This window comes from Synechococcus sp. WH 5701, from assembly GCF_000153045.1.
GTDB lineage: Bacteria > Cyanobacteriota > Cyanobacteriia > PCC-6307 > Cyanobiaceae > Regnicoccus_A > Regnicoccus_A antarcticus.
In genome coordinates this window covers 775,780-829,538 of the sequence record NZ_CH724159.1, presented here as the reverse complement: position 1 = coordinate 829,538, position 53,759 = coordinate 775,780, and the positions used below count along the sequence as shown (strand labels likewise).

Annotated in this window: 64 protein-coding genes and 2 pseudogenes; 32 read left to right on the top strand and 34 right to left on the bottom strand. The window is 65.8% G+C overall.

All coding sequences use genetic code 11. From position 1 onward, the window contains the following. The first annotated feature begins 64 nt into the window (after positions 1-64). Positions 65-1,573, top strand: a complete 1,509-nt coding sequence (locus WH5701_RS05145) for a DUF1254 domain-containing protein (protein ID WP_037979639.1) — start codon at positions 65-67, stop codon at positions 1,571-1,573. Positions 1,574-1,875: 302 nt separating this feature from the next. On the opposite strand, the gene WH5701_RS16710 is transcribed toward WH5701_RS05145, so the two are convergent. Next, the gene (locus WH5701_RS16710; protein ID WP_369791633.1) at positions 1,876-2,220 is read right to left on the bottom strand and encodes an integrase core domain-containing protein; all 345 of its coding nucleotides are present in this window, start codon (positions 2,218-2,220) and stop codon (positions 1,876-1,878) included. A gap of 96 nt (positions 2,221-2,316) precedes the next feature. Between WH5701_RS16710 and WH5701_RS18350 the strand changes: the two are divergent. Continuing rightward, positions 2,317-2,451: pseudogene (locus WH5701_RS18350) on the top strand (IS5/IS1182 family transposase); the annotation flags it as partial. 104 nt (positions 2,452-2,555) lie between these two features. On the opposite strand, the gene WH5701_RS05135 reads toward WH5701_RS18350, so the two are convergent. Both WH5701_RS05135 and WH5701_RS05130 read right to left on the bottom strand, forming a co-directional pair. Further along, the gene (locus tag WH5701_RS05135; protein ID WP_006170959.1) at positions 2,556-2,864 is read right to left on the bottom strand and encodes a DUF202 domain-containing protein; all 309 of its coding nucleotides are present in this window, start codon (positions 2,862-2,864) and stop codon (positions 2,556-2,558) included. Between the two features lie 207 nt (positions 2,865-3,071). Further along, positions 3,072-3,509 (bottom strand): hypothetical protein, encoded by a 438-nt coding sequence (locus WH5701_RS05130; RefSeq protein ID WP_156776553.1) that lies wholly within the window; start codon positions 3,507-3,509, stop codon positions 3,072-3,074. Between the two features lie 166 nt (positions 3,510-3,675). On the opposite strand from WH5701_RS05130, the gene WH5701_RS17535 reads away from it, so the two are divergent. The 3 genes from WH5701_RS17535 to WH5701_RS05120 all read left to right on the top strand — a co-directional run bounded on the left by WH5701_RS17535 (position 3,676) and on the right by WH5701_RS05120 (position 5,618). After that, positions 3,676-3,837: a hypothetical protein gene (locus WH5701_RS17535; RefSeq protein WP_006170957.1), complete on the top strand. Its 162-nt coding sequence runs from the start codon at positions 3,676-3,678 to the stop codon at positions 3,835-3,837. A gap of 148 nt (positions 3,838-3,985) precedes the next feature. Further along, positions 3,986-4,363 (top strand): type II toxin-antitoxin system Phd/YefM family antitoxin, encoded by a 378-nt coding sequence (locus WH5701_RS18345; protein WP_006170956.1) that lies wholly within the window; start codon positions 3,986-3,988, stop codon positions 4,361-4,363. 133 nt (positions 4,364-4,496) lie between these two features. After that, complete coding sequence (locus WH5701_RS05120; protein ID WP_006170955.1) at positions 4,497-5,618, top strand: FAD-dependent oxidoreductase; 1,122 nt, start codon at positions 4,497-4,499, stop codon at positions 5,616-5,618. 157 nt (positions 5,619-5,775) lie between these two features. Here the strand turns inward: WH5701_RS05120 and WH5701_RS05115 are convergent, their stop codons facing one another. The 3 genes from WH5701_RS05115 to WH5701_RS17530 form a co-directional block, all read right to left on the bottom strand. Then, positions 5,776-8,025 (bottom strand): glycosyltransferase, encoded by a 2,250-nt coding sequence (locus tag WH5701_RS05115; RefSeq protein WP_006170954.1) that lies wholly within the window; start codon positions 8,023-8,025, stop codon positions 5,776-5,778. Between the two features lie 452 nt (positions 8,026-8,477). Then, positions 8,478-8,732, bottom strand: coding sequence for a hypothetical protein (locus tag WH5701_RS05110; protein WP_006170953.1), 255 nt, complete (start codon positions 8,730-8,732; stop codon positions 8,478-8,480). A 67-nt stretch (positions 8,733-8,799) separates the two neighbouring features. Further along, complete coding sequence (locus WH5701_RS17530) at positions 8,800-8,907, bottom strand: DUF1651 domain-containing protein (RefSeq protein ID WP_156776552.1); 108 nt, start codon at positions 8,905-8,907, stop codon at positions 8,800-8,802. A 145-nt stretch (positions 8,908-9,052) separates the two neighbouring features. On the opposite strand from WH5701_RS17530, the gene WH5701_RS18340 reads away from it, so the two are divergent. The 7 genes and pseudogenes from WH5701_RS18340 to WH5701_RS05080 all read left to right on the top strand — a co-directional run bounded on the left by WH5701_RS18340 (position 9,053) and on the right by WH5701_RS05080 (position 13,377). Further along, a complete protein-coding gene (locus tag WH5701_RS18340; protein ID WP_156776551.1) occupies positions 9,053-9,364 on the top strand; it encodes a hypothetical protein in 312 nt (103 codons plus the stop codon). 103 nt (positions 9,365-9,467) lie between these two features. After that, positions 9,468-9,848: pseudogene (locus tag WH5701_RS18335) on the top strand (DUF1326 domain-containing protein). Next, on the top strand, positions 9,845-10,063 hold the full coding sequence (locus WH5701_RS17975) for a hypothetical protein (RefSeq protein WP_006170949.1): 219 nt from the start codon (positions 9,845-9,847) through the stop codon (positions 10,061-10,063). The pseudogene WH5701_RS18335 and the gene WH5701_RS17975 overlap by 4 nt, the downstream one beginning before the upstream one ends. Positions 10,064-10,103: 40 nt before the next feature. Beyond that, positions 10,104-10,682 carry a DUF2182 domain-containing protein gene (locus WH5701_RS05095; protein ID WP_006170948.1) on the top strand — a complete coding sequence of 193 codons (579 nt, stop codon included), beginning with the start codon at positions 10,104-10,106 and terminating at the stop codon, positions 10,680-10,682. Positions 10,683-11,157: 475 nt separating this feature from the next. Then, positions 11,158-12,723, top strand: coding sequence for a class I adenylate-forming enzyme family protein (locus tag WH5701_RS05090; RefSeq protein WP_006170947.1), 1,566 nt, complete (start codon positions 11,158-11,160; stop codon positions 12,721-12,723). 98 nt (positions 12,724-12,821) lie between these two features. Then, positions 12,822-13,058, top strand: coding sequence for an integrase core domain-containing protein (locus tag WH5701_RS05085; protein ID WP_006170946.1), 237 nt, complete (start codon positions 12,822-12,824; stop codon positions 13,056-13,058). A gap of 139 nt (positions 13,059-13,197) precedes the next feature. After that, positions 13,198-13,377, top strand: coding sequence for a hypothetical protein (locus WH5701_RS05080; protein WP_037979633.1), 180 nt, complete (start codon positions 13,198-13,200; stop codon positions 13,375-13,377). A 148-nt stretch (positions 13,378-13,525) separates the two neighbouring features. On the opposite strand, the gene WH5701_RS05075 is transcribed toward WH5701_RS05080, so the two are convergent. After that, positions 13,526-13,720: a hypothetical protein gene (locus WH5701_RS05075; protein WP_006170944.1), complete on the bottom strand. Its 195-nt coding sequence runs from the start codon at positions 13,718-13,720 to the stop codon at positions 13,526-13,528. A gap of 144 nt (positions 13,721-13,864) precedes the next feature. Here WH5701_RS05075 and WH5701_RS05070 point away from each other — a divergent pair, with 144 nt between their 5' ends. Next, entirely contained in the window at positions 13,865-14,269 is a 405-nt protein-coding gene (locus WH5701_RS05070; RefSeq protein WP_006170943.1) for a PPC domain-containing DNA-binding protein, read from the top strand. A gap of 9 nt (positions 14,270-14,278) precedes the next feature. On the opposite strand, the gene WH5701_RS05065 is transcribed toward WH5701_RS05070, so the two are convergent. Next, complete coding sequence (locus tag WH5701_RS05065) at positions 14,279-14,467, bottom strand: hypothetical protein (RefSeq protein WP_006170942.1); 189 nt, start codon at positions 14,465-14,467, stop codon at positions 14,279-14,281. Between the two features lie 88 nt (positions 14,468-14,555). Between WH5701_RS05065 and WH5701_RS05060 the strand changes: the two genes are divergently transcribed. Both WH5701_RS05060 and WH5701_RS05055 read left to right on the top strand, forming a co-directional pair. Next, positions 14,556-14,801 carry a hypothetical protein gene (locus tag WH5701_RS05060; RefSeq protein ID WP_006170941.1) on the top strand — a complete coding sequence of 82 codons (246 nt, stop codon included), beginning with the start codon at positions 14,556-14,558 and terminating at the stop codon, positions 14,799-14,801. Next, entirely contained in the window at positions 14,798-15,361 is a 564-nt protein-coding gene (locus WH5701_RS05055; protein ID WP_037979625.1) for a pyridoxamine 5'-phosphate oxidase family protein, read from the top strand. Before WH5701_RS05060 ends, WH5701_RS05055 begins: the two co-directional genes overlap by 4 nt. Before the next feature lie 148 nt (positions 15,362-15,509). On the opposite strand, the gene WH5701_RS05050 is transcribed toward WH5701_RS05055, so the two are convergent. Continuing rightward, the gene (locus WH5701_RS05050) at positions 15,510-16,058 is read right to left on the bottom strand and encodes a DoxX family protein (RefSeq protein WP_006170939.1); all 549 of its coding nucleotides are present in this window, start codon (positions 16,056-16,058) and stop codon (positions 15,510-15,512) included. Positions 16,059-16,396: 338 nt separating this feature from the next. Here WH5701_RS05050 and WH5701_RS05045 point away from each other — a divergent pair, with 338 nt between their 5' ends. The 4 genes from WH5701_RS05045 (at position 16,397) to WH5701_RS05030 (ending at position 20,978) form a co-directional block, all read left to right on the top strand. Continuing rightward, positions 16,397-17,743 (top strand): DUF6880 family protein, encoded by a 1,347-nt coding sequence (locus tag WH5701_RS05045; protein ID WP_006170937.1) that lies wholly within the window; start codon positions 16,397-16,399, stop codon positions 17,741-17,743. A gap of 89 nt (positions 17,744-17,832) precedes the next feature. Then, the gene (locus WH5701_RS05040; RefSeq protein WP_037980365.1) at positions 17,833-19,476 is read left to right on the top strand and encodes a serine hydrolase; all 1,644 of its coding nucleotides are present in this window, start codon (positions 17,833-17,835) and stop codon (positions 19,474-19,476) included. Continuing rightward, positions 19,473-20,498 (top strand): SDR family NAD(P)-dependent oxidoreductase, encoded by a 1,026-nt coding sequence (locus WH5701_RS05035; protein WP_006170935.1) that lies wholly within the window; start codon positions 19,473-19,475, stop codon positions 20,496-20,498. The genes WH5701_RS05040 and WH5701_RS05035 overlap by 4 nt, the downstream gene beginning before the upstream one ends. A gap of 219 nt (positions 20,499-20,717) precedes the next feature. After that, a complete protein-coding gene (locus WH5701_RS05030; RefSeq protein WP_006170934.1) occupies positions 20,718-20,978 on the top strand; it encodes a hypothetical protein in 261 nt (86 codons plus the stop codon). 26 nt (positions 20,979-21,004) lie between these two features. Here WH5701_RS05030 and def read toward each other — a convergent pair whose 3' ends face one another. The 3 genes from def to psbA form a co-directional block, all read right to left on the bottom strand. Next, on the bottom strand, positions 21,005-21,676 hold the full coding sequence (gene def, locus WH5701_RS05025; protein ID WP_037979622.1) for a peptide deformylase: 672 nt from the start codon (positions 21,674-21,676) through the stop codon (positions 21,005-21,007). Positions 21,677-21,763: 87 nt separating this feature from the next. Beyond that, on the bottom strand, positions 21,764-21,943 hold the full coding sequence (locus tag WH5701_RS16705; protein ID WP_071934205.1) for a DUF2256 domain-containing protein: 180 nt from the start codon (positions 21,941-21,943) through the stop codon (positions 21,764-21,766). A gap of 149 nt (positions 21,944-22,092) precedes the next feature. After that, positions 22,093-23,172 carry a photosystem II q(b) protein gene (psbA, locus tag WH5701_RS05020; RefSeq protein ID WP_006170931.1) on the bottom strand — a complete coding sequence of 360 codons (1,080 nt, stop codon included), beginning with the start codon at positions 23,170-23,172 and terminating at the stop codon, positions 22,093-22,095. Between the two features lie 293 nt (positions 23,173-23,465). Here psbA and WH5701_RS05015 point away from each other — a divergent pair, with 293 nt between their 5' ends. Further along, entirely contained in the window at positions 23,466-23,711 is a 246-nt protein-coding gene (locus WH5701_RS05015) for a hypothetical protein (protein WP_006170930.1), read from the top strand. A 65-nt stretch (positions 23,712-23,776) separates the two neighbouring features. On the opposite strand, the gene WH5701_RS05010 is transcribed toward WH5701_RS05015, so the two are convergent. The 3 genes from WH5701_RS05010 to WH5701_RS05000 form a co-directional block, all read right to left on the bottom strand. Next, positions 23,777-25,135, bottom strand: a complete 1,359-nt coding sequence (locus WH5701_RS05010; RefSeq protein ID WP_037979619.1) for a cytochrome P450 — start codon at positions 25,133-25,135, stop codon at positions 23,777-23,779. Between the two features lie 284 nt (positions 25,136-25,419). After that, positions 25,420-26,946: a deoxyribodipyrimidine photo-lyase gene (locus WH5701_RS05005; RefSeq protein ID WP_006170927.1), complete on the bottom strand. Its 1,527-nt coding sequence runs from the start codon at positions 26,944-26,946 to the stop codon at positions 25,420-25,422. A 135-nt stretch (positions 26,947-27,081) separates the two neighbouring features. Continuing rightward, the gene (locus WH5701_RS05000) at positions 27,082-27,582 is read right to left on the bottom strand and encodes a thermonuclease family protein (RefSeq protein WP_006170926.1); all 501 of its coding nucleotides are present in this window, start codon (positions 27,580-27,582) and stop codon (positions 27,082-27,084) included. Positions 27,583-27,655: 73 nt separating this feature from the next. Between WH5701_RS05000 and WH5701_RS04995 the strand changes: the two genes are divergently transcribed. Beyond that, on the top strand, positions 27,656-29,194 hold the full coding sequence (locus tag WH5701_RS04995; protein ID WP_006170925.1) for a SulP family inorganic anion transporter: 1,539 nt from the start codon (positions 27,656-27,658) through the stop codon (positions 29,192-29,194). Positions 29,195-29,295: 101 nt separating this feature from the next. Continuing rightward, positions 29,296-30,366 (top strand): AI-2E family transporter, encoded by a 1,071-nt coding sequence (locus tag WH5701_RS04990; RefSeq protein WP_198005133.1) that lies wholly within the window; start codon positions 29,296-29,298, stop codon positions 30,364-30,366. Here the strand turns inward: WH5701_RS04990 and WH5701_RS16700 are convergent. Next, entirely contained in the window at positions 30,252-30,758 is a 507-nt protein-coding gene (locus tag WH5701_RS16700) for a MerR family DNA-binding protein (protein WP_083781821.1), read from the bottom strand. The genes WH5701_RS04990 and WH5701_RS16700 overlap by 115 nt on opposite strands. Positions 30,759-30,797: 39 nt before the next feature. On the opposite strand from WH5701_RS16700, the gene WH5701_RS04980 reads away from it, so the two are divergent. The 3 genes from WH5701_RS04980 to WH5701_RS04975 are packed head-to-tail and all read left to right on the top strand — an operon-like array spanning position 30,798 to position 31,488. Then, a complete protein-coding gene (locus WH5701_RS04980; RefSeq protein WP_006170922.1) occupies positions 30,798-31,052 on the top strand; it encodes a DUF3721 domain-containing protein in 255 nt (84 codons plus the stop codon). A 26-nt stretch (positions 31,053-31,078) separates the two neighbouring features. Beyond that, positions 31,079-31,204, top strand: a complete 126-nt coding sequence (locus WH5701_RS18575; RefSeq protein WP_255346379.1) for a hypothetical protein — start codon at positions 31,079-31,081, stop codon at positions 31,202-31,204. Further along, entirely contained in the window at positions 31,201-31,488 is a 288-nt protein-coding gene (locus WH5701_RS04975) for a hypothetical protein (RefSeq protein WP_006170920.1), read from the top strand. The genes WH5701_RS18575 and WH5701_RS04975 overlap by 4 nt, the downstream gene beginning before the upstream one ends. A 47-nt stretch (positions 31,489-31,535) precedes the next feature. Here WH5701_RS04975 and WH5701_RS04970 read toward each other — a convergent pair whose 3' ends face one another. Together WH5701_RS04970 and WH5701_RS04965 are read right to left on the bottom strand one after the other, a co-directional pair. Further along, positions 31,536-32,258 carry a DUF305 domain-containing protein gene (locus WH5701_RS04970; RefSeq protein ID WP_006170919.1) on the bottom strand — a complete coding sequence of 241 codons (723 nt, stop codon included), beginning with the start codon at positions 32,256-32,258 and terminating at the stop codon, positions 31,536-31,538. Between the two features lie 440 nt (positions 32,259-32,698). Continuing rightward, the gene (locus tag WH5701_RS04965; protein ID WP_006170918.1) at positions 32,699-33,775 is read right to left on the bottom strand and encodes a mechanosensitive ion channel family protein; all 1,077 of its coding nucleotides are present in this window, start codon (positions 33,773-33,775) and stop codon (positions 32,699-32,701) included. A gap of 115 nt (positions 33,776-33,890) precedes the next feature. Between WH5701_RS04965 and WH5701_RS04960 the strand changes: the two genes are divergently transcribed. Continuing rightward, entirely contained in the window at positions 33,891-34,295 is a 405-nt protein-coding gene (locus WH5701_RS04960; protein WP_006170917.1) for a hypothetical protein, read from the top strand. Here the strand turns inward: WH5701_RS04960 and WH5701_RS04955 are convergent. From WH5701_RS04955 to WH5701_RS04945, 3 genes are read right to left on the bottom strand one after another with little or no spacing between them, the layout of a single operon-like run. Then, entirely contained in the window at positions 34,277-35,521 is a 1,245-nt protein-coding gene (locus tag WH5701_RS04955) for an NAD(P)-binding protein (RefSeq protein WP_232201787.1), read from the bottom strand. The two genes, WH5701_RS04960 and WH5701_RS04955, sit on opposite strands and share 19 nt — an antisense overlap. A gap of 36 nt (positions 35,522-35,557) precedes the next feature. Continuing rightward, positions 35,558-35,779 (bottom strand): hypothetical protein, encoded by a 222-nt coding sequence (locus tag WH5701_RS04950; protein ID WP_006170915.1) that lies wholly within the window; start codon positions 35,777-35,779, stop codon positions 35,558-35,560. A gap of 23 nt (positions 35,780-35,802) precedes the next feature. Then, positions 35,803-36,498: a methyltransferase domain-containing protein gene (locus tag WH5701_RS04945; RefSeq protein ID WP_050751381.1), complete on the bottom strand. Its 696-nt coding sequence runs from the start codon at positions 36,496-36,498 to the stop codon at positions 35,803-35,805. 671 nt (positions 36,499-37,169) lie between these two features. On the opposite strand from WH5701_RS04945, the gene WH5701_RS04940 reads away from it, so the two are divergent. Next, a complete protein-coding gene (locus tag WH5701_RS04940; protein ID WP_006170913.1) occupies positions 37,170-37,631 on the top strand; it encodes a LexA family transcriptional regulator in 462 nt (153 codons plus the stop codon). An 8-nt stretch (positions 37,632-37,639) separates the two neighbouring features. Further along, positions 37,640-38,935: a Y-family DNA polymerase gene (locus WH5701_RS04935; protein WP_006170912.1), complete on the top strand. Its 1,296-nt coding sequence runs from the start codon at positions 37,640-37,642 to the stop codon at positions 38,933-38,935. Between the two features lie 8 nt (positions 38,936-38,943). Here the strand turns inward: WH5701_RS04935 and WH5701_RS04930 are convergent, their stop codons facing one another. The 6 genes from WH5701_RS04930 to WH5701_RS04910 form a co-directional block, all read right to left on the bottom strand. Next, a complete protein-coding gene (locus WH5701_RS04930) occupies positions 38,944-40,317 on the bottom strand; it encodes a Rieske 2Fe-2S domain-containing protein (RefSeq protein WP_006170911.1) in 1,374 nt (457 codons plus the stop codon). Positions 40,318-40,389: 72 nt separating this feature from the next. After that, positions 40,390-42,669, bottom strand: a complete 2,280-nt coding sequence (locus WH5701_RS04925; protein WP_006170910.1) for a mechanosensitive ion channel family protein — start codon at positions 42,667-42,669, stop codon at positions 40,390-40,392. A 2-nt stretch (positions 42,670-42,671) separates the two neighbouring features. Continuing rightward, positions 42,672-43,382 carry a putative 2OG-Fe(II) oxygenase gene (locus tag WH5701_RS04920; RefSeq protein ID WP_037980353.1) on the bottom strand — a complete coding sequence of 237 codons (711 nt, stop codon included), beginning with the start codon at positions 43,380-43,382 and terminating at the stop codon, positions 42,672-42,674. Positions 43,383-43,438: 56 nt separating this feature from the next. Further along, positions 43,439-43,852, bottom strand: a complete 414-nt coding sequence (locus WH5701_RS04915; RefSeq protein WP_006170908.1) for a hypothetical protein — start codon at positions 43,850-43,852, stop codon at positions 43,439-43,441. Between the two features lie 230 nt (positions 43,853-44,082). After that, positions 44,083-44,313 carry a hypothetical protein gene (locus WH5701_RS17520; RefSeq protein WP_156776550.1) on the bottom strand — a complete coding sequence of 77 codons (231 nt, stop codon included), beginning with the start codon at positions 44,311-44,313 and terminating at the stop codon, positions 44,083-44,085. Between the two features lie 410 nt (positions 44,314-44,723). Beyond that, positions 44,724-45,242 carry a phycocyanin subunit beta gene (locus WH5701_RS04910; protein WP_006170907.1) on the bottom strand — a complete coding sequence of 173 codons (519 nt, stop codon included), beginning with the start codon at positions 45,240-45,242 and terminating at the stop codon, positions 44,724-44,726. A gap of 109 nt (positions 45,243-45,351) precedes the next feature. Between WH5701_RS04910 and WH5701_RS04905 the strand changes: the two genes are divergently transcribed. Together WH5701_RS04905 and WH5701_RS04900 are read left to right on the top strand one after the other, a co-directional pair. After that, complete coding sequence (locus WH5701_RS04905; protein WP_006170906.1) at positions 45,352-46,605, top strand: glutathione S-transferase family protein; 1,254 nt, start codon at positions 45,352-45,354, stop codon at positions 46,603-46,605. After that, a complete protein-coding gene (locus WH5701_RS04900; protein WP_006170905.1) occupies positions 46,602-47,174 on the top strand; it encodes a DUF2808 domain-containing protein in 573 nt (190 codons plus the stop codon). The genes WH5701_RS04905 and WH5701_RS04900 overlap by 4 nt, the downstream gene beginning before the upstream one ends. Here the strand turns inward: WH5701_RS04900 and WH5701_RS04895 are convergent. Together WH5701_RS04895 and WH5701_RS04890 are read right to left on the bottom strand one after the other, a co-directional pair. Then, a complete protein-coding gene (locus WH5701_RS04895; RefSeq protein WP_006170904.1) occupies positions 47,153-47,632 on the bottom strand; it encodes a VOC family protein in 480 nt (159 codons plus the stop codon). The two genes, WH5701_RS04900 and WH5701_RS04895, sit on opposite strands and share 22 nt — an antisense overlap. A 223-nt stretch (positions 47,633-47,855) precedes the next feature. Then, positions 47,856-48,290, bottom strand: a complete 435-nt coding sequence (locus tag WH5701_RS04890) for a hypothetical protein (RefSeq protein WP_006170903.1) — start codon at positions 48,288-48,290, stop codon at positions 47,856-47,858. Between the two features lie 209 nt (positions 48,291-48,499). Between WH5701_RS04890 and WH5701_RS04885 the strand changes: the two genes are divergently transcribed. After that, positions 48,500-49,198: a hypothetical protein gene (locus WH5701_RS04885; RefSeq protein WP_006170901.1), complete on the top strand. Its 699-nt coding sequence runs from the start codon at positions 48,500-48,502 to the stop codon at positions 49,196-49,198. Positions 49,199-49,231: 33 nt separating this feature from the next. Here WH5701_RS04885 and rdgB read toward each other — a convergent pair whose 3' ends face one another. From rdgB to WH5701_RS04860, 5 genes are read right to left on the bottom strand one after another with little or no spacing between them, the layout of a single operon-like run. After that, a complete protein-coding gene (rdgB, locus tag WH5701_RS04880; protein WP_006170900.1) occupies positions 49,232-49,834 on the bottom strand; it encodes an RdgB/HAM1 family non-canonical purine NTP pyrophosphatase in 603 nt (200 codons plus the stop codon). Positions 49,835-49,840: 6 nt separating this feature from the next. Beyond that, complete coding sequence (locus tag WH5701_RS04875) at positions 49,841-50,230, bottom strand: hypothetical protein (RefSeq protein ID WP_006170899.1); 390 nt, start codon at positions 50,228-50,230, stop codon at positions 49,841-49,843. 57 nt (positions 50,231-50,287) lie between these two features. Continuing rightward, positions 50,288-50,986 (bottom strand): SDR family NAD(P)-dependent oxidoreductase, encoded by a 699-nt coding sequence (locus tag WH5701_RS04870; RefSeq protein WP_006170898.1) that lies wholly within the window; start codon positions 50,984-50,986, stop codon positions 50,288-50,290. Next, positions 50,987-51,196 (bottom strand): hypothetical protein, encoded by a 210-nt coding sequence (locus WH5701_RS04865; RefSeq protein WP_037980344.1) that lies wholly within the window; start codon positions 51,194-51,196, stop codon positions 50,987-50,989. A gap of 56 nt (positions 51,197-51,252) precedes the next feature. Further along, a complete protein-coding gene (locus WH5701_RS04860) occupies positions 51,253-52,872 on the bottom strand; it encodes a hypothetical protein (RefSeq protein WP_006170896.1) in 1,620 nt (539 codons plus the stop codon). Between the two features lie 124 nt (positions 52,873-52,996). Between WH5701_RS04860 and WH5701_RS04855 the strand changes: the two genes are divergently transcribed. Next, a partial coding sequence (locus WH5701_RS04855; protein ID WP_006170895.1) for a hypothetical protein occupies positions 52,997-53,759 on the top strand: 763 nt, incomplete at its 3' end.

The window sequence follows — 53,759 nt, the reverse complement described above, 5'->3', positions numbered from 1 at the left end:
AAGTGAGCGGGCTTTCAATCAACGAAATCCGACTATCAAGGTTTAACTTCTCATGAAATCACCAATGATCAAAAGTCTTTCGTCACTAGTAGTGGTCGGTGCACTGGCTTTCGCTACAGGGGGACCTGCATTGGCACAGGTATCACCACAAACCCTGAAGTCGATCTCGATACCGAACAAGGTCGCGACGCCGATCGGACCCCTCGATTTCTTCGACGGGGTGCCGTCCAAGGCGACTGCCGAAGCGGTCTACGACAACCTCGATCGAATGCGCGGCACGGCGGTGTTTCTGGACAACATAGGCGCGGTGTCGATGTATGCCGTGCGTACCGGCCTGGCCGATGCCGGGGCCAAGGGGGCCAACAAGATCGCCCTGTTCCCGCAGTTGCTGGATTCGCAGACGCTGGTGGTCACGGCCAACACCTCCACGCTGTACGCCTACACCTTCACCGATCTGGCGCAGGACGGCCCGACGGTGATCGAGATCCCGCCCGGCATGCTCGGTTTTCTCGACGACGCCTGGCAACGCTTTGTCGGCAACATGGGCGTTACCGGGCCTGACAAGGGCCAGGGCGGCAAGTACCTGGTCCTGCCGCCGGGCTACACCGGAGCGGTCCCCGAGGGCTACTTCCTGCTCAAGCCGCCGACGAACCGGAACTTCCTCTTCCTGCGTGGCTCAATCAAGGGCGGACTAAAACCTGCTGTCGAAAACATCACGTCGAAGCTGCGCGTCTATCCGCTGAAGGATGCGGCCAAGCCGGCGCCGACTGAGTTCGTTGATATGTCCGGCAAGGCCTTCAACACCGTCTTCCCCAGCAACTTCAGCTACTTCGAGAACCTGAACGCGATCATCCAGGACGAACCGATCGACGCCATCAGCCCCGAGGTGCGCGGTACGATCGCCGCCATTGGCATCGTCAAGGGCCAGCCGTTCAAGCCCGATGCGCGAATGAAGAAGCTGCTGACGGAGGCCGCCACGCTTGGCAACGCCACGTCGCGGGCCATCACCTACCATCCGCGATTTGCCGGGGTGAAGATCTATCCGGACGACCCCAAAAGCGTCTGGTCCACGGCCTTCGCCAACAAGAACACCAGTTTCGAAGCCGATGGGGCGATGGGCCTGGACGCGCGCGTGCTCTACTACTTCAACGCCGGCGGCGTGACCCCGGCCATGGCCGCCAGCCGCGCCGGCGAAGGGTCAGACTACGCCTTGGCCGTACTCGATGCGAACCAACAGGCCTTCGACGGCGCGAAGACCTACAAACTGCGTCTGCCGCCGAACGTGCCGGTGAACGACTTCTGGGCCGTCACGCTGTACGACACGCAGACACGCTCGCAGCTCCAGAACAGCCAGAAGTTCCCGACGGTCGGCAGCCAGACCGAAGGCATGAAGAAGAACGCCGACGGTTCGTACGACGTCTACTTCGCGCCGAAGGCACCGAAGGGCAAGGAAGGCAACTGGCTACAGACGGTGCCAGGTAAGAGCTGGTTCACCATCCTGCGTATGTACGGGCCACTGGAGCCGTGGATCAACAAGACATGGCGGCCAAGCGAGATTGAACTTGTGCAATGAGCCAAACCTGCTAACGAACAAGGATAGATCGTACGCAGCCACGATCTATCCTTGTTCGATGTACGATCTATCCTTGTTCGATGGATCGATGGGAAATATGAGATGGCACTCTGGGACCGACGAGCTGATGTGATGGTTGAACCGGACCCTCGCGTCTCCCGCCTGAATGAACTGCGCCTGCGTCTTCCTGGCTTGGTGCGAGGGATTCAGGAGCCAGGGATTACTCGCCAGCGGAAGTCTGAGCTGGCGGCCGAATATGAGCAGGTGCTCGGCGCAGTCCTGGCCCTTGAGGTGGATGCCTTTTATTGGACAGCTCTGGCCCCTGACATCGTTAACCCTGGACGGGAGGAACAGGGTTCGGCCTCAGTGTAGACCTCATTGGGAGTTCTGCCTCCCAGAGAGCTGTGGGGTCTTACATGACAGTATCTCCACAGGAAGCGGGCAAGGCTGATCTCAGCTTCCCAGCCATCCTTGTAGGCACGTAGATAGACTTCCTCGTACTTGACGGTTCTCCACAACCGTTCAACGAAAATGTTGTCGTAACAGCGCTTTCTTCCAGACCAGCTGATCTTGATCTCCTCTGCCCGCAGCCTCGCAACGAAGGCAGATGACGTGAACTGCCCGGATTCAAGGGGTTGACGCAACACCCCTTTTGTCTGGGGCTGACCAGCGATGACGAGCAAACACCAAAGACAGATGGAGCTGCGGGCTCAACGCGGCTTGATGCGTTCGCCGGGATTGACGACCACTTCTCCGTGGACGGCACGTTGCTACAGGCCTGGGCGTCACACGCCTCCCTGAAGCGGATCGATGGCCTGGAGGACCCTCCGCCTCCGCCAGCAGGTCCTGGTGAAGGATTCGGTGCTCCCAAAGAAGGAGATGGCAGCAGACGTCGCCGGTGCCCACCAGAAGACCGTCGGCGCCGACAAGAATTACGACATGAACGTCAGCAGTACCCCTCGATTGCATTGTTTGACCCCCTTCATATCTTCCCTGGATTCTTGTCCATGACTTGACAAATCGTCCGAATTCTTCGGTTAATGCGCCTGTATCTGCTCAATCCAAATACACCCGTGAACAGACCAATGGGTACAAGTGCCATGCCGATGTAGCGAAGAATGCCAAATTCAATGAATTGGACGAAGGTCACGCCGGCGATGACCATGGCCACCGCCCCACGAAGATACGATAAGAGCGTACGTTCGTTCGCCAGAATCGTCCTGTCTATGGCCAGTTGATCGCGGAGAATCAGCTCATTCTCGCTGAAGCGAGCATACGGGTTGTTGCGCATTTTAAGCTTTCAGTCTGCCGTCGAATTTATTCTTCGGTGGTTTCCGTGAACCACTCCGAGGGGTAAATCTCTTTCCGAGAACCAACCGCAGATCGTGGGCTGAACGGGGGTGAGCCGGGTGTGATTGCAGTTGTTTTCAGCTGATCCCCTCAAACCGTAGGACGTGTTCGCGGGTCTGAGAACCACCCGAAACCAAATCCCTTGGCCCTACCGCTCCCTGCTCAGGGCCAGCGGCTCAGCGCTGGCCGTCACCGGCAACAGCCAACAGCCGCTTTTCGAGGTTGCTCCAGCCTCCCCCGGATACCACCCTGGCGGCGCTGCTGCCCCGCCTGCAGCTGGTGCAGGACTGCTGGGACCTGCTTGCCTGCCCCGCGATGAACGGGAGCCACCCACCTCATCCGCCTGCACCAGCATGTCGGTAAGCTCGATGCCGCTGAGGAGCCATAGGAGCGAAGCCGTCTCGCTGCTCTCGTCGGTGGCATAGGTGGTCTGGGCAATCGCCACCCCCAGTGGCTGGGAATACAGGCTCACCTGGGCAATGAAAGACGCTGCGGCGCCAGGCTTCTGATCAATCGAGCCCCGCAGTGTCTTGCCGTCGCAGACAAGAGTGTCGACGCCATCCGCCAGGGCGGGCTGCTGGCTCATCCACTGGAGTAGCAGGGCCTCAAACGCCTCCACATCGAGCTGCAGGAACAGGTAATGAAACGTGGATCAGATGATGGCTTGCCGATCTCCAGGCCGAGAACCTCGTTGAGCAAGCCCAAATGACGCTTGGCGAACCGCTCCATCCAGGGAACCCTGCCCGCTAAGGGTGGAGCAGAACCAGGCGGTGATGGTGGCCGTTGATGCGGCTGGGGCCGTGGTGGGCAGCTACTACCTCAGGCACAACTCCCTCGCCCTCGCCGCCCATGTGGCCAATGCCGGTTCTGAAGCGCGCAGGCTGGAGCCTGGAGTACCCGCAGAGGTGGACTAGAACCCACCTCAAGAGCCAGTCTGGCTCCGTGTCGCCGGCGGCAGTCATGCCCATCCTGATCCATGAGGGTCAAAATGGATGGGATCGCAGCTGCTCAGCGACCTGTTCGACGACCCAGATTGAGTCTTCTTTGTGGTCTGATCCGCTGATGGCGCACCGCGTGCTGACCGAGACAGCCGTAAGCATCTCGGAGCCCAAGAAGAACCCCATGGCCACCGTCGCGGCTGGTGAAGGGATGACCGTCGCGGTGCTCAACCGCAACGAGCCGGCCTTGTACTGCGTTCCTGCCGGGGCCTACGAGGAGCTGATGGATCTGGTGGAAGACCTGGAGCTGGGCCGCATCGCCGATGCCAGGCTGGCGGGCGGCCAGGAGCCAGTGCGGTCAGCCTTGATGCCCTTTGAGTGGGCCTTTCATCCCGAGGCTCTGCGGGAGTGGCGGAAGCTGACCAGCGCTGAGGCTCTCACCCCATGGCTGACTCCGGTCCCACTGAGCTTGATCAGCTGCGCCGCGAGAACGCCCGGCTGATCAGCCTGCTGGAGACCCACGGAATCGACTGGTACTCAGCTGGGGCCTCCCCATCACCAGAGGTCATTCCCAGATCCCAGCACGGCCGTCGAGGGATGGGGCAGCCTGGGGGCGCGGCCATGGTGAGAGGCGGATGATCTCCCGGAGGGAATGGCTGGCGGGCTCCTCAGTTCTGCTCGCGGCGCGCCTCGCCGGGCCGCTGCTTTCCCGCCCGGCGAAGGCCGATGGGGCGGAGGCATCGCTACCGGCACTGGCCACCGCCGTTCCCGACTTTTCGCCGCGCCACATCACCGCCCGCATGGTGAGCCTCCGTCCCTACCGACCCGAGGGCTTCCGGGTGGAGCTGGAGACCATCGCGGACCGATCGATCGTCCACAACATCGGCCACGGCGGCGCCGGCATCACCCTGTCCTGGGGCACCGCCCAGATGGCGGTGGACCGGTTGCTGGCGCTGCGGCAGCCGGGTCCGGTGGCGGTGCTCGGCTGCGGGGCCGTCGGCCTCGCCACAGCCTGGCTGCTGCACGAGGCCGGTCGGGCGGTGACGGTCTACGCCAGCGAAGTGCACCCGCGGGTCACCTCCAGCGTGGCCGGCGCCAGCTTCTTCCCCTCCCTGGTGGTGGCGGCTGCCTCCCGAGCGCCGGAGTTCGAGGAACGGCTCGCCGCCGCGGTGCGCACCTCCCACCGGCGCTTCCTGGGGATGCTCGGCCGGGGCATGGGAGTGGTCCGCCGTCCCCACGTCGTTCTCGCTGCGCAGCGGCCGCTGGCTGGCTGGGTGTCGAGATTGCTGCCGGAGATCTTCCCACCGCCGCTCGAGATCCGCGATCCTTCTCTGCCCTTCGCAGCCCAGTGGGTGGGAGTCGAGGAGCGCCTCTTCATCGAGACCCAGCAGTATCTGCCCGCCCTGATGGGGGCGGTGCGCAAGGCCGGCATGGCGATCCAGAGGCGCACCTTCCGCGATGCGGCGGCACTGGGGCGGCTGCGGGAGCGGCTGATCGTGAATTGCACCGGCATCGGTAGCGTCGGCCTGTTCGGTCATGCCGACCTGATCCCGGTGCAGGGGCAGCTCACCCGCCTGCAGGCCGATTCCCGCCTCAACTACACCCTCTCGGCGCCGGGGCTCTACCTCCATCCCCGCCGCGACGGCCTGCTGCTGGGCGGTACCCAGGACGTCGGAGTGCTCACGCCCCGCTTCGATCAAGCCGCCGAGGAACGAATCCTCGCCGGCATGCGACAGCTGTACCGTCCCGCCGACTGATCGCACCGCCGAGCAGGCGAACAGACTGATCTGGAAGAAGAAGCGGAACGCGAGCGGATGGCAGCGGTCATCCTCCAGCAAGGGGTAGAGGCCGAGGGTGTGCCGACCGGCCAGATGGCCGTGGTTGGCCGCATCGGGGTTCTCGCGGGGGCCATGTTCAGCGTGATTCGGCGAGCTGCGCCAGTGCATCACGGCGCTGCTCCCCAGCCATCGGGCCTGCAGCTGAGAGCAGGCTGCGCCGGAACCAGCCCTGGGCTGGCACAGGCTGGAGCAGCAGGGCCAGCACAGCCAGCAGGGCCAGGGGTTCAAAGGGGGCCTGATGGCTGGGCCACACGCCGGGTCCGCGGTAGAGCAAAGCCTGCAGGGCATCGGTCTGAGAATCGCTGAGAGGACCCCAGCGGCAGCCGATCAGCAGGAAACCTCGCTCGTGACGGTGCTGCTCGGGCCACAGAGGCAGGGCGTCCCCAGGCCGCCCAGGCAAGGCCAAACTCCATTTTCCAGCATCACCGGGGAGTCCATCACCAGGGAGCTTGCCGCCGGGATGGGACCGGGCCAAGGCAAGTTCCACGCCCTGCTCGCTGATGGCCAGGATCCTGGCTGGCCATCCTCCCCGGGGGGTGAGCAACGACAGGATCAGACCGTCGATCCGCAGCCAGGGCACCGGGCTGTCCTGAGGACGGTCCCAGCAGGTGCGCAACGCCAGCAGCAGGCTGGTGCTGCCGAGCAGCGACCAGGTGAGGCCAAGGGCCTGGTTGGCGGGAGCAAGGCTGGAGGCTGCGGCCTCGATCGGGCCGGCCGTGCCGGGGCCGACGATCAGCAGGGTGAGATTGAGCAGCTGCAGCCCGAGCAACCCCAGCAATGGCACCAGCAGGCGCCGCTCGGGACCAGGCCTGGCCCAGCCGCTGATCGCCTTGGGGGTAACCCGGAAGTGCTGGGGCCGGCCGGCCACGGTGCTGAGCACGGCCGCCACGAGCGGCAGCAGAAAGATCCAGCGGTAGAGCTCCGGCAACAGGGCGTTGCGGGCGCCGCGGCTGAACCAGCTCACCAGCAGCAGTTGAGACAGGTAGAACGGCAAGGCCATGGTCACCAGGCCTGGTCCCTGCACCAGGATCGGGGCCACCCCCAGCAGTCCCAGCGAGAGCGGCATCAGCAGCAACAGCAGCTGAGGCACCACGTTGAACCAGTGGAGGATCCCCTCCAGGTAGGCAATCCGCTGCAGAGGAGTGAGCCCGGCGATGGTGAAGGGATTGGCGCCCGTGCGCAGGGTCTGCAGGGTGCCACTGGCCCAGCGGCTGCGCTGGCGTGCCATGGCCCCGATCGTGAACGGCGCCAGCCCCGCGCTCAGCTTGGCGTCGAGGTAGAGGTTGCGGTAGCCCGCCGCCGCCAGCCGGATGCCTGTGGCCAGATCCTCGGAGGGGGTTCCGGTCTCGAAGCCACCCACCCGCTCCAGGGCCGAGCGACGCATCACGAACGAGGTACCGGCACAGACCACGGCTCCGACCGCCTGGCGGGTGGGCTCGATCCAGCGGTAGAAGCTCTCCTCATCGGGCATGAGCCAGCGCTCCAGCCGCAGGTTGCGCATCACTGGATCAGCGTTCATGTACGTCTGGGGGGTCTGAACGAACCCCACCCGTGGATCGGTGAACAGGCCCACGCTGCGAACCAGAAAGGCAGACCGCGGCACCACATCAGCATCGAAGACCGCCAACAGATCGCCCTTCAGATGCGGCAGAGCGTGGTTGAGGTTGCCCGCCTTGGCATCGGTGTTGCCGTCACGGCTCAGGTAGCGGCAGCCAAGGCGGCGGCAGAGCCGGCTCAGCTCCGGGCGCGCGCTGTCATCGAGCAGCCAGACCTGGTGGCGTGGGTAGTCCATCGCCAGGCAGCCGCGCAGGCAGCGCTCGATCAGGTCGACCGGTTCTCCGCAGCTGGGCACCAGCACGTCGACTGCCGGAACGCGCCAGGGTTCCCAGGCGATCCGCTGCTGCAGGGTGGACTCGGCCGCGGCGGCCTCCTGTTGCACCGGCGGCTGCCGGGCCCAGGTGAGCCAGAGCTGCAGCAGGCCATTGGCCAGCAGGGTGAGCTCCGCCACCAGCATCAGCAGGCTCAGGCCGGTGCTGATGGGCGTGGCCAGGTTGAGGGTCGCCCCGATCCGCCAGACCAGGTAACGGCCCCCCAGAATGGTGATCACCAGCACAGCCGAGCGCCGGGCGGCCAGGGGCAGGGTCTGCTCCGGCCGGCTCGCCAGCCAGGCGGCCCAGAGCGCCACAACCAGGGTCGGCAGCGGCACGGTCCAGCCGGGCAGCATGGCCATCGGGCTCACCAGAGCAGCGCTCAGCAGCGGCAGGGTGGCCAAGAGGGCGATCTGGGTCGGCCGCCGCTGGGACAGGCCGTTGGGGAGGCGGAACACACGATCGCTCCAGGGGGAAGGGGCTACTGGATGGACTACCGGGGAACACGCCAAATGGATGGAGCAGCTGCATGGCCTGCGGAGGCCGTCAACGTCTGGGCGGCTGTCTCAGGATGTCCAGGCTCCAGTCAGAATTTAGGTAACCAAGCCGGTCGAGCGCGGCACCCTCGCCGGCACTGCGGATACCGGCGGACCTATGTGGCATCGCGGTGCTCGGCCAACTCCGGGGCGTCGTAGCCGTCAGGCATCCGAGCAGAGGTGGCAGGCCAGCCGGATCAGTCCAGCAAGCCGATCCACCCAAACGCCGGCGGCACCAGAGTGGTTCGAGATGGTCTGAGCAAGGCAAGGCCATGAGCACGCCCCTGGAGAAACCGACCGCGATCCAGGGCGCCTGCCCAGGCTTTCACCGCGCAGGGCATAGCGACGCCTGCAAATGGCATGGCTCAGCAGGTTCAGCCCTGCGGATGGCGCAGGGTGCGCCAGTGGCCGCTCTCGGTGCTCACCTCCACTCCGAGGCCAATCGGGCTGTCACCTGGGCGGCCGTAGCGACTGTCGCCGGTCCGGTTCCACCACCGCCTGGCGAAGTCCCACGCCTCCTCGGACGATTCGAAGTGCTCATCCAGCTCCGGGTGGGGCTGACCCTGCTGATCCACCAACCGGTAGCGGCGTGGCTGGGGGCTGGTGCTCATCAGGAAGGTGTCGGCCATCGGTTCTCCTCTCACTCTGGTGACGCTGGATCGTTTCGGTCGGTGCTGGTGGTCACCATTGGGAAGCTCAGGCCTGCCAGCCCTTCTGTCGCAGTTCACTCCAGAGCTTGAGGGCTTCGATGCGGCTCAACTCACTGCACTTCTTCAGCGCTGCAATCGTCTCCCCGTGAGCCACTCAGCGGTCATGACCTCCAGCCGCTGTTCCTGGCGGTTCGGGCGGTTCGGGCGAAAGCACAGTGCCTGGCGGCCGTCCTTCAACCAGCTTTCCCTGGAAGTGAGGCGAGCGCGATCACACGGTGCAGGCGGAAAGTCAGGAGGGGATGCAGGTCAGGTTCAGCCACGACCAAGGCAGGCTGAAGTGCCGTCTCAGCTATTCATTCGTCGAGCCTACGTATGAGGCAAGAGCCCAAAACCCTTCTCTTCTGCAATGGTTCTGGGAATTGCCACGCCCGCAGCTGCGAAAACCTCCGCTTGGTGGTCCACGACTGTCCCGAGAGCAATTCCTGATGGTGGTGATGCTGATCGATGCCGGCGTATTGCAGCAGCCCTTGCTTGAGCTCAGCTCGTTGTTCAAGCAGCACCGCAATCGCAATGACGAGTGCCGGATGGGGCTCGACGCCAGGACCACCTGAGATCACGCACCTGCCTGAAGAGTTGCCTTAACAGACATTATCGAACCGATGACAGCGATCCTCCCCAACAGCAGACTGTTCGAAGCCCCCTTGAACCAGAACCATGAACGACCGTTGGATGGTTCGGGGGCGCGAATTCCCAAACTTCAACTGTGACTGGGGCTGTCCCTGCCAGTTCAATGCCCCCAGCACCCACGGCCATTGCGAAGCGATCGGCAGCGGCATTGTCGACGAGGGCTACTTCAACGACACCAGCCTCGACGGACTGCACTGAGTCCTGCTCCTCCAATGGCCTGGTGAGATCTCAGCCGGCAACGGCACCCAACAAGCAATCATTGACGAACGGGCAACCCCCCAGCAGAGAGAATCCCTGAGAAGAATTCTCCACGGCGAGGCCACAAAGCCAGGAGCTACGGGTTTCTACGTGTACAACAGCACAATGTCCACGGTACTGGAAACACTCTTCGCTCCAGTCACGGTGTGACTGGCCTGATCGAATCCAGCGGCACCCCGATCATCAACCTGCTCTCGGGCCAGGAGCATCGCGCGGGTATCTCTCTGCCCGATGGCTTCGAATACACCTTCGCCGAGATGGGCAGCGGCAGCACCCGATCCAGCGCCGCAATTGCCCTTGAACTCAAGGACAGCTACGGCCAGTTCAACTACATGCATCTCACCCAGGATGGCGTTATTCGCTAAACCAGCAGCAGGAGAACCTGCTCCCGCCTCAGGTGGTGGAGTGGCCTCTGGCAGCTCGTTTCCGTCTCGCGACAAAGGGGTGGTACTGGCTGTCCTGAGTGTGATCACCCTGATGGCCTGGCTTCAGCTTCTGCGCATGGCTGGCCAGATGGACATGGGCGAGTCAGTCGCCATGGCTGGAATGGCCGTTGGCATCGAGTCCTGGACGCTGCAACACGCCTGGATGATGGCCGTGATGTGGATGGTGATGATGGTCGCGATGATGGTGCCCAGTGCCGCACCGATGGTGTTGCTTTACGCGGCAGTGGCCCGCAAGGCAGCACGAGAGGGTTCCACTCAGGCCCCTTCAGCAGTCTTCATGAGTGGCTATGTGGCTGCTTGGAGCGGCTTTTCCCTGCTGGCCACCGCTCTGCAGTGGCTCCTCGATCAGGCCGCCATGCTCTCCCCCATGCTGCGACTGAGGAGCCCGGTCATCGGTGCGATGCTGTTGATCCTCACTGGCTTCTATCAACTCAGCCCAAAGCTGATGCCCTGGGGAGCCCGGGGAGGCAGACTGGCTGGGACAGCGGCCCTACTCTGTGGAGGGGCACTCTTCCTGGGCAAACTCCATTCGTCCTGATCTCAAGAACCCGGTTGCCTGGAGACCTCAAGAAATCTTAGTGAGCCTCTGGAAACCAGCCCCGAGTCCCAGGACAATAGGAGTCTGATTGCAGGCCAGACAAGGGTAGCGTGAGGTGGATTGTTCGGCTCAGAGCCTATGACCATTCCCCTGCTGCCTATTCGCCTGAGACTCTGCCCCACGCCAGAAAAGGATTGTACATCTGACACATTTCGATAATTCAGAAAGACAAGTACATAGCTTTCGGCAAGAATTCTTGCCATGGCAAAGGCAAGCATCTGAGTAAAACTGTAAAACCAGATCTGGGGCTGGGACAGCCATCCGCCGTTAGGGGTTGCACCGACAACTCCAGATGACAACGCAAGCCCTGCTGCCACAAAATGGAAGCCAATGCTCTGAGGTGGTTGCAGGAGCCGGGTGGTAATTCCTGACCGGTGAAGGCAGGATGGTTGAGTTGCCCTCGTTAGTTGTCTTGATGATTCTTTCCGGCCCCGCCCTCACGCTGCCCGACCGCCTCGATGCGCTTCTGGAGGCAGGGCTGGCCCGGGATCCGGAGGGTCCGGCCCTGCAGGATCTCCACACGAGCCTCAGCTGGCAGCAGCTGTCGGAGCGGGTGGAACAACTGTCGGCCGCCTACGCCACCATGCCGCTGAAGGCAGGCGACCGGGTGGCGTCCTTGATGCCCAACCGGGTGGAGCTGGTGATCCACTACCTCGCTTGCCTGCGGCTGGGCCTGGTGATCACGCCACTCAACTACCGCTATGTGGTGCCGGAGATCGACCATGCCCTGCGGGTCAGCGGGGCGGTGCTGCTGCTGTATCACCAGGAGCGCTTGGCTGATCTCGAAGCCACGGAGCTGGCCGGATCTCTGCCTCTTGGCCTGATCCGCTTCAAGGATGGGCAGACGGGGCCAGCGGCCGAAGGCGAGAGGAGTCTTGAGGATCTGATGGTCACCCCAGCCACCGGCGCGAAGCCGCCCTGCCTGCCAATTGAGGCCCCCGCGATCATCTATTTCACCTCCGGCAGCACCGCCAAGCCCAAGGGAGTGACCCACAGCCGGGCCAGCTATGGAGCAACGCTCGCCAGCCTGGCCCAGGCGATGGAATACATGCCGGGGGAGAGCCTGACGGTGGGCTGCTCGCTGGCCCATGCGGCGGCCTCGATGTACGGACTGGCGGCCCTCTCGGTGGGCGCCACGCTGGTGGTGGCGACCGAGAGTGACAACCATGCGCTCGAGGCGCTTCTGCATCACCGCAAGCCGAATCTGCTGCTGATGTTGCCGGCACCGCTGATGGGCCTGATTCATGACCGGGATCTGGATCCAGCCGATTTCGCCTACGTGCGCCTGTGCATCTCTGGCGGTGACAAGGTACCCCTGCAGCTGCAGCGGGATTTCAAGACCGCCGTAGGCTTTTCGATCGACGAATGCTTCGGCATGAGCGAGTGCGGTGTGGCCACAATGTCGCCGCCTTCCGGCGAGAACCGGGTCGGCTCGGTAGGTCGGGTCTGCCCCGGTTTCGAGTGCTCCATCCGTGACGAGGAGGGCCGCGAACTGCCGGTGGGCGCCGAGGGAAAGCTCTGGCTCCGCTCCGCTTCGGTGATGACGGGCTACTGGGACAATCCCACCGCCACGGCCGAAACGATTGTGGACGGCTGGCTCGACACCGGTGACGAGATGCGCCTGGACGCTGACGGCTACCTGTGGTTCTGTGGCCGACGCAAACAGATCATCGTTCACGATGCCTCCAACATCAGCCCGCAGGACGTAGAGGACGCCCTCTGCGAACACCCTGCCGTGGAACTGGCCGGAGCGATCGGCATCCATGACGTCATGCACGGAGAGAACGTCCGGGCCTACATCACCCTCCAGCAGGGTGCCCAGGCCCCGATGGCTGCCGAGCTGATTGGCTTTGCCCGCGAACGCATCGGTTACAAGGCACCGGAGGAGATCGTGGTGCTGGATGAGATGCCCCTCAACCCGAGCGGCAAGGTGGACCGCGTGGCGCTCAAAGCGATGGCGGCTGAAGCTCCCAAGAGCTGAAAGGCTGTCGAAAGCCCTACGGGACCGAGATGAGGCTCATGGCCCAGCAGAATGGCTCCACCTAGCGCTCAGGGGATTGGCGAAAAGCCTGCCGGGCATTGGATCTGAAACCCATCCCCACCAAGCCCTACACGCCGCAAACCAACAGCAAGGCCGAGCGGTTCATCAAAAGGATCCTGGCGAAATGGGCCTCCGTGATCGCCTACCAGACAGATGAGGAACGTAACCGCTGGCTACCTCGCTGTCTGGGGATCCATAACGGCAACAGGTGCCACATCGATCTCGGTGGCCTCACGCCTCAACAGTCCCTCCAGCGACTGCTGATCGATGAATGACCTGGCGAGAAAACACAAGGCCCTGTGTACCACCAGAATATTCATCACCATAGCTGCTGCTTCGATGATGAGCACCTTGGTTCAATCCCTGAGGCTTCCACAGCAGCTATCATGATCAGGCACCACCGGGACCGCTGAGTTGAACAAGATGATTGGACCACTGCGCCGAGCTTCGATCTATGGCCTGGTCAGTTATGCGGGGCTTGTTTTAATCAACAACTCCGAGTTGAACCTTCCCAACATGTGGATTGCCTACCTGCCGATGTTTATCGGTGTCTATGTGCTGACGCAGTGGGTCGACAAGAAGATCGGAAGCTGAGTTTCCAGGCATTGAACGAGGCTTGAATCGATAGCCAGGCAGTACACCAATCACCTCACGGTAAAGGTAACGCCGGTGGCCGATTTCAGAGCCACTGAGACGACACCAGCTCCGTGGCGCGACCTGGATCATCAAGGCGCTGAGGCAGTCAGCGCTGGAGCAACCAACGGAGCAGCGAGAGGCCAATGATCAGCCCGACTCCAGCGTTCCACAGCAGCGATGGACGCTGGGAGAGGCGCTGCAGCCAGCGGGGCAGTCGATCGCCCCAGCGCTCCAGCGCCAGCAGCGCCAGCAGCAGCAGTGCTACGGGGATCCCGATCGCCAACACCAGCTCACGCAGCATTCCATCCCTCGCTTCTCTCGGCACCGTACCCAGCTGAATTGAGAGCGGCAGCCGCCGAGCGCTGGCAGGGGGGTTCGCAGTACCCCAGAAAGCTGGGCTGCATGGATGTCCATGTCATGGTTCAGGGGTTGGCGAAACTGCCGCATGAAGGTGACACCACTGCGGTTGACGCCGGGGGCAGATCTTCGGCTGGCACTGGAGAGCTGGATGGCCCAGCAGATCGAGCAGGCCGGCTGCCTGATCAGCGGCATCGGCAGCCTGTCGGTGGCCCAGCTGCGGCTGGCCGGCCGACGGGAGTGCACCATCCTCCGAGGCGAGCTGGAGATCCTCAGCCTGGCCGGCACGCTCGCGGCTGATGGAGCCCACCTGCACTTCGCCATCGCCGACAGCAGCGGATCAGTGATCGGAGGCCATCTCTGCACTGGTTCTCTGGTGCGCACCACTGCTGAACTGATGGTGGGGCTGCTGCCGGAGTGGCAGTTCCGGCGGGAGCTGGATCCAGCCACCGGCTACGTCGAGCTGAAGATCCGGCAGGTGCCGGCCCCCTGAGGGGCCTGATCAACCCTCGGCTTCGTCTGCTGGAGGCGGCAGGCATCGCTCCACCTGCAGAAACACCAGCCAGGCCACCCCGGCGGTGAGGCCACCGGTCCAGTCGCTGCGCAGCAACTCCAGGATTGACACCGTGCTGGCGCCAATGCGAAGGCCCCGTAGAGCAAAACGACCCAGTTTGTCCGGATTGATGGGCATGGTCTGGGGTAATGACAAGCTCGCTTCGCCACTGGCGGAAAGCAGTGGATGATCAGCAGCGCCAGGATTGACCCACTGCACTGTGTCCATGTTGCTGCCAAGCCCCCTCTGCCCCCTCACGGCCGCCAAGATCGCTGGCCTGCAGGCCACGGTGCTACTGCTGCTCACCCTGCTCTTCAAGGCCAGGATCCAGATCAAGGCCGCTTCTGCCCTTGGGTTGTTTCTGCTGGCCCTGCAGACACTGGTGTTCCTGGCCGCCAGTAGCGCCCTGGGCCTGGCGGCCATCACCGCTGGTGCCGTGGCACTGAACCGTCGCCAGACGCAGGCGGCGTGACGACGCTGCCGCCATGGCGGCCGTTGCTGCGCGGGGCCCGCAAGAGGGAAGGACGATCACCAGCGGCCCGCTGGCTGCAGCTCGCCACAGTCGCTCCCGATGGCACCCCACGGGTGCGCACCCTGGTGTTCCGTGGCTGGGCCGATGGCGGCGTGTTGGATCTGCTGACCGACGGACGCAGCGCCAAGACGGCTGAGCTCCGGCAGCAGCCCGCTGTCGAACTGTGCTGGCTGCTGCCCAAAGCACGCTGTCAGTTCCGTCTGCGCGGCCAGCAACTGACCTTGCCCGCTGGCGTCGACGAGCAGGAGCGTCAACGGCATTGGCAGAACCTCACGCCCAGTGGCCGTGCCCTCTGGGGCTGGCCCGAACCGGGAGCTCCGATGGCTGCCGCCGTGGATTTCCCGACAGCACTCAATGACGAGTACCCACTGCCTGAGCAGTTCCAGCTGCTGCGCATCACCCTGGAGCAGGTGGAGTTGCTGGAGCTCAGGGATCATCCCCACCAGCGTCGTCGTTGGCGCCGCGCTGGCGGCTGGAGCGAGGAGCGTCTCAATCCCTGAGGGGTCGCCGTCACAGGAGATGAGACGCCTGAAGGCATTGGCTTTTGTGTGCGCTGTGGCCGGCTTATGATGCTGTCAGCGCTGGCGCTTATGGTCCTGCGCTTGCCACCCCTGAGGACAAGCTGGTGGGCTCGCTGATCGCCCTGCTTCAGTGGCGACCAGCGTTGGACGGGCCTGCAATGACCTCAGCGCGCACCATCACCGGAGCAGGATCTGCATAGTGGCGATCCGTAAAACTCGGGCTGGGAGCATCAACCTCTTCGCTGGCCAGCAGGTCAGCGACAATTCCGGCGTCGATCGAAAAGCAACCAGGGCCGTTGAGCAGAATCGCCAGGCTGCCGCCGAGATAGAGCACCACCAGCTCAAGCAGATAGATGTTGAAGCCGCTGGTGAGGATGTGGTGATAGCCCGCAACGGCCATCGTTCCCACCAGGGCGAGGGCGCCGATCGGGGTGAGGAATCCCAGGATCACGAACCACGACCCAAGGATCTCGGAGAGACCAGCCACATGGGCCATCACATTCGGAAATGGCATGTGCAGAGGAACCAGATAGGCGGCGGCGAAGCTCTCTGGATTGGCCAGCTTCTCCTGGCCGTGATGAATCATCATCGTGCCAATCGCCAGGCGCAGAACAAGCAGGCCGGTGTTGGTGAGAACGTCTTTTTTGAGGAAGTAACGGTTCAGAACGCTTGACATTGGATACAGGAATCGAGTTGGTGCAGGGGATCAGTTCTGAGGGCTGGAGGGCTTGGAGAGGCTGTATGCCCAGAGAGCCACGCTGGCGGTCATGAAGCCCAGAAACAGTTCCAGCAGGGTGAGGGTGGTCATGGCTTGGGAAGCGGCGTGTTCCCAGCATGGCTCGCCAGATTAAGAAATGTGAGGAGTCTGCCTTCAGCGCGGCGATCATCTGGCTTGAGGCTCTGCCGAGCAGACGGCAGCTGCCCCCCGGACAGTCAGCCTGATGGCCAGGGTTTCTACGCTGGGCATGCCTTTTAGGGATCGCTTCCGCCAGGCGGCTGCTCTGATCTGACCCCATGGCCGGCAAGCGCACCCTCAACACCGGCAACCTGGAAAGCCTCGGGGCAGCGGTCCTCGCCGAGCTGCTGATGGAGGTGAGCGGTGGCAATGCCGTGATCCAGAGGCGCCTGCGCCTGGCCCTGGCCGCTGCCGAGGGGGCCAGTGAAGCGGCCCAGGAGGTGCGCAAGCGCCTGGCGGCCATCGCCCGCTCCACCACTTACGTGGATTCCCGCAAGCGCAAGGCTCTTGTGGCCGAGCTGGAGGCCCAGCGCCAGGCGATCACCGGTCCGATCGCCGAGGCCGACCCAGACCTGGCCGTTGATCTGCTGGTGCGGTTCCTGCAGCTGGGTGATGGGGTGATGGATCGTTGCTCCGACAGCACCGGCGCCGTGATCGGGGTGTTCTGGCAGGCAGCGGCCGATCTGGGCCCGATCGCCACTGCCGCCAAGCTGGGGCCGGACAGGCTGGCGGAGCAGGTGAGCGATCTGCTGGCCGACAACGGCTACGGCCAGTTCGATCAGCTGATACCAGCGATGGCCGAGGCCCTGGGCGAGCAGGGTCTGCGGCGGCTGGAGCAGGACTGCCGCGATCGCGGTGCCCGCGATGGCCACTTCGCCCTGCTGCAGATCGCCGAATGCCGCGGCGATGTGGACTCCTACCTGGCTCAGTTCAGCACCAGCCAGCTCAGCTGGCCGAACACCGCCGCCGATGTGGCCAACCACCTGCTGGCGGCGGGCCGTCCGCAGCAGGCCCTGGCCGTGCTGGATGGCGCCGCCAAGGGCGCAAACACCTGGCATTCCCCCGAGTGGGACGAAGCCCGCATCGCTGTGCTGGACACACTCGGCCGCGTGGAGGAGGCCCAGCACATGCGCTGGCACGGCTTCGGCAAAACCCTCTCGATCCCCCAGCTTCGCGACTACCTCAAGCGGCTTGAGGCCTTCGAGGATGTGGAGGCCGAGGAGCGGGCCTTTCAGGTGGCGGAGGAGCACTCGATGCCACTGCTGGCGCTGGAGTTCCTGGTGGCCTGGCCTGCCCTGCCCCGGGCTGAGCGCTACGTGATCGAGCACTGGCAGGAATGGGACGGCGAAGCCTTTGAGGTCTACGGCCCCGCCGCCGAACGGCTCAGCGCCGACCATCCCCTGGCGGCCATGGTGTTACTTCGGGCGATGGTGGTCTTTGCGCTGTCCATGGGCCGGGCCAAGCGCTACCGCTATGCCGCCGAGCATCTGCGCAGCTGCGAGCAGCTCTCAGCCCGAATCGACCACTGGCAAGGGATCGAGAGCCACGGCAGCTTTGTCGGCCGCCTGCGGGAAGCCTTCGGAATGAAGTGGAGCTTCTGGCAGCTGATCGACAGGTCGATCTGAAGCCCACCCTTCCGCAAGGCCATGCGATCGATGATGGGCTGCAACCAGGCTGAGCGATTCGGCCCCAGTTCCTTGCCGTGGTCCCGGTGATGCAGCCTCAACCACTCCTGAGCGGGCCCCGGCTGGTGCCCACGCTGCTGGGCCTGGTGCTGGGCCTTGGCGTGATCAGCCCGAAGCCATCGCTGATGGCCACCGAAACCGCTGCCGGTCCGCCGGCACCGCCGCGGCTGGTGACCACGGCCAAGGTGTCGGCTGCGCTGCCGAAGCTGGAGGCCTTGGCCTCACAGATCCTGCAGCAGACGGGGGTGCCGGGCATGGCGATCGCCGTGGTCCACGACGACCGGGTGGTGTTCCTCAAGGGCTATGGGCAGCGCGAGGTGGGCAAGGCCGGGGCGGTGGATGCCGACACGATCTTCCAGCTGGCCTCGCTCTCGAAACCGATCGCCAGCACGGTGGTGGCGGCCCTGGTGGGGGATGGGCGCGTGCGCTGGGACGATCCGGTGATCGGTGACCTTCCCGGGTTTCGACTCGGGCCGGCCACCATCGCCGAGGAGGTGACCCTGCGGGATCTGCTCTCGCACCGCAGCGGTCTGCCCGACCATGCCGGCGACCTGCTGGAGGACATCGGCTTCGATCGCGCCACCATCTTCCAGCGCCTGGGGGTGCTGCCGCTGGGCAACCGCTTCCGGGCCGTCTTCAATTACACCAACTTCGGATTCACGGCGGGCGCCATCGCGGCGGCCAACGCCAGTGGCCAGGGCTGGGAGGAGCTCTCGAGAGAACGGCTTTATCGACCACTGGGCATGGGCCGCACCAGCTCCAGCCACGCCGATCTGGTCGCGGCCTCCAACCGCGCCGCCCTGCATGTGCGGGAGCCAGCCGACGGAGCGGCCAGCCACCGCTGGGTGGCCCGCCACCAGCGGGACGCTGATGCCCAGTCGCCCGCCGGTGGGGTGAGCTCCACGGCGCGCGACCTCTCCCGGTGGCTGCGGCTGCAGCTGGCGGGGGGACGCCTGGGGCCAGTGGCCGTCGGCCGTCAGATCGTGGCCTCAGACGCCCTGGCCGACACCCACCGACCCCTGATTGCCAGCGCGCCATCTCCCAATCCAGCCGTGTACCGCACCGGCTTCTACGGGCTGGGCTGGAACGTGAGCAGCACCGACCAGGGAGCCGTGCAGCTCAGCCACTCGGGCGGCTTCGAGCTCGGTGCCGCCACGGCCGTCTACCTGCTGCCGGGGGAGTCGCTGGGCATCGTGGTGCTCACCAACGGCCAGCCGATCGGGGTACCCGAAACGGTGGCGCTGAGCTTCCTCGACCTGGCCCGCTTCGGCAAGGTCGAACTCGATTACCTCAAGCCCCTGGCAGGACTGTTCGCCCAGATCGCCCAGCAGGAGTATCCACGGGTACCCCAGCGGCCTGCGACTCCCGCCCCGGCGCGGCCGTTGGCGGTCTACAGCGGCACCTACAGCAACGCCTTCGTGGGAGTGATCACCGTGAAACCCGAGGGCAACGCCCTGGTGTTGGAACTGGGGCCCCAGCGCAGGCCCTACCCCCTCACCCACATCAGCGGCGACACCTTCCGCTACCAGCCCAGCGGAGAGAACGCCGCAGGACCGAGCGCGGTGGCCTTCAGCGTGAGCGGCGATGAACCGGCCAGGCGCGTCCAGATCGACAACTTCAACGTCGATGGCCAGGGTGTGTTCCAACGTCAAAGCTCAGAAGCAACCCCATGAACGACGACCCGCTGGCCAGCGCGATCCCCCAGCCGCGCCGGATCCTGATCACCGGCGCCAGCTCCGGCATCGGCCAGCAGGCTGCCCTGCTGCTGCATCGTGCTGGCCACCAGCTCACCCTGCCCTGCCGTGATCAGGCCAGCGCAGATGCCACCCGCCAGAAGCTGCTCGCCAGCGGCGGCAGCGATCTGCTCACCCCCATCTGCGATCTGGCCGACCTGGAGAGCATCGACCATTGCGCCAAGGAGCTGCTCTCAACCGGTGAGCCGATCGACAGCCTGGTGCTCAACGCCGGCCTGCAAGACAGTGGTGCCTCCGAACCCCGGCGGTCGGCCCAGGGCCATGAGCTCACCATCGCCGTCAACCATCTGGGCCACCAGGCCCTGGCGATGCAGCTGCTCCCATTACTCGAGCGCAGCGAGGCCCCACGCCTGGTGGTCACCGCTTCGGAGGTGCACGATCCCGGCTCGCCCGGGGGCCGGGTGGGCGAACCCGCTGGCCTGGGGAATCTGGCTGGCCTCAGGGCCGGCGCTGGCTTCGCGATGGTGGATGGCCGCACGCCCTTCAACGCTGACAAGGCCTACAAGGACAGCAAGCTCTGCAACCTGCTCTTTGCCCGTGAACTGGAACGTCGCCTGCGCCGGCGCGGCACAGCGATGCCGGTGCTGGCCTGGAGCCCGGGCCTGGTGGTCCCACGCAGCAGCGGCGGCTTCTTCCGCTACAGCCGCCGCCACAACGAATGGGGCCAGCGGCTGTTCGCCCTGGTGGCCCGCGACCTGCTGCGCCTCACGGCAACGCCTGAGCAGGCCGGGGCCCTGCTGGCCGACCTTGCCACCGCTGCCAGCTATGGAAGCAGCGGATTCAGCTATTACGTCAACCGCCTGGTCAGTCCGGGGCGGCTGCACTTCGAGTCAGCCGAACCCAGCGCCGAAGCCCAGGACGATGCCCTGGCCGAGGCGCTCTGGAGCGTGAGCGCCCAGTTGGTGGGTTTGCCGGAGTCGTTGTCCCGCCGTCCGGGCTGACCGCTGTTTGAAGGCGTAGGCCAACCAACCGAGACTCGCCAGCTTCAGTGCTGACGCAGCCTTGATCTGGATCCTGGCTTTGATCAACAGGGTGTGCCGCAGAAGCATGGCGGCCTGCAGCCCGGCGATCCCGAAAGAGCAGGCGGCAGGCTCAGAGCTTTCGCCCCCAGGCTTGGCTGAACCATCAAGCAGCAGACTCCCCTTGGCTGCCTACCCGCCATGGGCGTGATCCTGCTCACTGTTCTCACCGTGCTGCTGGGCTACGGGCTGGGGAAGAACGTGCCGCGACTGGTGCAGCGCTCGGGCCAGCTGGCGCGTCGCTCACGGGGCAGCCAGCTGGCCTTCGCGGGCCTGCTGCTGCTGCCCTGGCTTGTTGGGATTGCCCTGGTGCTGCAACTGCCCCTGCGGCCTTATCTCCTGCTGCCGGCAATCGGCTACGCGGCAGGGATGTGGCGTGGTCGGCGCAAAGTTGGTCTTTAGCAGAGCGGCGATGGCTACCGGGCTGTTCAGCAGGGATCCCTGCCAGGGCCATGCCCCTGGGCCCTCGGGCCAAACAGGGGGCCAAGATCCTCCAGCGCGGAATGCTGCTCGAGCTGCTGGCGCATCACTTCCAAGGTGCCCAGCGGCTGACCTGGCGCCGAGGATTCCGCGCCAGGGAGCAGACCCCACGCCTCGAGCTCTTCCGTGAAGCCAAGGGCCCGCGTGTCTTCCAGTCGATCAGGGAAGAGCACGCCATCGAGATGGTCGCACTCGTGCTGGACGACGCGGGCGTGAAACCCAGCAACGGATCGCGCGATCAGATGACCCTCTGCATCGAAGCCTCGGTAGTGAATCCGCCTCCAGCGACTCACCTGTCCACGCAGCCCCGGAACACTGAGGCACCCCTCCCAACCTGAATCGCAGGCCTGGTCGATCGGGGTGATCTCCGGATTGATCAGCACCGTTTCCGGTATCGGGGGTGCCTCTGGATAGCGCGGGTTCACGGTGATTCCAAAGATCACCACCCTCAGCGGTACGGCGATCTGCGGAGCGGCCAAGCCCGCCCCATCGCGTGCCGCCATGGTGTCCCTGAGATCCGTGATCAAAGCAAGCAGTTCAGGTGTTCCAAACCTGGTAACGGGGCGGGACACCTGCCGCAGACGTGGATCACCCAGGCGCAGGACGGTTCGTTCAGCCATCACCGGTCCTCCAACATCGCGTTTCACCCTTCCTCTCCATACCTTGCAGCTGAAGGCGCGCGGCTTGGCTCCCTGATTCAGCCAATGTCATCTCAGCTTTTGGACCAACCGGTCTGGCACCAAGGGATCAACGCGATTCCGGTTTCTACGGCAGCGATCTGAACAGTAACGGACCTCCTCCCACACATCTTTCCACTTTTTCCGCCACTGAAACGGTCGTCCACAGATTGGGCAGTTCTTGGTGGGGCGTTCAATGTGGTGAGGCATCGGTGCAAGAGAGAGTGAAGGGGGATACATCTTGGCTTCTGGGCCGCAATCAACAACTCTGACTGTTGCAAACAAAAAAGCCCCTGCCGAAGCAGGGGCTTTTCATGCTCTTGATGCAGGTGGTGAGCCCATGGGACCCACCGGATGCATCAGCCGATCGCGGGGGCGGTCAGCGCCACGGGAGTGGCTTCAGCAGAAGCCAGGTCCAGCGGGAAGTTGTGCGCGTTGCGCTCGTGCATCACTTCCATGCCCAGACCAGCGCGGTTCAGCACATCAGCCCAGGTGTTGATCACGCGGCCCTGGCCGTCGAGGATCGACTGGTTGAAGTTGAAGCCGTTCAGGTTGAAGGCCATCGTGCTCACGCCAAGGGCGGTGAACCAGATGCCGACCACGGGCCAGGCAGCCAGGAAGAAGTGCAGGCTGCGGCTGTTGTTGAACGAGGCGTATTGGAAGATCAGGCGACCGAAGTAACCGTGGGCAGCCACGATGTTGTAGGTCTCCTCTTCCTGGCCGAACTTGTAGCCGTAGTTCTGGCTCTCGCTCTCGGTGGTTTCACGCACCAGCGAGGAGGTCACCAGCGAACCGTGCATGGCGGAGAACAGGGAGCCACCGAACACACCCGCCACACCCAGCATGTGGAAGGGGTGCATCAGGATGTTGTGCTCAGCCTGGAACACCAGCATGAAGTTGAAGGTGCCGGAGATGCCGAGGGGCATGCCGTCGGAGAAGGAACCCTGACCGAAGGGATAGATCAGGAACACAGCCGAGGCAGCGGCCACAGGGGCGCTGTAGGCCACGCAGATCCAGGGACGCATGCCGAGGCGGTAGGAGAGTTCCCACTCGCGGCCCATGTAGCAGAAAATGCCGATCAGGAAGTGGAAGATCACCAGCTGGTAGGGACCGCCGTTGTACAGCCACTCGTCGAGGCTGGCGGCTTCCCAGATCGGGTAGAAGTGCAGGCCGATGGCGTTGCTGGAAGGAACAACAGCACCGGAGATGATGTTGTTGCCGTAAAGCAGGGAGCCGGCGACAGGCTCACGGATGCCGTCGATGTCGACGGGAGGAGCAGCGACGAAGGCCACGATGAAGCAGATCGTGGCAGCCAGCAGGGTGGGGATCATCAGCACACCGAACCAACCGACGTAGAGACGGTTGTTGGTGGAGGTGACCCACTCGCAGAACTGGCTCCAGGCAGACGCGCCTTGGCGCTGCTGAAGGGTGGTGGTCATGAGAGCGTGAATGTGTGCTCCGGGCGGAGCGGTTAAGTAGGCCAAACGACGCTCAGAAGACCGAAGTCCACTTGTGCAGCCGCTTGACCTTTACAGAATAGCACGAAATTGAGTTTTGTAAAGGCGTCATCGGCACGGGAGGCCGCCCCACAGGTCCATGGGCCGCTGAGCCGACGACCAAACCACCACGACTGATCAACCAGCTGAGCTGGGCCTTGAAGCCTGTGTGAGGGCGGAGGGCCCACGAAGGAGCCACGCAAAAGGCAGAATGTTTACGTTCCGCAACAAAAGCCATGACGGTTGGCGAGCTTTTTCTCGAATCCATCTCGAGCGGTGTCATCACCCACACGGAACTGTCCTGGCTCACCGACCAGCAGGACAACTTTTCCCGCGTCGAGGAGGCCACGGCCCTTCGGCTCGGACGCCTTCTGGACCAGGGCTCCATCCAGCTGGGCTGCCGGCTGGACCCAGCGAAGCTTCGTCACGACATGGTTCGCGAGCAGTGGATTGAACCCCTCGGCCGCAGACGCCATCACTGAACTGAGCCTGACGAACCCCAAGGCTGCCAATGGCCCCAGTGCCACGTCCTCCCCTCCCACAGCGGTCAGCGGACAGGTGAATGGAGACCAGTGGCTCTGGGGAGCGGGCGCACCAGCAAGCCATCCGTTGGTGAGGGGCTGGGAATGACCCGAAGCGTCAGGTCCTGATCCGGTTTCAGCACCAGCATCAGCTGTTTGAGCATTCCCACCGTCAACAGTCGGATCTCCAGCTCGGCCAGGGATTTGCCCAGGCACACCCGCTCACCCCCGCCGTAGGGCAGCAGGGTGGCCGTGCTGTCACCGGCCAGATGCCGTTGCGGCCGGAAGACCTCAAGATCCTCGTCCTCTCTGCCATGGCGATGGCTGGCGGCGATGCTCACCTGCACCACGCGATCGGCAGGCACCAGGACGCCCGCCAGGGCAATGGGCTCGAGTGTCCGGCGAAAGAAGCCACCCACCGGCGGAGTCAGCCGCATCACCTCCTTCACCACCGCATCCAGCCGTGGCGCCCGGATGGCGTCATAGGCGGTCGTGGCCTCCCCCTGTGGAGGCGGCCACGACAAGGCGCCAAGTTCCTGCTGGAGCCAGGCCAGCTCGGCTGGATGCTGCAGCAAGGTCTGCAACAGACAGCTCAGGGAGGAGGCAGTGGTTTCGTAGCCGGCGAACAGCAACAGCAGAAGCTGCTCCGCCACGTCGTCATCGGCCAGGGGGAGCCCTGCCTCATCGAGACCACCAGCCAGCAGATCAAGGCCACCGGCGGCGAGGGGCTTGCCGGCAGCGACAGCGGCCTGAGCTTTGTTGAGCACGGAGCCCAGGCGCAACAACAGGCGCCCGCGGGCCTGACGGGCTCGGGCATAGGGGCTGCCTGGCAGGGCAAAAGGCAGGGAGAAGAGGCCCTGGCACCAGGTTTCGAAATCCACGAACAGGGCATCGCGATCGACGGGATCCAGCCCCAGCACGGTGCTGGCGATCACGCTGAAGGCAAAGCGCCGCAACCTGGGCACCAGGGCCACCGGAGCAGCGCAGCCGAGCAGGTCATGGCTGAGCTCGTTGACCAACGCCACGATGGCTGGGCTGTAGCGCTTCAGAGCAACGGTGGTGAACAGCTGGCCCACCACCCGCCGGCGCGCCTTGTGATCGACACCGTTGCGGTTGGCCAGCGACAGGGGCCCCAGCAGCTTCCGCACACTGTCGGGCCACCATCCCTGGACCGCATCGCCCTGGGCGAACAGGTCACCGACCGCCTGCCCACCGCGGATGAACACGGTGCGTTGCCCCAGCAGGGTGGTCTCGTAGACGTCGCCGTAGCGCTCGAAACGCGAGCGAGCGAAATCAGGGTCCCGAAAAAAGGCAAGGGTCTCGAGCACACCGCTCAACGCTGGCGTGCTCGGCAGGGGCCGAAGGCTAGTGGGATCGAGGGGCACCCAAGTCGTTCGAAGGGGTGCCCAGGCTGGCGGGCAGCACCCGGCAGCGCGTCACCGTCGGCCCCCTGAGCTGCTCAGATCAGCAAGCTGATGGAGAGACTCACCAGGGCCAGCCCAGCCAGACCAGTGGCGGCAAGAAGCGAGACAGATTGAGCCATGGGCGTGTCCACCAAGGCTGAAATCTAGAGCAATCCTTAAGGCTTGAAGTTATTCCGGCCTGATGTCGCAGCAATCCGTCACGGCCGCGGAGGCCCTGCTCCACAGGGCTGAGCTGAACGTGGAGGTCAGGCCAGATCCAGGTCCAGCCGCAGCTGGATCTGCGGATCGGTTGGAGTTCCTCCCATGGATCGGCGACGACGCCTGCCCCCGCTGGCCGCCAGGCCGGAGCGACGGGATCCGTGCTTGTGCTGGATCGCATCGGCCAGCTCCGCGAAGCCCAGCTCCTGTCGCTGGGCCCAGATCCGCACACGGGCCTCCCTGGCGGCCTGATTGGGCTCCACGATCGGCAGTGGATAGTGCAGCCCGAGCACGCAGCCCACGCGCTGCTGGGTGATCACCGCCATCGTCCACGGTTCATGGAGGTGCACGGCCGGCACGGCGGCCAGTTCCGGTAACCACTGGCGGATGAAGTCGCCGCCTGGGTCGTGATCCTGGCCCTGCTTGATCGGGTTGTAGATGCGGATCGTGTTGATGCCCGTGGTGCCCGACTGCATCTGGCACTGGCTCCAGTGGATGCCGGGCTCGTAGTCGACGAACAGCCGCGCCAGATGCAACCCGCTCTCACGCCACGGCAGCCACAGGTGGTAACTGGCCACCGACATCAGCATCGCCCGCATGCGGAAGTTGATCCAGCCAGTGGCGATCAGCGCCCGCATGCAGGCATCCACAAACGGCAGTCCGGTCCGTCCCTCGGCCCAGGCCGCCAGCCGCTCGGGGTCGCTGCTGCGCAGGCCGGCGGTGAGTGGGTGGAGCTCGCGGAACTCCAGATCCGGCTGGCTTTCGAGCTTCTGGATGAAGTGGCAGTGCCAGTGCAGCCGTGCCTCGAAACCCACCGGCGCAGCCCCACGCCGACGGCTGAGCTGAACCACCTCCCTCATCGACAGAGTGCCCCAGGCGAGGTGGGGAGAAAGCCGCGAACAACTCTCGAATGCCGTGCGCGGGCTGGACAGCTCACGGTGGTAGCGAGCCCCCCGCCCGTTCAGAAAACTCTCGAGAACAGCCTGCCCCTGCTGCCGACCCCCGACTTGACGGCCCGGGCAGGGATCAGGCGCCAGCCCGAGCTCGCTGGCCGAAGGAATGGCGCCGGGATCAAGTCCAGCCAGGGGCTGCAAGGCCTCCGGCGGCGGAACCATCGGCTCGGCCATCCGTGCCTCCCAACGGCGAGCCCAGCCGTTGCGGCTACCCAAGCGGCGGATCACGCCGAAGCTGGGGATCTCGATCCAGGGGATGCTGTGGCTCTTGGCCCAGCGGGCCACGCGCCGGTCGCGGGCATAGGTCCAGCCATTTCCGGTTTCCTGATGGCTCCAGAGGCCCGCGATGCCGAAGCGGCAGCGGGCCCGCTCCAGCACCTCCTCAACCGTGCCGATCCGCACCACCAGCGGCTGGCCGAGCCCGGCGAGAGCCCGGCGCAGGTCCTCCAGACTCTCGGCACAGAAGTCCCACTGCCGGGCGGAGGCATCGCTCTGCCGCCATAGCTCCGGCTCCACCACCATCAGAGGCAACACCGGGCCAAGGAAACTGGCCTGCAACAGCGGTTGGTGGTCGGCCACCCGCAGATCCCGCTTGAACCAGACGACCTGAACCGGGCCCATGGCCGCGACCCTACCCATCCACGGATGCCATGCGGGGACATGATCAGAGACCAACCAGAGCAGCGAGACATTGGCCCCATCCATCGGCAGAATGAGGCGGAGTTCTGGCAAAACCCAGCGCCATCAACCGTCCCATCAACGTCGTCGCCTGCCGCGCCGAAAGTCCCACGGCCGTGTGATGCCTCCGGGCACCTGCCACACGCCATAGCGACGGCGCATCGCCCGGTCTTCAGCGTCGAGATACTCCCTGGCATCGCAGCTGGCCAGGTAGCGGCGGAAGGCAAAGGCTTCGCCGTCTTCCACCATCGCCAGGCCAAGGTTGATGTCGCCAATCACTTCGGCCACCGTGCGACCGAAGCGATCCACGGTCTGGGGCCTGAGAATCACGCTGGAGCCGATCTTCAGGCGCGTCTGAAGGTAGCGGTGGGCCCTGGCGCCATCGGGGGCCTGATCCAGCTCGGGGGCATCGATGCAGGCCAGCCGCACGGTGATCCGGCGCGGGCCCTGCTGCACGCGGATCGTGTCGCCATCTCCGATCGACAGGACCATGGCGCGGCGTTCAGCCTCAGCCAGGTCAGCCGGAGTCAGACCCAGCAACAGCTGCAGACCCAGAAGCAGGCCAGGGATCAGGAGCATCTCTCGATGGGGCCAGCTCGTGGAGGGCAAACCAGCAGGATGACTTGAGCCTGCGCCGCGGCGCTTTCCGTCGATGACCTTCTCCCTCAAGGAGTGGTGGGGCCTGCCCCATCGCGACATCCTCTCGGGCCTGGTGGTGGCCTTCGCGATGATCCCGGAGGCGATCGCCTTCTCCGGCATCGCCGGCGTCGATCCCAGCGTGGGCCTGTTCGGCGCCTTCCTGCTGGCGGTCACCCTTGCTGTGGTGGGCGGCCGCACAGCGATGATCACCTCCGCCACCGGCTCCACCGCCCTGCTGATGACGGGGCTGGTGCAACAGGGCGATGCACTCGGCGCTGGCCTCGGTCTTCAGTACCTGCTCGCCGCGGGCCTGCTCACAGGGGTGCTGCAGATCGCCTGGGGCTACCTGCAGCTGGCCCAGCAGATGCGCTTCGTGCCGCAGCCGGTGATGGCAGGGTTCGTGAATGCCCTGGCGATCCTGATCCTGCTCGCCCAGCTACCCCAGCTTGGCCTGGATCTCGTTCATCCCGAAGCCGTGGCGGTGCAAGCGGACCAGCTGCCGGCGGTCTGGGGAGTGACCGGGCTCACCCTGCTGATCATTTATCTGTTGCCGCGCCTGACCAAGGCGGTGCCCTCGGCACTGATCGCCATCCTGATCACCACCGGGCTCTCGATCAGCCTCGGGCTGGATCTGCCCACGGTCTCGAGCCTGGGCAGTCTGCCCTCGGGCCTGCCGCGCTTCGGGCTGCCGCAGGTGCCATTCAGCCTTGACACCCTGGGGGTGATCCTGCCCACGGCCCTGGCGATTTCGCTGGTGGGTCTGATGGAAACCTTCCTCACCCAGGACATCCTCGACGACCTCACCGATGAATCCAGCCACAAGAACACGGAGGCCAGGGGTCAGGGCATCGGCAACATCGTCAGCTCGCTGTTCGGCGGCATGGCCGGCTGCGCCCTGGTGGGGCAATCGGTGATGAACGTGGGCTACGGCGGCCGCACCCGCCTCTCCACCCTCACCTCAGGGCTGAGTCTGCTGGCGATGATCCTGCTGGCCAGGGGCTGGGTGAATCAGATCCCGATGGCCACCCTGGTGGGCGTGATGATCATGATCGCCATCAACACAGCCAATTTCGGCTCGATCACCGGGATCGGCAAGATCCCCAGGAGCGACACGGCCGTGATGCTGCTCACCGTGGGCATCACGGTGCTGACCCACAACCTCGCCATCGGCCTGCTCGCCGGTGTGGCCCTCGCCGCCATTCTGTTCAGCCGCAAGGTGGCCAAGGTGATCGCCGTCGACAGCCGCCTGGAGGCACCCGATCACCGCCTCTACACGGTGCGCGGTCAGCTGTTCTTCGTGAGCAGCATCTACTTCCGCGCAGGTTTCGAGGTGCATGAACACCCCGCCCGAGTCACGATCGACATGGCGGAGGCCCACATCTGGGATCAGAGCGGTGTCACCGTGCTGGATCAGGTGATCCGCCGGCTCAAACTCGGCGGCAGCGCCGTGGAGGTGATCAACCTCAACCGCGAGAGCACCAATCTGTTCGCCCGCATCGGTGTGGCGCAGGAAGCGGGCGGGCGGGGCGGTGAGCCGGGTCCGCTGCATTGAAACCTGCTGCCTCAGAGGTTCAGCTGACGCAGCTGGTTGATCAGCCACTGGATGGATGAGGGATCATGCCCCCTAACCGCGCTGAAATCTGGCCTATGCCGTTGCCCACGCGTCTCCCCCGCCCGCTGGTTCTGGGACTGGCCTTTCCGCTCGTGGTCCTCAACCTTTGGGTGTTCGGTTCGCTCTATCGCGCTTTCGAGGGGATCGCCTCCACCTTCATCCTGGCCGGCGTGATCGCGCTGATCCTCAACCTGCCGGTGCGGCTCCTCCAGCGGCGGCTGGGCCTGCCCCGCGGCTGGGCGATCGGATCGGTCTTCGGGCTGTTTCTCGGTGTGGCCGTTCTGGCGGCAGCCACGCTGCTGCCCCTGCTGGTGGTGCGCTTCCTGACGTTCACGCAGGTGCTGCCGCAGTGGATCACGGAAACGGGCGACAACCTCTCTTCGATCAGCGGCCGGGTCAACGCCCTGGGCGTTCCGATCGACACCAGCGTGATCATCAGGGGAATGGCGGCCAACCTCACTGCTCAGCTCGAGTCGGTGCTGCTGAACATCCCTGGGTTCATCTCCGGATCACTGGGAAGTTTCTTCAGTCTCTTCTTTCTGCTGGTGCTCACCATCTTCTTTCTGATCTATGGCGGTGAACTGGTGCGCAACTGCCTGGTGTCGTGGTTGCCGCAGGACCAAGGCCTGAGAGTGCTGAGCGTGCTGCGGCGCAACTTCAACAGTTACATCTTCAACCAGCTGGTTCTCTCGGCTGTACTGATCAGCGCGCTGACTCCAGCCCTGCTGCTCCTGCGAGCGCCCTTCCCCATCCTCTCAGGAGTCACGATCGGCCTGATGGGATTCATCCCCTTCGGAGCCATCCTCGGAATCCTGCTGGTCAGTGCCCTGTTCATGCTCAAGAGCTTCTGGCTGGGGCTGCGGATCTTCGCCGTGCTGATCGTGGTCGATCAGGTGATCGAGAACGTGCTGCCACCGCGGCTGCTCGGCAAACTCACCGGCCTCAACCCAATCGTGATTCTCTTCTCGGTGATGGTGGGCGCCACGCTGGCTGATTTCTACGGTGTGATCACCGCCGTGCCGATCGCCGCCACCATCAAGGCCCTGCTCCTGGAGCCAAGTCCGGACCATACCCTGACCACCCCTGAGTTGAGGCCATCCGCAACGGTCTGAGCGCTTGAACCCGGTTCACCGCGATGGTCCGGGTTCAGAGCCTCAGGTTTGGGGCAGATTAAGTCAGCTTCCCGAGCGGGATCGCTGCGCCAGCCGGCCAGCAACGCCTCCAGCTCAGTCCTGAGCTGAGCGAGATCGTTGATCTGCCGCTCGATGCGCTCAATTTGGTGATTGAGCATCACCTGGATGTCGTGGCAGGGCAGCTCGCCGTCATCATGAATTGCCAGACAGCTCTGGATCTCCTCCAGGGAAAGCCCCAGGGTCTTGAGCCGGCGAATGAACTCCAGGCGGCGCAAGCTCTGCTCATCGAACAGGCGGTCGACCGCACCGGGGGCGGCCAGGGCACCGATCTTCATGGCACTGCCTGGTGTCGGGGGCAGAGCGGTCTGCATCGGCTTTACTCTCCACTCCTGAGGAGACTCTAAACTTGCATGACTGTCATTGATCCCCTGCCCATGCCGCGCTTCGATCTGCTTCTGCTCCTCTCAGCGGGGCTGGGTGCCGTTCCGCTGAGCGTTGCACCGCCTGCGGCCTACGCGCAGGCCAACGACATGTTCCCCACAAAGGCGGCAGCTGAACAACGGGCCAGGACACTCGCCTGCAGCGGCGCCTTTGCGATGGGCAAGAAGTGGATGCCCTGCAGCTCCTTCGACGCCTATCAGAAGGCGGTCTCGAAGTCGAAATGAACCCAGTCAAGCCTCAGTCCAAAGCCATGGCGATGCCCGTTGTGCTCGTCCTGATGGCCGACGCCCACGCCAAGGGGGTGTTTGCCATGGGCGGGGTCTGGATGCCCTGCGCCAACGAGCAGGCGCTGCACAAGGCGCTTCAGAACGAATGAGAACCCGCCAAACCCGCCAACACCTGCGCCGCCTGCACCGAGCCCTGGTGCCCCTGGCGGCCCTGCCGATCATCCTCACCGCCCTCTCCGGCTCCCTCTATGGCCTGCTCTCGGCCCAGGGAATCGAAGCCTTCTGGTTGATGAAGCTGCACACCGGGAATTTCGGGCTGATCAACCTGCAGCCCTATTACTCCGCCATCCTCGGCCTGCTCACCTTGGTGGTGGCCGGCTCGGGGCTGGGCCTGCTGATCGGCGCACGTCGGGACCAAAGCCCCCAGGTCTGAGCGCCAACGAGAACTGCGGGCCGGACCAAGCCGGCCCGCAGTTGTCTTCAGAGCCGGAAGAGAGCGTCGAATTTGTGATACTCAGGCTTGCGCAATCCTTCAACCGCCAGCATGCGCCGCAGCTCGATGATCTCGGCTCGCTGGGCGAGGATCACGTCCCGGGCGAAGCGCCGGATGGTGGTGTTGGTGCTCTTGGCCAGGGCGTCGTGGGCCATCATCAGCGCCCCGCCGTGGTGTTCAAGCATGCCCTCGAGAAACCACACCACCCGGTTCTCCCTGGTGGGCCCGGAGCCCATCATGCGCATCGCCTCGATCTGGGCCTGACTCATGCGGGTGAGGCCCGACAGGCTGTCCGGATCACCGCCAGGCGCCAGCGCTACGGGGTACACCGGCGCCTGGGGATACCAGGCCTTGCGCCACAGCCCCATCGCCCGGATCTCATTGGCCTGATCGCGCCAGATGGTCTTGCCAAGAGCCCCCACACCGGGCTGGCCGATGTCGAAGACAAATTCGCTCATGCGCAGCGCCCCGGTGTGGTGCTGGACCATGCCGTCGAGGAAGCGCAGGTCGTAGGTGGCACCGGCTGGGCCCACGTCATGGGCGTGGTCGCCATGGTCCATGGCTGCGTTTTCACCGGCCGCGGGAGCTGGGGCGGCCATGGGCATTGAGTGGTCATCATGCTGGTGATCCATCTGCGCCCGGGCGGCCGGAGCCACCAGGGCAAGTGCGCCGAGGCCGATCAGCAGGGCAGGGAGCGAGGAGTGGCGCATCGCTGGAAGACAGAGCAGGCCAACCGTATGGTCTCCACTCCACTGGAGAGTCAACCCCTCGCTGCCGTACCCAGCAGGTGACAACTCGAGACGTGGACCGGCTGAGGCCTGGCCGCTCAGCGCTGAAGCTGACGCAGTTGGGGCGGGGCAGGTTTCACACACCAAGCCATCAAGCTGGTTTCCAGTGCGGGGCCATTGGTGGCGAGCCAGTCGCCCGCGGAGTCGGCAGCCTTGGCTCCGTAGGCGCGTCGGTGGCCTGACTCCAGACGGGGCCTGGCCGCAGGCCCTGAGCGAGGGTGCTGGCCAAGGCAGCCGCAAGCATCAGAGCCCCCAGGCCAGTCGTGGTTCGTGGCGCATTCATGGGCAAACCGCTCCCTCAGCGCTCCCCAGTGCTAGCGCAGGCCGGCACCGGGGGCCGTACTGGCGCTTCAACCGGCGCTTCAACCGACGGCCATAGCCACCTCCCTGGTCTTCACCTGGGCGGATTCCAGGAAGAGAGTCTGGCTGGGATAGGCGAACTCGATGCGCTGCTTCTGGAAGGTTTCCATGATGGCGTGGTTGATCTCCTGCTGCACATCCAGAAACAGGACCATGTCGGCATCGGGAATGAAATAGACGAATTCGAATTCCAGGGCGCTGTCGGCGAAGCGCGTGAAATGACAGCGATCGAATTCCGCCGGGGGGTTGGAGCGAATCGACGCCTCCACCAGAGCGGGAATCGCCTTGACCGTTTCCAGGGACGTCTGATACACGACACCGATCGTGGTGGCCACCCGCCGCTTGGGCAGATCGCCGTAGTTCTGGATCACCTTGCCAAGCAGATCTTCATTGCTGATCACGATGCGTTCTCCGCTGAGGCTGCGGATGGTTGTGGAGCGAATTCCAACCCCTTCCACTGTCCCCAGCACATCATCAAAGCGGATGAATTGCCCGATTCTGAACGGCTCATCGAAGAGAATGGTGAGGTAGTTCAGAAAGTTGGAGATCGGCCCCTTCAAGGCCAGGCCCAAGCCGATGCCTGCCCCCGCCAGGGAGGCATAGATGGCACCCATCTGCACGCCCTGATTCTGCAGAAACACCAGCAGGCCCAGGATCCACACGCCTGAGCGAATCATTGGCTCCAACCCCCTCAGCACCGTGAGCTGGTTTTCGCGCCTGAGGCGGCGCAGGGAGCGATCGAGCAGCAACAGCAGCACCCGATTGAGCAGGCGCACGATCAGCACGATGGTCAGGAAGAGCATGGCCGCTTCGAGCATGCGATCGATACCCTCGCCGAAGTTGAGCACCTCGACATCAGCCACCAGCGAGCGCCACCCCCACCAGAAGGCACTGAGGTAACCGATGGGGGCGGCCGTGGTCAGCACCGAGCGCAACAGCTGATCATCCGTGTCACCAGGAGTTCTTCTGGTCAGACGCATCAACCAACGCCCCGTCAACCGCAGCGACACCTGCACCAGGGCAATGCCCAGCAGTGCTTTCGCTGTGGCGATCAGGAACGAGATACCGAATTCCGTCATAAGCAATTCTTGATAATCCGTCAGAGTAACAAACCTTTTCCGCCAGTGCGCCACACCATCCCAACGCCTCAGCAACGCCCCATACACTTCACGGGCAAGGCCTGAGGGTGATGCGGTGGTGATCAGACTCCTCAGCTTGATGGCCGCCAGCTGGCTGCTGAGCTCCTCGGCCCTGGCGCAGGACGTCCTGAGCTGCACGAGCCTGCAGGAGCGTTACCAGGCCCTTGCCGATCAGGCGTTGCAGCAGGAAATTCTTCTGCTCAAGGCCGTGCGCCAGCGGCTCTGCCCCGCCATCAGCCAGCAGGCTGAGTCGGCCCGGTCGAGCCAGCCTGGGGCGGAGCCGATCGACTTCGACGCCCTGCTCAGCTGCCGCCATCGCGCCGAAGCCGAACTGCAGGCCACACGCGTCCCCCTCTACCGCAACCGGCGGCAACTGGCCTTCTACACCGCCCGAGGTGCGGCCCTGGCCAGGGAGGCCGACGGCTGGCTGGAGCGCAAGGATCAGGCCGGCTGTCCCTGAGCCGGCACTGACGCGGGCCCCATCGCCGCCAGCAACTGCTCCGCCAGCTCTTCGCCGCTGCGCAGGGCACCCTCGATCCGTCCGAAGCCAGGGCCGCAGATGAAATCACCACAGAAGCCGATGCGGCTCTGCGGACAGAGCATCAGCTCGCTGGCCAGGCCTGACCCCTCAGGGAAAGCCGCCCCCCAGCGCATCAGCTGAGGATCGGCGCCCTCCAGCACCAGTGGAGCGATCCAGGGCTCCATCACCGCCGAGAGGGCTGAGGCCAGGGTGTCGATCAGCGTCTGCTCCCGCTGGGGTGAAGGGCTGACCCCTGGCAGCCGGGCCACCGAGGAGCGCGATCCGATCACATCGGCATGGAGCCTGGCCACAGCTGCGCTGGAGTGGGCCACCACGGCGCAGCGTCCATCCTCCAGGGGCTGGATCGAGAGCCGCGAGAGCCCCCAGCGCCTCTCGGCCGCCGCCTCGAAGCTGAGCAGACGAAAGGGAAGCCGCCGCCAGGCCTCAGCTGCCGAGGCCTGGATCAGCACCAACAGGGCGCAACGCGGGCTGCTGTCGATCGCGGCGATGGCCGCTGCGGCCCGCTCCAGCTGTGGATCCCCCAGGGTGCGGGCCAGTGGCTGCAGCGGCGGCTCCGGCCAGCCCAGCAGCGTCTGGCAGCGGGGATGCACCAGCAGGGTGCCGCTGAGCACCAGCCAGTCGGCGACATCGAGCCGCTGCTGCTGCTGATCGAGCAACTCCCAGCCGTCATGGGCGGTAGGGGCCAGATCGCGCACCAAGCACTGACTGTGCAGCTCAACGTCGCTGCCAGCCAGCTCCAGAAGCCCCCTGCAGAGCTGATCCATGCCGCCCCTGCCCCGGTACAGATCTCCCTGCGTGAGCGGATCGGTGGCGCCAGTGATCAGCTGGCCCTCAACATCGAGCTGGGCCAGCCCACCGCACCAGGGTTCTATCCAGCCTCCATCCAGCAAGGGAGCCAGCAGCGTTGGCGGGGGACTGCCGCTGATCGAGAGCAGTGGCGCTCCGTGATCGAGACGCACCAGGTTGTCGTGGCGGGAGCGGCGCGTGCTGGCACGCCCCCCCGGCCCCCGACCGGACTCCCAGAGACTGATCGGCCCCTGCCAGCCCAGTCGACGCATCCGGGCCGCCAGAGCGCAACCGGCGACCCCGGCACCAATCACCGCCAGGGAGGGGGCTGCAGGATCACAACCGTGCCCCGGACTCAACGCCAACAGCCTCAGATCACAGGGTCACGAACGGTGTCAGGAGGCCTGCTGGTAGAGCTGCTCGAGCCGCTCACGGCTGAGGTCGACCACCATCACTTCTTCACCAGGAGCGGGGGCTTCGGGGTGGCGACGGCGGGGAGTGGCGACCCGCTCGCTGCTGCGCAGGGTCTGGGTCATCAGGGCGAAGGCGCCGCCGAGGATGACGGCGAAACAGCCCATGTACAGCAGTGGGCCGATCACGTTGACGAGGGTTGTCATGGTTCTCGGGCTTTCCAGACAGCTTAGTGTAAAGAACTGTTAACCGTGGTTGGCTCCCGGCGCTCGCCCGGCCCTGGCTTCTGGGCGATCACCGCAAAGAACGGATCTCCATGGCCCCCCAGCCAGCCCAGCGGCCCCTCGGCCCGGGTCGACTCGGCCAGCAGCTGCGGCAGCGGCCAGCCCTGGGCCACCAGCACCCGCGCCACGTACTCCAGGTGGTCCCGGTCGCTGCCGTCGGTCCAGATCTGGGGGGCCTTCTGCAGGAACATCCGGTTGGAGAAGGCCACGATCAGCTGCCCCTGGGGCCGCAGGATCCGCAGCAGCTCCGCCGCGATCGCCTCCGGTTGCTGCAGGTACTGCCACCCCGCCACGATCAGCACCGCATCCACGCTCGCGTCCGCCAGGGGCAGGCGCTGGTCGCGGTTGAGGTTCTGCACCCAGTGCTGATCCAGGCGCGGATTGGCCTCCAGCTCCCGGGCGTTGAGGCCATGGCCGATCACCCGCTCGTAGCGGACCTCCTCGGGGAGATGGCTGACCCAGCTGCTCATCAGGTCCAGCACCACTGCGCAGGGCGGGATCCGCTCGCGGTAGAGCGCCGTCAGCCGGTTGCGGAAGGCGCCGTCGAGGTGGTGCACGAAGCGGGGCTCGGCGTAGAAGGCGGCGTCATCGGAGCGGTCGAGCTTGAAGCGCTCCGCCGCGCTCAGCACCTGCACCACCATGGCCCGCTCCCCAACGTCATCGACGCGCCCCATGCTGGCCACAACAAAGCCCGGTGGCGGGGCCACCGGGCACTTGTCTGCGGAGCGGAAACCGCCCCACGATCGATCAGATCGTCGGATGGGCATGGAGACCATGCCGTTGCGCGTCTTCAGTTGTGTGTCCGTCGGCGATGAGGCCGGCGGTGATGCGCCTGACGGTGATGCGGTTGTTCAGGACCGAAATCGATTGGATGGTTGGTAGAGGGCGGAGCCGCTGACGCTGGCACCTGGGGCCAGGGTTCCAGTGGGGCTTCCCAGGGAGTCCAGGGCACCTGGAGCGGGTGCTCGTGAACGGTGCAGGGACAAGGCGGCTGAAACCGCCGGGGAAACCAGTGATCCAATGAGAGTGTTGGAGCAGGGGCCGGATCGTCAGCGCACTCCTGGATGCTGCTCAGGGGGGGTGTCGTCCATCGCTTGGAGCCTCCGAATCCCGTTGCTGTCACTCTCCCCCCCGCCGGCCTGGGGGCACAAGGGGCTGGCCCCCAGGCGACACCGCTCGTCACGTCGGGACACCTGCCGTCATGAAGCGGCCGTCATGAAATCGCGGCCATGAGACCGGCGCCATGACGACGCCTGCACGCATCAACCATCAGTACATCTGCACTACTCTGGCGATCCCTGAGCGGTTGCCCATGACCACCGACCCGGCGCTCACCGGAGGGTTCAGCGAACCGTTCACGCCCCTGCCCCTGCGTGAGCGGCGCCGGGCCCTGCTGCTGCCCCTGGCCGGCGACAGCGTGGCGGCCGGCTTCCCCAGCCCCGCCGACGACTACGTCGAAACCGGCATCGACCTCAACGAACAGCTGATCCGCCATCCCAGCAGCACTTTCTTCCTGCGCGTCAGCGGCGATTCGATGATCGGCGCCGGCATCCACCACGGCGACCTGCTGATCGTCGACCGCAGCGTCGAGCCCCGCCACGGCCGGGTGGTGGTGGCGGCGGTGGAGGGGGCCTTCACGCTCAAGCGCCTGGTGCGGCACCAGGGCCGGCTGCGGCTGGAGGCCGCCCATCCCGCCTATCCGCCCCTGGAGCTGAGCGATGCCGACGACACCCGTCTCTGGGGGGTCGCCATCCACGTGATCCACCCGCTCTGAGGGCGCCGATGGCCTGGGCCACCGTGCTGATCGACGGCAACAACTTCTACGCCTCCTGCGAGGCGGCACTCGATCCCGCGCTGATCGGCCGCCCCCTGGTGGTGCTCTCCAACAACGACGGCTGCATCGTCGCCCGCAGCGCCGAGGCCCGCGCCCTGGGCATCCCCATGGGCAAGCCCTACTTCCAGGTGCGGCGGGAGCTGGAGCGCCACGAAGTGGTGGTGCGCAGCTCCAATTACGCCCTCTACGCCGACATGAGCCAGCGGCTGATGCTCACCCTCGAGCCCTGGGTGGAGGAGCTGGAGGTTTATTCGATCGATGAGGCCTTCGGCCGGCTGCGCCGCCCCACCGCCGCTGGCCCCGAAGCCGGCGACCTCAGCGCCTGGGGGCGCGCCCTGCGTCAGCAGGTGCGGCGCCACCTGGGGCTGCCGGTGGCGGTGGGCATCGCCCCCTCCAAGGTGCTCGCCAAGCTGGCCAACAAGCTGGCCAAGGGCGATCCGGCCCACGGCGGTGTGTTCGACCTGGGGGCGCTGGCCGATCCCGACCCCTGGCTGGAGGCGGTGGCGATCGAGGACGTCTGGGGCGTCGGCCGCAAGCTCTCGCGCTGGTGCCGCCTGCGCGGTGTGGCCAATGCGCTGCAGCTGCGCGAGCTGGCCAGCGGGGAGCTGCGCAGCAAAGCCGGCGTGGTGGGGCTGCGCCTGCAGCAGGAGTTGCGGGGCCACAGCTGCCTGCCCCTGGTGGCGGCCCCGCCCGCCAAGCAGGAAACCTGCGTGAGCCGCAGCTTCAGCGAACCGATCCGCGAGCTGGGCCCACTGCGCGAGGCGATCGCCACCTACCTCAGCCGCGCCGCCGAGAAGCTGCGCCGCCAGCGCCAGCGCGCCGGCGCCATCACCGTGTTCGTGCGCAGCAGCCCCTTCAACGGCACCCGCTTCTACGCCAACGCCGCCACGGTGTCGCTGCCCCTGGCCAGCAACGACACCAGCGTGCTGCTGGCGGCGGCGCTGCCCCTGGCCGAGCGGCTGTTCCGCCCCCACAAGCCCCTGCAGAAGGCCGGGGTGCTGCTGCAGAACCTGCAGCCGCTGGAGCAGCTGCAGCACCATCTGCTGGCACCGCTGCCGCCGGAGCAGCAGCGGCGCCGGGAGGTGCTGATGGCCACCATCGACGGCCTCAACCGCCGCTACGGCCGCGGCACGGTGCAGTGGGCCGCCTGCGGCCTCCAGCCGGCCTGGGCGATGAAGCGCCAGCGCCTGTCACGGGCCGCCACCACCCGCCTGAGCGACATTCCCATGGTGCACAGCGGCTGAGGCACCGCTCAGCGGCGGTTGCGGGGGGGCTGATCGCTGCCCATCAGCAGCAGCCGCTCCCACTGCCCCAGCTTCCAGGACCCAAAGCCCGCGGCCACCGCCACCAGGGCCGCGGGAATCAGCACCGGCAGGGTGTGGAACCAGGCGATCGCCAGCAGGGCCAGCCAGGCCAGGGGGGCCAGCAGTGGCCGCCAGCGCCGGATCTGGCGCAGGGCGCCGGAGCAGCTGCGGCAGTGGCGGGTGTGGCTCTCGTAGCGCTCCACCAGCGCGCGGCGGCCCAGGCGGGGCGGCAGCGGCTGATCCGGGAACGGTTCGCCCGCCCCACGCACCACCCAGTCGCGCAGGGCCTTGACGTAGGCATCGGCGCCGGTGGCCAGGTGGCAAGCGCGGCTGAGGGCAGCACTGCCGCCGCGGGCCTCGAGCACCCGCTCCTGCCAGTGCAGGAAGATCTGGTCGTCTTCCAGCACGGTGTGGTTGCCGATGTGCTGGAGCCACTGGGGGCGCAGGCGCAGCAGCCGGCCCGGCCAGGAGGACTCGAACTGGAACGGGAAGCGGGCGAACAGCCGGCACTCACCCGGCCGGGTCGGCGTGGCGTACACCACGGTGAGGATGCGGGCGAAGCCACGGGCCGTGAGGTCGTGCCACATCAGGCCGGGAGCAAGGAAGGTGGTGAACTGGCTGCCGAGCTTGCCCCGGCGCGGGCCCTCCTCCCAGACGCCGCTGAAGCCTCCGGGGCCGGCCTGCTCCAGCCGCAGGTCCACCGGGCCGGCCGTCTCGCGCCGGCCCACCGTGGCGTGATGGGTGAAGGGAACGTGGCTCACATCGAGCACGTTCTCCAGCAGGGTGAGGGCGTCGTAGGGGAGGTCGCGGAAGGTGTCCTGCACCAGCCAGCCAGCTTCCGTTTCCTCCAGCACGGGGACAAGGGGCAGGGGCACCGCGGCGGCCGCCTCGGGCGCGCCGGCAAACACGAACAGCATCCCCTGGCCGGAAGCGGTGGCGTAGGCGCGGCAGGAGCTGCGCCGATCGCTGGGCTGACTGCCCTCGCTGGCCTGGGGGATGGCGGTGCAGCGGCCCTGACCGTCGAACGTCCAGCCGTGGTACGGGCACTCCAGCTCACCGGCGGCATTGAGCCGCCCCTCGGAGAGCGGCACCAGGCGGTGGGGGCAGACATCGGCAAAGGCACGCCACTGGCCTCCTGGCTGGGCCGCATCACCCTTGCGGTCGAACCAGAGCACCAGGTCGTCGCCGAGGAGGGTGAACCCCGTAGGCCGGGCCGGATCCAGATCACGCAGGAAAGCCACCGGGTACCAGGCGTTCCGCCAGGCGGGGCCGCAAGCCGACGAGGACACGGCGGGGGAAGGCTCGGCGCTGACGCTGCTCACGGCAGAGGGTGTGCATCAATGGCGATGGTGGCAGGCCCGGGCTGGCAAGCGTGAATTGCCGCCAGGCGGCCGTCAGGAGTGCGCCGGGGCAGGTGGTGCGGCGGGAGCCAAGAGGGAGACCGGGCGTTCCGAGAGCTCCACGGCGGTTGGCAGAGGAATCTCGATCCCCCGCTGCCGGAATGTTTCGATCAGCGCGCAGAGCACTCGGCCGTGCTCCTCCTCGAACAGATCCAGGCTGGGCTGATCCGACTGATATTCCACGTAATAGTCGAAGCTGAAGTCATTGATGCTCAGGAAGCGACAGCTCAGCAGATCGACAAGGGGGTGGGCCGCAAAGACCTCACCCACGAGATGGGGAATCGTCTGCAGGATGGAATCGGGGGTGTCGAAAGCCACGCTGAATCGGAAACGGCTGAGGTTCACCTGAGACACGATCTGGCGCAGGCGAATGATGAAGCGCTGACGCACCTCCAGGTAGCGCTGCCAATCGGAGGCCTCCACCTGGGCATGGCACGTGAGGATCAAGCCATCGTCAACTGACGGATCAAGACTGGCAAAAGGAAGGCGAAGATCGGTGCTGTCCGCCATGGCGCGATTCAGCAAGCGGAACAGTTCGTGAATCTGAAACGGAGCGATGGGCTGATCGATCACCAGGCGCAGATCCAATCCCTGGAGCGAAGGCTCAGCAGGATCACCACCGCGTACGGAGTAGTTGGTGACCTTCTGTTCATCCACCAGGGAATTGGGAATGGTGACTCTCGACTCGATCGTGTTCAGCTCAAGCGAACGCAGACCGATCTTGGTGACGAATCCCTCATGCTCTCCGATCTGGCAGAACTCACCCACCTTCAGAGGGCGATCAGTCTGTATCGAGAGCCCCGCGAAGAGATTGCCGAGCAACTTCGAGGCTCCCAGACCAATAGCCAGACCCGGCACCGCAGAAAAAGCCAGCACCGTCTGAGGCGGTAGCCCGAGGAGATCGAGCAGACGGTAGAACGTGATGATGGCAACCAGACCGCCGAACACCCGGCAGAGGGGCATGATCAGATTGCTGACTCGGCGTAGCTGAAGGTCGGAGGGATGACCCAAGAGCACGACGATCCAGCGGGAAATGGAGCGTCCCACAGCCTCAAAGCTCAGAAAGGCAAGCAGCCCAAGGCCCAGAAATGAAACGATGTAGAAGAAGGACTTGGTGGCGATGAGCATGCCACCGGTGATGTTCACATAATCATCGATCAGCACCTCGATGAACCAGGCCAGGGGAGGAATGAAACCGATCAGGAGAACGCGCAGCCAGGCCATGTCGATCCGCCGACCCCTGAGAAGCTGACCCTGATCTCCCTGGCGGCTGGGCAGATGCCGGTACGTCCTGAAGAAGAGGCCCAACAGCAGGCTGGACAGGACCAGGAACACAGCCCAGAGCAACGCCGCCAGAAGGAGCTGAGCGAGCGTCTGACCGAGCGCCATGCGCTCAAGCAGTCCAAGGCGCAGCCACGCAGGCAACATCAAATACCACTTGGGCGGCAAGATATAGCCAGGAGTGGCGGAATAATTCTCGTAGAAGCCTGGCGTGAAAAAATCCCCGCTTGGGGGAGCAAAGCCACGGATTTTCTCGTAGAGAACAGGAATCTCAGCAATCGTTTCAGCTGAAAAGAAATAATCGTGAGCAGGCAGGGGACCTTCTTTTTTGTCCGTTAGTGCAATCGACGTTCCTGGAATCCTCCAGTAGCCGACACCGTTGGCATGCTGCTCCGACAAGCGCACAATCTCGGCGCGATCAGGGATGTCAAAAGGTTCCAGGGAGTTGATGAAGCTGTAATCCAACAGCGTCTTCAGTTTGAGCGCATACTCCATCGCCAGATCGTGGCGGATGCTCTGGGGCAGGGCATGAACATCAAGGGCGGTGATGGCCTCCTGGAGATAATCGTTGGCTTCCCTTGCACGCTCGAGGGTGGAGGCCGACCAGAACAGGCCAGGTTCAGCCGTGGGGTTGGCCACCAGGTCCTGAAGCATGCCGTAGACCTTGGCCATCACGACATAGAAATTCAGCAGAGTGTCCCGTGGGCTCTCGCCGACAACCTGGCCGATGGGAGCCTCATGCCAGCGCTGGGAGGTTCGCAGCAGGTCGGTATGAAACGGTTGGCTCTCGATCGCGATCGTGTGGGGGACAAGGCGCTGAGTGCCAGAAGTGCCATCGAGCCCCTTGCGCTCAACCGCCAGCCCGCCTGAGACGAGCAACACCGGCAACAGCAACGCCACCAGGAAGGCCAGCAGCCGGAGCCCGAACCGAGCCGTCCGATGTCCCCCGGGGATCGAGAGGGCCAGGGATGGCCAGAGCCGAGTGCCGGTCACGCTCAGGAGAAGCCCCCGGGCTTTGGGCGGCGGCTCGAGAGTGAGAGATTCACGTTGGCGTTGGACGTGGCCGCGGGGGGCCGCAGCCCAGCCGGCTGAGGCACGGCGATCACGTTGAAGGCCAGGGACCAGCGCTCCCCCTCACCCCGGAACGGCGGCACCGAATGGGGCTGCCAGGCGGGGAACACGTAGAAGTCGCCCGGCACCGGATGGGCGTAGTGCACCATGCCGGTGTGGAAGCTCTGGATGTGCCACTCCTCCGGTCCGTGGAAGCAGAGCTGGCCGTCGAAGCTGTCGGGTCGGATCTGGGGGGGCACCTTCAGGAACACCACCCCGGAGAAGCTGCCGCCGTGGGTGTGGACCGGGTTGTAATCGCCACAGCGCTGGGCATTGAGCCAGACATCCACCAGCTGCAGGCCGTAACGACCAGGAATCCAGGGACCACGGCCCTGGGGGGGCTGCCGCTCGATCACATGGCGGATCCAGTGATCACAACCCGGGAGGATCACCGCATTGGCCAGGCTGGTCACGGCCGGGTGCTGGGGCGCCAGCTCGCGCTGCTGATCCAGCTGACCGGCCAGCTTCACCGAGGCATCCGGAGACGTGTCCGGATCGGCAAGCACCTGGCCCGCCAGGGTGATGAGCTGGGTCAGCAGAGCGTCCGGCAGGTGCCCCTTGAGCACGTAGCGGGGGAACAGGCTCAGCATCTCCATCGAGGGGGCGTCCTGCAAACCCGTTCCAGCAGCGGCCTTTCAGCCTAGGGGACCCCTCAGAGCGCTTCGTAGCGCACGTTGAGGTTGAGCTTGCCCGGACCGAGCGCCGTGGCCTGCAGCACCAGCACGGCGGTCTTGCCGGCTGGGGTGCCGTCCACGCTGGTGCCAGCCGGTGGATCGAAGACCAGATTCAAGCCCCACGGACCCGAGACGGTGTTGATGGTGCGCTCGCTGTAGCCCTGGTTGGTGAGGGACGTGCGCAGCTTGGCGAGCAAGCCCTCGGGCGTACCGCCAAGCTGGCCGTTGAGGCTGATCTGCCCCACGGCGTTGGCGGCGAACAGGCTGGGGAGGCCAGCTGGGACCGGCAACTTCAGTCCCTTGAGCAGGGAGGCGGCTGGGGCGGCGAAAGCCGCAGTGGCGGCAACAACCACGGCCGCGGTGGCCGTGAGCAGGGTGCGCAGAACGGACAAGCGAGGTGGCGCAGCTGAGCTCAACCTAGGGCGGATGGATCGAGGCAACCTGCGTGGGTGCCCTGGGCGGCCTGGCGTGACGGGCGCTGGGGATGCTGCCAGCTGAGCCAGCCCGATCCGCTCAGGCACAGCGTCATGAGCACCCCGGCAATGAGCCACCAGGGCGGTCGTGGCGAAGGGTGGCGGGGATGGGGGAATGGCACGGGCCAACGATGGCGCTGACCTGTGGCTCAGGTGTGTTCCGGGTGGCCACAGCTGTGGCCGGATGTGACCGAGGTCACCCCGCGGAGAAAAGAGAACCAGATCAGCAGAACAAGCACAACAGCAGAAAGGCCCTGGTTGTCCAGGGCTTTTTGCTGCACCGTTCCCGTGCTGCGGGGAACTGCGGAAGCAGCCCTTCGCTCGCCGGTGCCATTTGAGTCTTGCGCTTTTTTGCTCTGAATTGGGGTGCTGTCTGTCACCAGTTCTGGCGACAGCGCGCCGCGGACAGGCTGGGTCAGGTCCGGGAGGCAGCTCCAAGCCTTCGCCGTGCTGTTCTCGCCCGCCCATCCGATCTGGTCACTGCCACTGGATCAGGTGGATGCGGCTCTCCAGAGCCGACCGGAGGGACTGACGAGCCGCGAAGCCCCGTTTCGTCACGGGGCGGATCCCTGATCACCTGGGACTGGTTCGGCTACGACTGGCCCCAGCTCCAGGCTGCGGCGCCCCTGCTGCTGGCTCAGGGCAGGCCACCGAGCTGGTGGCAATCCAGCAGGCGGCTTGTGCGGAGGGGTTGTGTCGATCATCTCGGAGCAGAAAAGGCCCGCGAGTTCCGGAGGCGGCGGCAACGGCAGCTGGATTGAACGCTGCCTACGGCAGCGACAGCAGCGGCTCAGCCGACAGCGGCGGCAGCGCGATCGAAGTAGGTGCCGATCTCGGAGGCGAGGGCAGAGCAGTCACCGGGGGTGATGCCGTTGCGATCGTTGACGAGAGCCATGGCGGCATCCTTCATCTTGCGGACCCCTTCAGCCACGGAAGCGCCGGGGACGCCGAGGGCGAGATAGGTTTCGCGGAGGCCGTTAAGGCAGCGATCTTCCAGGACGGAAGCATCGCCGGTGAAGACGGCGTAGGTGACGTAGCGGAGGATGATCTCCATGTCGCGCAGGCAGGCAGCCATGCGGCGGTGGGTGTAGGCGTTGCCACCGGGGGCGATCAGGGACGGCTGCTGATCGAACAGATCGCGAGCAGCGTTGGTGACGATCTTCGAGGCGTTGGAGGTGATGCGGTTGACGGCATCCATCCGCTTGTTGCCACCGGAGATGATCGCGCCAAGGGCATCGAGCTGGGCAGGGCTGAGGAATTCGCCGCGGGCATCAGCCTGGGCCACAACCTTGGTGAAGGCGTCGAACATGGAAGAGGAAGCGTTCAGGTCAAACGCTAGGAATCAGGGCCACCGCAGCGCGAGACGCCGGTCGTCCGCTCCTAGCCTCTGTTCATTGGGTTGATCCGCGTGGGCTGGTGTGACTGAAGCGACTGACCCGCTGGGCTGGGAGCAACTGACGGCGCTGGCCCCGGCCGAACCCGATCGCGTCAACGGCCCTGGCAGCGCCCAGGCCCTGCTGCGCCTCTTCGGGGCCAGCGAAGCGGAGGTGAGGGTCACCCTCTTCCGCGACCACCACGCCTGGTGCCCCTACTGCCAGAAGGTGTGGCTGTGGCTGGAGGAGAAGAGGATCCCCTACCGGATCCGCAAGGTCACGATGTTTTGCTACGGCGAGAAGGAACGCTGGTTCCGCCAGCTGGTGCCCTCCGGCATGCTGCCGGCCCTCCAGCTCGATGACCGCGTGATCACCGAGAGCGACGACATCCTGCTGGCCCTGGAGCGGGCCTTCGGTCCCCTGGCACGGGGAATGACGGACCCCGCCGTGCTGCCCTTGCGCCAACTGGAGCGTGTGCTGTTCCGCGCCTGGTGTCAGTGGCTGTGCAGCCCCGGATTGAGCCCAGCCCAGGAGGAGCGGGCCGCTGTCCAGTTCGATCGGGTGGCCGCCACGGTGGATGAGGCCCTGCGATCAACCCCGGGCCCCTATCTGCTGGAGACGTTCAGCAGCGCCGATGTGGTGATCACTCCCTACATCGAGCGCATGAGCGCAAGCCTCTTCTATTACAAGGGCTATGACCTGCGCTCCCGTCATCCCGCCATCGCGGCCTGGTTCGCAGCGATGGAAACCCGCCCCAGCTACCTGGCCACCCAGAGCGACTTCCACACCCACGCCCACGACCTCCCGCCCCAGATGGGTGGCTGCCACGCCTGGATCACGCCAGAGCAACAGGCCGCCCAGCGATGCGTGGATGAAGGCCCCTGGCCCGTGGCCAGCCCTGATCCGGAAACCTCCCAGCCGGAGCCGGAGGGCTCGGCCCTGGTGGCCCTGGCACGGGTGTTGAAGCACCGTCAGGCGATCGCGGCAGTCAACCCCGATGCACCGGAACGCTTCGATCGGGCCTTGCGCTGCGCCCTGACCGCCCTGGTGGGCGCACCCCAGCCCCTGCCGCCGGCAGGGTCCGCCCCGGGCCTGCGCTACCTGCGCGATCGCATCAGCGTGCCCCGCGACATGCCCCTGCACGCCGCCCGGCGGCTGCGCCAGGCCCTCGGAGCCGCCATCGCAGCGGCAGAGGGCTCGAAGGAGGCGTTGTCGCCTCTACCCAGGCAGCACCGCCGCGATCAGGACCCCAGGCCCTTTCAACAGCGGAAGCCAGACCTGGAGCCGATCGGCCGATGAGGGGCCCACGGCGCGGTTTCCGGCTGCTGGCCGCCTCGGCGGCTGTTGCCCTGGCCGTATGGACACCACTCCCGCTCGTGCCCGCAGCGGCAGGCGCCACCGAGCTGGGAGAGCAGACGTCCTTCCTGCGGGCCCCCTGGAAACTGCGCTGGCGCACGTACTACTCCACAGTCTTTGATCGCGGCGGCGAGTATTACGTCACGATCGAGATGCCCGAGGAGGCCGGTGCGGGGCTGGGGGCGTTGGAGATCCGTCAGATCTCGGGAGCCGACTGGCGCTTCTCCTTCGACGACTCCCGCACCCGTGCCTTCCTGGGCCAGCCCAGGCGGGAAGGCCCGCCAGTGCCGGTCCAGGCCAGCTTCAACGACGCCAGCCGGCTGTTTCGCATCAGCTTCCCGACGCCGCCCACTCCGGGGCAGATCGTGACCGTGGCACTGCGGCCCTGGAGCAACCCCTCCAGCGCCGATGTCTATCAATTTTCGGTGGTGGCCTTCCCAGCCGGCCCCAATCCAGTGGCCCAGCAGGTGGGCATTGCCAGGATGTCGATCTACGAGCTGGTGGATTTCTGATCACCATCGCCTGAGGGGCGTTCTCTGCGGCGTTCACCCACCAGGTGGTGATCCTCCAGCCCGGTGATCGCCTCGGGGTTGCTGTAGTGCTTGAACTCCAGCCAATTGCCCGAGGGATCGATCAGAAACAGACTGCGGTGCTCCAGGGGAGTACCGGCAAAACGCAGGCGCGGCTCGCCCCCCAGCCGCAGGCCCTGAGCGTGGGCCCTCTGCTCGAGGGAGTCGAGCTCCTCAGCGCTGGCGAACACCAGGCCGAAATGGCGGGGGTAGATGCCCTTCTGGTTCTGGGGCGGCCCGGGCTCCAGATGGGCCACCAACTGATGACCGCCCAGCTCAAGCACCAGGGCCTCGGCGCTGCGGCGGCCGCGACGGCAGCCCAGCCCCTGCACGTACCAGTGTTCGGTGGCCTCCAGGTCGACGACCGGAAAGGCCAGATGAAACAGGGGCGAGGGCGACATCGCGACGGGGGCGCGGACGAGGAGGCCAGTCTGGCGCCCACAGAAAAGCCCCCGGTGGACACGCGGGGGCTTTTCCGGAGCCAGCCATGCAGCCTGGGGGGCGCAGGCGGCTCTGGGGCCGACGGGGTGGAGGGGTCGCCGGTCGTTCCATTGCTAGCCCTGCTGACTCAGGCCTTGCCACTGGGGGAGACCAAACGCAACACGCGGGGGCCAGAGGAGGACTTCAGAGCCGGCGACGGAAACCATCGCTGAAGCCCACCGAGGGGGTGGAGCGCTCGTCACTGGCGCGGCTGAGCTGCCAGACATTGCGGCTGAGGCGCTGGGCGGTGATGCCGGCCCTGCGCACCACGGCGGTGCCGGGGCGGGCACCCAGCAGCAGGGTCACCTCCTGGGTGGTGAGGGGAGCGCCGGTCTGGACGGCCAGGGAGATCGCCTCGAGACGGCCCTTCAGGGTCGACACGGTGACGGATCCTTCGACTTCGGCATCGAGATCGAGCAGGGGCAGCTCAGCGCCCGTGCTGGCCATGCCGCGCATCAGACCCAACCCCACGACGGCCAGGGCCTGCTCGGGTTTGACACCCTGCTCAATCGCCCCGCTGATCCACTCGGAGAAGGTGGTGGTGGCAGGGTTCACCGTGCTGCTGGATTTCGAAGCCACGGCGCTGATTCTCAAGGGTCTTGAGGTGAAGGTATCGGCTGAGCCCGGGCACGCAAGGGGCCAGCGTCTCTGAAGAAAGAATCCAGAAGGGCCAAAGGGTAGGATCCGGCTGCTTCCTCGAGAACCCAGTCCCCTGGGGATTCGGCCGGCTCGTTCAGGCCGTCGCACCACCCATCCCGCAGGTCTCCTTGATGCCCCGTTCGTCACGGATGGATTCCCGCCCGCCGAACGATTCAGGCCGAGGTCGTCAGGTTCGCCTCACAGGCAGCCACAGCCCCGCAGTCCAGCCGCGCCAGTCCATCGAGCTGCGCGCCTACGTCTTTCTCGACTCGCTGCAGCCCCAGCTGGCCGCCTACATGGGCACGGTGTCCCAGGGCTTCCTGCCCATTCCCGGCGACGCCTGCCTCTGGCTGGAGGTGGCCCCGGGCATGGCCGTGCACCGCCTCACCGACATCGCCCTCAAGGCCAGCACCGTGCGCCTCGGCCAGAAGGTGGTGGAGCGGGCCTTCGGGAGCCTGGCCCTCTACCACCGGGATCAGAGCAGCGTGCTGCTCTCCGGTCAGGCCGTGCTGGAAGCGATGGGCACCACGGTGGAACGGCGTGGCCGCTGTGAGGTCACCTGGGACGAGATCATCCGGGCGATCACCCCCGACCATGCGGTGCTGATCAACCGTCAGAACAGGCGCGGCTCGATGATCCTGGCCGGCATGAGCATGTTCATCCTCGAGACCGAACCTGCCGGCTACGTGCTGATCGCCGCCAACGAGGCCGAGAAGTCGTCGAACATCACCGTGGTGGATGTGAAGGCCGTGGGCGCCTACGGCCGACTCACCCTGGCGGGCCGGGAGGGCGACATCGACGAGGCCGCGGCCGCCGCCATGAGGGCGATCGAAATCATCAACCGCTGAAGCCCACGTACTCCTCCTTCAGGAACAGGGGATTCAGGGCCGGCCATTCACGTTCAGGCCCAGCATCCGGGGCAGAGCGACCGCCAGAGTGCGCAGGGCCTTGGCGCGACTGCCGAGCTTCTCCAGCTGATGGGGGGGCATCTCAGCGAGGGTGCAGCCCGCCTCGCGCACGTGCAGCAGACGGTTGTAGCCGTAGCCGGGGGCAGCCACGGGCTGGAGCAGGATCTCCCCCCGGCAGATCCCCTCCGCCTCGAGCACGGTGCTGCCGCTGGGGTCGGCCAGGGCCAGGGCACTGATCAGGGCCGCACTGCGGTAGGGGGTGTCCCCCAACTCCTTCAGCAGGCGGGCCATGCGCTGCTCATCGCCCTGGGCGTAGCGGGCCGAGTACACGCCTGGGGCACCAGCGAGGGCATCCACCGCCAGGCCGGAATCATCGGCCAGGGCCCAGCGGCCCGTGATCCGGGCCACGGTTTCCGCCTTCAGCCGTGCGTTCTCGGCGAAGGTGCTGCCGGTTTCCTCCACCTCCAGTCCCTCGGGCTGGGGAATCACCACCAGATCAAGTGAGGCGAGCATCGCCTCCATCTCGCGGATCTTGTGGGGGTTGCCGCTGGCGATCACCAGCACGGGCCTGGGCATGGCGGCTCAGCCCTGGGTGGCCAGAGGCCGGGATCCCTGCCTGGGCACGGGGCCATCGCGGTCGGAGCGGAAAATCAGCTCCAGGTCGCCGGCATGGTCGGGCAGCAGGGCGATCAGCGCGGCGAGGGCCTGAAGGGTCTGAGGCGCGCCCTTGATCATCGTCTCGGAGCTCATCAGCACCACATCCAGCTCGGGGCCATCGGCCTGGGGCTGAACATCAGCGAAGAGCTGCACCACCATCCCCTGGGGAGGAACGCGCAGCACGCCACTGAGGTGGGACGGACCCTGGTGGTCGAATTCGGCATTCAGGCGCTGCAGCGCGGGCATCAGCTTCGGGATCAGCTCATGGCCCGCCGCAGGCCCCCGGGGCTTGAGCACGATGATCAGACGAGCCATCTCCGCCGCTGCGTTCGAGGCCCGCATCCTTGCGCAGCGCCGCCCCCTCAATGCCCCTCAAGGCTCCCGCTGGCAGCTGATGGCCAGCTCGAAGGGCACGGCACTGGCCGGCAACGCCAGCAGAAGGCTCACCTGGGCGGCCAGATCCTCCGGCTGGGTCATCTCCTGGCGCGGAATGGCCTGCACCGCCGCCGCCATCTCGGTGTTCACCCAGCTCGGACAGATGGCCGTGACCCGGATGCCTGCCTCCCAGCCCTCCTGGCGCATGCAGTCGCAGAGGGCCATCAGGGCGAACTTGCTGGTGGCGTAGGCCGCCAGGCCCCCCTTCACCCGCTTGCCACTCATCGAGACCAGCGTGATGATCCGCCCCTGGCCGCTGCGCACCAGCCAGGGCCAGGCCGCCCGGGTCAGCCACCACGGGGCCATCAGGTTCACGGCCCACAGCCGCTCCGGCTCCGCCGCTTCCGCCGCGCTGAACAGCAGCCCGGCGCGGGAGAACACTCCGGCGCAGTGGATCAGACCATCGATCGCACCAAAACGCTCGGCCGTGGCCGCCACCCAGGCCTCGGCGCTGGCCGGCTCGGTGGCCTCGTAGGGGTGCAGAAGCACCTGCGCCGATGGCTCCAGCGAGGTGTCCTCAAAAGCCTGGGGGGAGCGCACCCCCAGGCTCAGGCAGTGGCCCTCAGCCACTAGGCGCGTGGCGATCGCCCGGCCGATGCCGCGGCTGGCGCCACTGATCAACAACGTGCGAGGCATTCAGCCCTGGTGGTAGGCCGGGTCGAGCCAGCAGCGGGGCATCGCTTCATCCGAGGGGAACACCAGGTCGGTCTTGGTGAACGACTGCGGTTCCTGCATCTCCTCGCCAGCGTGGAAACGCCCGCTCAGGCAAGCGGCGAAGGGGTCCATCAATTGCTTGACGTCGAGCACCTCCACCAAGCTGCCGTCGGGACGGTACTTCAGGAACATGGGGCCCTCCAGGGGATCTATCTCCGCTGTAGATCCGCCCCGGGCCATCTGGAGCATCAGCGTGGTGGAGCGTCACCGACTGAGCGGACGCCACGGAGGGAGCGCCGTTGCGCCCAGGCCGCCGCAGCGAACACCGCCGCCATCACCAGATAGCCGAGAGCCCAGTCGGCACCGGTGCCCCAGCCCAGGTTCAAGACGGTGTCGGCGGGAGTGAAGCGCCAGGCGTGGATCAGCCCGAACCAGGAACCGGCGCCCGCCATGGCCGCGCAGGCCGATGCCGCCAGGAAGCGCTGCTCGATCACATACACCAGCAGAGCTGAGAGCAGCATCGCCGCCACGATCTGCCCCTGCTCGAGGGCGAAGGCTCCCGCCGCCCAGACGTCGGCCTGCTGCAACGGAAGCAGCAGCGCAGGCCCGAAGGGTGGCCCCGCCCCGCCGGCGCCGCCGGCCCGCAGCCCGGCTTTGAGCAGCAGGGCACCCCAGCCCGCCAGCCCCGGCAGCATCCCCAGCACCACGGCCGGGGCGTGGGCCGCAGGGGTGGCCTGGAAGCACTGGGCGGCGATGACGATGCCGATGTAGAGCACGATCGCCATGCCGGCCTCGATCGGCACCAGCTGGCCCACCAACCCGAACAGGCCGAACAGGCAGCCCAGGCCCATCAGCAGCCCGTTCAGCCAGGAGTAGCCGATCCTGGCACCCATCCCCTTCCAGCCGGGATGGCCGATATAGATGGTGGTGGGGAAGCAGGAGCCCAGCAGCGCCGCCGCGATCGTGCCCACGCCGTTGATCAGCAGCGATCCCTTCACGGGATAGCGGTCGCCGGCGGCCTCGGCGCTCTCCAGGTTCTGCAGTGAGCCGAGAATGTTGAACAGTCCCATCGGCACGATCACGCCGATCCAGGGCAGCAGCTGGTCACGGGCCTGCCAGAGAGCCCCCAGCTGGAGCCTGGGCAGATGCCAGCCCACCTGGGCGGCATTGACCTTCCAGCTGATGGGATCCAGGCGTAGCAAACCAGTGGCCGCCGCCAGGGCGATGCCGAGCAGCACCGCCAGCAGGCCTCCTGGGATGGGCAGGCGCAGGTTCCCGTAGTAGGTGAGCAGGATCACCGCCAGCACCGCCAGCCCCACGACGGGATGGGCGTAGGTGCGCAGCAGGAAGCCAAGGGCGATGTAGCCCAGGGCGATGCCGGCCAGGGTGGAGAGCAGGGCGGCCCTCGGCAGCCAGCGCCGCAGCCCTGCCACACACCAGGCCCCCGCCGATTCGATCACCCCCGAACCCAGGCAGGCCATCAGTCCCGCCTGCCACGAGAGCCGTACGGCCTCGGCGTCACTCAGACCCTGGCCGAGTGCCGTGAGCTTCACCGGCAGCATCACCAGGAACACATAGGCGAACAGGCTCACCGTGTTGATGCCGTAGGGCAGGGCGGTGCGGTCGGAGCGGCGCTCCAGCCGGCCGAGCCGATAGGCCTGCCAGGCATAGGCGGCATTGCCCACCACCAGGCTCATGCCTGTGGCCGGAAGGATCACCCCGAAGATCAAACGATCGGGGTAACCAAGTACGCCCCGGCAAAGGCTGAGGATCAGCAGGATCTGGATCAGGTTGTCCAGTCCGAGTCCAAGCAGCCCGTCCCAGTCGCCGGGCACCAGCCAGCGGGGTCCCCTCTCCTGCATGGCCATGGCCCCTTGCTCGCCCCATGATCCTGAAGGCAGAAGCGGCGGCTGTGAACCCTTGTGACCCTGGCGGTCCCGCTCCCCTTCCATCCCTGAGGTTCAAGGCTGGAATCCCTCCCGAAGGGCCGTGATGGAGTTTCTGCTGGCGCTGCTCGCCCTGATCGGGTTGACGGTCCTGCTGCTGGGGCTGGCGGTGCTGGGCCTGGGCTGGCTGCTGAACCGGAGCCGGCAGGGGAGCGCGAGCGGGGCGATCGCGCAGGAGCTGCTGCAACGGCTGGACAGGCTCGAGGCGCGGCTGGAGCGGTTGGAGGCGCGGCAGGCGCCCGAGGCTGGCATCGTCTCAGCAGGCGTGAGGCCGCCGAGGGTGCCTTCACGGCCAGCTGGGCAGCCCCTGCGCCAAAAGGTCATGGCGCCAGCGCCACCCCTGGCGTCACCACCAGCCGGGGCTCCCCCTCAGAACCAGGCATTCGCCAAGCGGCTCGAGCAGAGCATCGAGAACTGGACTGGACGGCTGGGGGCTGCGGCAATGGTGGCCGGAGTCACCTTTCTGCTGCTGCACAGCGCCTACCGGCTGGAGCCCGCCCAGCGGTTCCTGCTCACCCTGCTGGCGGCGGCGGCCCTGGCGGGGCTCTCCCTCTGGCTGGCCCGCCGGCCCAGCTGGCGGGAGCTCTCCGACTGGATCCGCAGCGCCGCCGGGGCCATCGCCCTGCTGGCCTGCGCCGCGGCAGGGGGATTACCTGGCCTGGGGCTGCAGTGGATCGACCAGCCTCTGCCCGCCCTGGCGATTCTGCTGCTGGGCATCGGCCTGAACCTGCTGCTGGCCTGGCGATCACGACGTCAGGCCCTGGCCGCCGCCCACCTGGTGCTCTCGCTGGTGCCCCTGGCGATCGTTC

Bases quoted from the DNA above. Each gene is read 5' to 3' on its own strand.
- WH5701_RS05145 (WP_037979639.1), top strand. From the start codon at position 65: ATGATCAAAAGTCTTTCGTCACTAGTAGTGGTCGGTGCACTGGCTTTC.
- WH5701_RS05135 (WP_006170959.1), bottom strand. From the start codon at position 2,864: ATGCGCAACAACCCGTATGCTCGCTTCAGCGAGAATGAGCTGATTCTC.
- WH5701_RS05130 (WP_156776553.1), bottom strand. From the start codon at position 3,509: ATGAGCCAGCAGCCCGCCCTGGCGGATGGCGTCGACACTCTTGTCTGC.
- WH5701_RS18345 (WP_006170956.1), top strand. From the start codon at position 3,986: ATGGCGCACCGCGTGCTGACCGAGACAGCCGTAAGCATCTCGGAGCCC.
- WH5701_RS05120 (WP_006170955.1), top strand. From the start codon at position 4,497: ATGATCTCCCGGAGGGAATGGCTGGCGGGCTCCTCAGTTCTGCTCGCG.
- WH5701_RS05110 (WP_006170953.1), bottom strand. From the start codon at position 8,732: ATGGCCGACACCTTCCTGATGAGCACCAGCCCCCAGCCACGCCGCTAC.
- WH5701_RS18340 (WP_156776551.1), top strand. From the start codon at position 9,053: ATGCAGGTCAGGTTCAGCCACGACCAAGGCAGGCTGAAGTGCCGTCTC.
- WH5701_RS05090 (WP_006170947.1), top strand. From the start codon at position 11,158: ATGATTCTTTCCGGCCCCGCCCTCACGCTGCCCGACCGCCTCGATGCG.
- WH5701_RS05075 (WP_006170944.1), bottom strand. From the start codon at position 13,720: ATGCTGCGTGAGCTGGTGTTGGCGATCGGGATCCCCGTAGCACTGCTG.
- WH5701_RS05070 (WP_006170943.1), top strand. From the start codon at position 13,865: ATGAAGGTGACACCACTGCGGTTGACGCCGGGGGCAGATCTTCGGCTG.
- WH5701_RS05065 (WP_006170942.1), bottom strand. From the start codon at position 14,467: ATGCCCATCAATCCGGACAAACTGGGTCGTTTTGCTCTACGGGGCCTT.
- WH5701_RS05060 (WP_006170941.1), top strand. From the start codon at position 14,556: ATGTTGCTGCCAAGCCCCCTCTGCCCCCTCACGGCCGCCAAGATCGCT.
- WH5701_RS05050 (WP_006170939.1), bottom strand. From the start codon at position 16,058: ATGTCAAGCGTTCTGAACCGTTACTTCCTCAAAAAAGACGTTCTCACC.
- WH5701_RS05045 (WP_006170937.1), top strand. From the start codon at position 16,397: ATGGCCGGCAAGCGCACCCTCAACACCGGCAACCTGGAAAGCCTCGGG.
- WH5701_RS05040 (WP_037980365.1), top strand. From the start codon at position 17,833: ATGCAGCCTCAACCACTCCTGAGCGGGCCCCGGCTGGTGCCCACGCTG.
- WH5701_RS05035 (WP_006170935.1), top strand. From the start codon at position 19,473: ATGAACGACGACCCGCTGGCCAGCGCGATCCCCCAGCCGCGCCGGATC.
- WH5701_RS05030 (WP_006170934.1), top strand. From the start codon at position 20,718: ATGGGCGTGATCCTGCTCACTGTTCTCACCGTGCTGCTGGGCTACGGG.
- def (WP_037979622.1), bottom strand. From the start codon at position 21,676: ATGGCTGAACGAACCGTCCTGCGCCTGGGTGATCCACGTCTGCGGCAG.
- WH5701_RS16705 (WP_071934205.1), bottom strand. From the start codon at position 21,943: ATGCCTCACCACATTGAACGCCCCACCAAGAACTGCCCAATCTGTGGA.
- psbA (WP_006170931.1), bottom strand. From the start codon at position 23,172: ATGACCACCACCCTTCAGCAGCGCCAAGGCGCGTCTGCCTGGAGCCAG.
- WH5701_RS05015 (WP_006170930.1), top strand. From the start codon at position 23,466: ATGACGGTTGGCGAGCTTTTTCTCGAATCCATCTCGAGCGGTGTCATC.
- WH5701_RS05005 (WP_006170927.1), bottom strand. From the start codon at position 26,946: ATGGGCCCGGTTCAGGTCGTCTGGTTCAAGCGGGATCTGCGGGTGGCC.
- WH5701_RS05000 (WP_006170926.1), bottom strand. From the start codon at position 27,582: ATGCTCCTGATCCCTGGCCTGCTTCTGGGTCTGCAGCTGTTGCTGGGT.
- WH5701_RS04995 (WP_006170925.1), top strand. From the start codon at position 27,656: ATGACCTTCTCCCTCAAGGAGTGGTGGGGCCTGCCCCATCGCGACATC.
- WH5701_RS16700 (WP_083781821.1), bottom strand. From the start codon at position 30,758: ATGCAGACCGCTCTGCCCCCGACACCAGGCAGTGCCATGAAGATCGGT.
- WH5701_RS04980 (WP_006170922.1), top strand. From the start codon at position 30,798: ATGACTGTCATTGATCCCCTGCCCATGCCGCGCTTCGATCTGCTTCTG.
- WH5701_RS18575 (WP_255346379.1), top strand. From the start codon at position 31,079: ATGGCGATGCCCGTTGTGCTCGTCCTGATGGCCGACGCCCACGCCAAG.
- WH5701_RS04975 (WP_006170920.1), top strand. From the start codon at position 31,201: ATGAGAACCCGCCAAACCCGCCAACACCTGCGCCGCCTGCACCGAGCC.
- WH5701_RS04970 (WP_006170919.1), bottom strand. From the start codon at position 32,258: ATGCGCCACTCCTCGCTCCCTGCCCTGCTGATCGGCCTCGGCGCACTT.
- WH5701_RS04965 (WP_006170918.1), bottom strand. From the start codon at position 33,775: ATGACGGAATTCGGTATCTCGTTCCTGATCGCCACAGCGAAAGCACTG.
- WH5701_RS04950 (WP_006170915.1), bottom strand. From the start codon at position 35,779: ATGACAACCCTCGTCAACGTGATCGGCCCACTGCTGTACATGGGCTGT.
- WH5701_RS04945 (WP_050751381.1), bottom strand. From the start codon at position 36,498: ATGGTGGTGCAGGTGCTGAGCGCGGCGGAGCGCTTCAAGCTCGACCGC.
- WH5701_RS04940 (WP_006170913.1), top strand. From the start codon at position 37,170: ATGACCACCGACCCGGCGCTCACCGGAGGGTTCAGCGAACCGTTCACG.
- WH5701_RS04935 (WP_006170912.1), top strand. From the start codon at position 37,640: ATGGCCTGGGCCACCGTGCTGATCGACGGCAACAACTTCTACGCCTCC.
- WH5701_RS04920 (WP_037980353.1), bottom strand. From the start codon at position 43,382: ATGGAGATGCTGAGCCTGTTCCCCCGCTACGTGCTCAAGGGGCACCTG.
- WH5701_RS04910 (WP_006170907.1), bottom strand. From the start codon at position 45,242: ATGTTCGACGCCTTCACCAAGGTTGTGGCCCAGGCTGATGCCCGCGGC.
- WH5701_RS04900 (WP_006170905.1), top strand. From the start codon at position 46,602: ATGAGGGGCCCACGGCGCGGTTTCCGGCTGCTGGCCGCCTCGGCGGCT.
- WH5701_RS04895 (WP_006170904.1), bottom strand. From the start codon at position 47,632: ATGTCGCCCTCGCCCCTGTTTCATCTGGCCTTTCCGGTCGTCGACCTG.
- WH5701_RS04885 (WP_006170901.1), top strand. From the start codon at position 48,500: ATGGATTCCCGCCCGCCGAACGATTCAGGCCGAGGTCGTCAGGTTCGC.
- rdgB (WP_006170900.1), bottom strand. From the start codon at position 49,834: ATGCCCAGGCCCGTGCTGGTGATCGCCAGCGGCAACCCCCACAAGATC.
- WH5701_RS04875 (WP_006170899.1), bottom strand. From the start codon at position 50,230: ATGGCTCGTCTGATCATCGTGCTCAAGCCCCGGGGGCCTGCGGCGGGC.
- WH5701_RS04870 (WP_006170898.1), bottom strand. From the start codon at position 50,986: ATGCCTCGCACGTTGTTGATCAGTGGCGCCAGCCGCGGCATCGGCCGG.
- WH5701_RS04865 (WP_037980344.1), bottom strand. From the start codon at position 51,196: ATGTTCCTGAAGTACCGTCCCGACGGCAGCTTGGTGGAGGTGCTCGAC.
- WH5701_RS04860 (WP_006170896.1), bottom strand. From the start codon at position 52,872: ATGGCCATGCAGGAGAGGGGACCCCGCTGGCTGGTGCCCGGCGACTGG.